Source organism: Citromicrobium bathyomarinum, assembly GCF_021021475.1.
In the GTDB taxonomy this organism is placed as follows: Bacteria; Pseudomonadota; Alphaproteobacteria; order Sphingomonadales; family Sphingomonadaceae; genus Alteriqipengyuania; species Alteriqipengyuania bathyomarina.
In genome coordinates, this window is sequence record NZ_JAINWL010000001.1 from 1113027 (window position 1) to 1168822 (window position 55796).

Consider the following 55796-nt stretch of genomic DNA (forward strand, 5'->3'; position numbering starts at 1 on the left):
TGCAGGTGTTGCGAAGCAGGGCCAGGTCGGCTTCCTCCATGCCGCCCCGCTCGCCCGAGAGATTGCCTTCGACATAGGCCGCCAGCGCGTGCGCATCGGCGAGCGCATTGTGCGGCACGGCACTCGCGCCAGCGGTATCAAAGCCGGGCAGGCTGAGCAGCAGGCAGGCATAGCGGAACGGATCGTTGCGCTTGCCCTGATCGCGCAGCAGCATGCGGTTGAAGTGCACGAGGTCTTCGGGCCAGTCGGCGATGAAGACATGTGGGCCATCATCCTTCCTGAGGAACTTCTGCATTTTCTTGACCGCCTGCAACCGCGCGACCGGCTCCTGGTCGAAATGCGGCACAACATGCTCGCGCACCCATGGCACGATCAGCTCGTGCGCATGCAGCACCTCATAGAAATGCGCGCCGTCCTGTCGCACCAGCGCGAGGCTGAGCAGCTGGCCGTCGGTGCCGTTGAATTCGGTGTCGATGTAATACCGCATGGGATTCCTGCCGCGCCGTGAAGTCCGGTTGCAGGTTCGGGGAAGCAGGCGCAGCGCCACCCGAACCCGGGTGGCGATAATCGCGTCTCAATACGCGACCATCCGCCCCCGGTTGCCCGAGGTCGTGGTGGTCGTAGTCGAGGCGATCACGATGGCCATGGGGCGGAATATAAGCCGCAAGCGCGCGAGGTCCAGCACGATATTTGACAAGGGCGCTTTCATATATGGAAAGGGTAGTTGACACGAGGCCTGAGTCGTGACAAGTGTGCTTTCCATAGAAGAAAGGAACCTTGACCATGAAAGCCATCGCACCTGTCCTGTGGGGTGCCGCCGTCATCATCGTCGCGCTGCTGAACATCGTCGACGTGCTGCCCGACTGGGCGACGATCGCCGCCATTCTGACGCTGCCGTTCCTTTCGGTTGCCACCGGCACGCGCTGCGGCCTGAGGAAAGCAGCGTGAGCGAGGCGGCCCGGCTCCCGCTGCACCGGCGCCCGGCCTTCTGGGCGGGCGGCATCTTTGCCGCCTTCGGGATCATCTCGGCGCTGCGCATGACCGATGCGATCGGCAGCACGACCGGGTTCATCCTGATGGTGATCGCGATGCTGCAGATCATCCCGCTCACCCGAGCGGGCCTCGCCAAGCAGCGCTCCACCGGTCACCTCAGCCCCGCGATAGTTCGCTACACCCGCCGCTTCCTGTTCGCCAGCTTCGGCTACATGCTCGGCCTCGGCATCGCGGTCACCATCGCCAACCGGGTCGACCTGAGCGAGCTCGAGAGTTTCCTGATCGCGCTGCTGCCGGTGATCCCGGTGCTGGGGATGATCTGGACCATGGCGCGCTACCTGATCGAGGAGGGGGACGAGTTCCTGCGTCATCGCGCGATCATGGCGAGCCTGTTAGGGCTTGGCGCGGTGCTGACGCTGGGCACGTTCTGGGGTTTCCTCGAAACCTTCGAAGTGGTCCCGCACATCTGGGCCTGGTGGGTCTTCCCCGTGTGGGCAATCGGCATGGGGCTGGGCCAGTGCTGGATGGCGCTGGCCGACCGCCGCGCCAATGATGGCCTGGGCGACGAGTCATGAAGAACCGCCTCAAGGTTCTGCGCGCCGAGCGCAACTGGAGCCAGCAGGCACTGGCCGAGGAACTGGGCGTCAGCCGCCAGAGCGTCAATGCGATCGAGACCGGCCGCTACGACCCCTCGCTCCCCCTCGCCTTCCAGATCGCCGAGGTGTTCGGGCTGGCGATCGAAGAGATCTTCATCCGCGAATAGCTTGCCTTACCCCATGGCGAGCGTGTTCGACCCGAGCGCGCTCGCCATATTGTGCGTGCCGCCCAGCGCGGTGCCGCGCTGGCGCACACCCGAGACGAAGCGCCATTCGCAGCTGGCAGCCTGCGGGGTCAGCTCGACCGCCATGTAGCCACGGCGCGAGGTGTCCGCCCATTGCAGCTGCGGGTTGGCATCGACCAGCGCACGCTCCAGGAACTGCGTCGGGATCTGCGGCAGATAGCCTTCGAAGCCGGGCGAGGTCACCGAAGACACGCCGAACTCGACGCCCACCGGCGTGCCGTCCTGCGCAAGGTCGAATGCCCAGCCGTTATGCGTATCGCCTGCCAGCACCACCAGATTGGCATCGGCGGCCAGCGCGGCGTCGAACACCCGCTTGCGCGCGGCAGGGTAGCCATCCCACGCGTCCATGTTGAACGGGATGCCCGCCGCAGAGGCCATCGCCCCCGCCATCAGCCGCTGGCGCAGCGCATCGGGCATCGACTTTGGCAGCGCGTCCGCCAGTCCGGTCGGCGTGCTCAGATTGCCCATCAGCACCTGCTGGACCAGCACCTGCCAGCGCGTACCGGCGCGGGTCGAGGCCTTGAGACCGTCGGCCAGCCACGCCTCCTGCGCGGCGCCCATCATCTGGCGCGACGGATCGGCCCATGCGCCATCGTGGAACGCCTTGAGCGCCGCCATCATCTCATCGGGCGTGGATTTGCCCGCCAGCACCTTCGCCACATCGAGCTGCTCGGACCGCGCAGTGAGCCGCGTTTCCAGCCGGAACAGCGTGGCGAGATCGCCGACCTGATAGGCCTTCCACGGATCGTCCGACACGGGCAGCCACTCGCGATAGGCGCGCATCGCGGCGGCCTTGCGCGCGTCCCACGGCCCTTCGGTTTCGGGCTGGTGGTTCTGCGCCCCGCCTTCCCACGAATCGTTCGCGGTCTCGTGATCGTCCCACACCAGGATCATCGGATAGAGCTGCGTCAGCCGCTGCAGGTCGGGATCGGCGCGATAGGTCGCGTGACGCAGGCGGTAATCGGCCAGCTGGACGATCTCGTTCTCGGGCGCGTCTATCCGGCCCGGCACGATCTGGTCGGGCGAGGGGTAATGCTGCGCGTCGTATTCGTAGTAATAGTCGCCGAGGTGGACCAGCAGATCGAGGTCGTTGGCCTGCGCCGCGTGGCCATAGGCATTGAAATAGCCGAAGCCGAGGTTGGAGCAGGAGAACACGCCCAGCCGGAACCGGCCGGTCGGCCCCTGCGGCAGGGTGCGCGTGCGGCCAACTGCGGAGCGGGAGCCATCCGGGCCGACGAAGCGGTAATAGTACCAGCTATCGGGATCGAGCCCGCTGACCTGCGCCTTGGCGCACCAGTCCTTGCCCGGCGCGGCGACCGCTTCGCCCTCTGCCAGAACGCGGGTGAATTCGGCATTGTCGCTGACCTGCCACGCCAGCTTCGTCTCGTTCGCGCCGACGAAGCGGGTCCACAGCAGCGCGCCGTCCTGGCTCGGTTCGCCGCTGGCGATGCCGTGGGTGAAGCCCTTTGCGCCAACCTGCGCGGAGAGCGGCATGGCGAGCAGGCCGGCACCCATGATGCCGCCTGCCAGCAGGCTGCGGCGATCGAGCGAAAGGGCGGAGCGGGCAGTGCCGCTGGCGGGGGGAGGAGCGAGGAGGTTCGACATGGCGTCCGCCTAGACCGGGTTCGTGAAACATCCGAGACACGGCCTGTCGCAGACCAGCAACGTCTGACACACCTGACACACTGTCCAAAGGCAAAAAAACCTGCCCCTCGCCCAGCCCTGCGTTCAAACGCCACGCGAAGCGCAGGAACAGGATCGGCGGGGTCGGGCGCAACCGGCATGGCCCCACTGCTAGCGCGCCCCGTGCAAGTAGGAAAATGCGGCGCATATCCGAGCGCGCTGATCCGCCCGCGGGGAATGGACAGGCCCCTGCCCCGCCCGTACCCCACACGGATGAGCGACTATCATGCAATGCCCGACGGGCGGCGGATCGCCTACCGCCTGACGCAAGGCTCCGGCACCGCGCCCGCGATCGCCTTCCTGCCCGGCTACATGTCCGACATGGCGGGATCGAAGGCCAGTGCGCTGTTCGACTGGGCGGAAGCGAACGGCCACACCTGCCTGCTGCTCGACTATTCAGGCTGCGGCGAATCGGACGGCGACTTCGCCGATGGCACGCTGTCACGCTGGCGCGACGAGGTGCTCTCGCTGATCGAGGCTAAGCTGGGCGGGCCGGTGGTGCTGGTCGGATCGTCGATGGGCGGCTGGCTGATGCTGCTGGTCGCGCTGAAGCTTGCATCCCAATCTCCGGACCGCCTGGCTGGACTGGTCGGCATCGCCGCCGCACCCGACTTCATCGACTGGGGATATGACGACGCGCAGAAGGCGCAGCTGGCACGCGGCGAGACCGTTCTGGAAGACAACCCCTACGGCCCCGAGCCGACCCCGACGCATGCAGGGTTCTGGGCCGATGCGCGCCAGCACCTGCTGCTGGGCGCACCGATCCCGATTTCCTGCCCCGTCACCCTGCTGCAGGGCCAGCGCGATGCGGAGGTGCCGTGGGAGACCGCGCTCCGCCTCGCCGAGCGGCTCGATTCCGACAAGGTGCTGGTTCAGCTGGCAAAGGATGGCGACCACCGCCTGTCGCGCGAAGAAGACGTGGCGCGGCTGCTGGCCACCGTCAGGCAGCATCTGCTGGCCGCATGATCGATGCCGCGATCCTTGCGGGCACTCGTGCGACCATCTAACGGCGGCGATGGAGAGGCAGTGCCGTAACGGCACTGATGCACAACCAATGTCCCGGCAAAGCCGGGCGCGGAAGACAGGACCGATACATGGCAGCCGACCACAGGCAGTCCGAAGCCGATTTGTTGCAGCAACTGGCCACCCGGATGCGCGAATCCCTGCTGCCGGTCGACCGGCCTTTTGACGAGGGCGAGATCGAAGCGGCCGCATCGCTGGTGCTGGAGACCGCCGAGCAGCGCCAGCCGGGCGAACCTGCCATCGCGATCACCAGCGTCGAATCCGGCCCCCGCAGCAAGCTGCGGCTGGCGCTGATCAACGACGACATGCCGTTCCTGGTCGATTCGATCTCCGCACAGGTTGCAGAGTTCGGCCTCTCGATCGACCGGCTGGTCCACCCCGTGCTCCGGGTCGAGCGCGATGCGCAAGGCAAGCTGGAAGACCTCCCCGGCAAGGGGGGCAGCGCCCCGCGCGAATCGATGATCTTCCTCGAAACCGACCATGCCGACGATGGCGTGCAGGGCGAGCTGGAGCAGGCGCTCACCGCGACGCTCGCCGATGTGCGCGCCGCGGTCGCCGACTGGGAGGCGATGCGCAAGGCGATGCAGCACGACGCGACCAACCTTGCCGACAAGGAAGGCTCCGCGCTGCTCGACTGGCTGAGCGGCGGGATGCTGACCCAGCTGGGCCATCTGGTCCGCCATGCCGACGGTCGCGAGGAAAACACGCTGGGCATCTGCCGCGCCAGCGCGCGCGAAATCCTGGCCGACCAGTCCTACGCCCGCGCGTTCGACTGGTTCGACGATCCCGCCAACGCGACCGCGCGGATGCCGCTGATCGTCAAGGCCAACCGCGTTTCCAACGTCCACCGCCGGGTCCCGCTGGACCTGTTCCTGGTGCCGATCCGCGAAGGCGGCAAGGCCGAGGGGAAGACCGTCGCGATCTCGATCCATGCCGGGATCTGGACCAGCGCCGCGCTGACCACCGATCCGCACGCGGTGCCGCGCCTGCGCCGCCAGCTGGGCGAGCTGATGGACCAGCTCGAATTCGATCCGGGCGGCCATGCGGGCAAGGCGCTGGTCCACGCGCTGACCGCGCTGCCGCACGACCTGCTGATCGGCTTCCGCGACGAGGACGTGCGCCGGATCGCGACCACCACGATGACGCTCAACGATCGCCCCCGCCCCCGCGTGGCGGTGGTCGAGGCCCCGCTCGCGCGGCACCTGTTCGCCTTCGTGTGGCTGCCGCGCGACATGATGTCGACCGAGGTGCGCCACCAGATCCAGGCCCTGCTGGAAGACCAGACCGGCTCCACCCTGCTCGACTGGAGCGTGGAGATCGAAGGCGGCGCGCTCGCGCTGCTGCGCTTCGTGCTCGATTTCCGCGAAAGCACCACCGCCTATCGCGAGGAAGACATGCAGGCGCGGGTGCAGGAGATGCTGCGCGGCTGGTCCGAAGCGGTCGAGACCGAGCTCGCCAAGGCCTTCGAGGGCAAGGACGCGGAATTGCTGGCTCAGCGTTACGCGGACAACTTCCCCAGCTTCTACCGTGCCGATAGCGGCGCGGGCGAGGCCGCGCTCGACATTGCGCGGATGCGCGATCTGGCGAGCCACGCGGGCGAGAGCGGCGATGACGCGCCCGACGAACGCGGGGTCCGCCTGCGCCGCAGCGAGGCCCAGCACGGCGGCAACCTGCGCCTCAAGATCTATCAGCACGAAGGCACGCTGCCCTTGTCGGAAGCGGTGCCCGCGCTGGAGAATTTCGGGCTCAAGACGATCAGCGAAGTGCCCACGCTGCTGGACGGCGGGGCGCTGGGCGCGATCCACGATTTCAACTGCGACCTAGGCCCCGGAGTCGACCCGGCGGAGCTGCTGGCCCGCGCGGAGCCGATCGAAACCGCGATCGCGGCGGTGCTCAACGGCCATGCCGAAGACGACGCGTTCAACCGCCTGGTGCTCAGCGTGGGGCTGGATGCGCGCGAGGCGGAATGGTTGCGCGCGATCTATCGCTACCTGCGCCAGACGGGGATGAGCTTCACGATCTACACCGTGGTCGATGCGCTGGCGAAGGCCCCCGCGGTGACCCGCGCGCTGATCGACCTGTTCGTCGCCCGCCACGACCCCGCTTTCGAGGGCGATCGCAAGACGGCCGAAAAGACCGCGCAATCCGCGATCAAGGACGGGTTGCAGAACGTCGCGGCGATCAACGACGACCGGCTGCTGCGGCTCTATCGCAGCGTGATCGAGGCGATGCTGCGGACCAATGCCTTCGCGCTGCATCCCGGGATCGCGCTGTCGTTCAAGTTCGATTCGGAAAAGGTGCCGGGCCTGCCCAAGCCGATCCCGTATCGCGAGATCTTCGTCTATTCGCGCCGGGTCGAAGGCATTCACCTGCGCGCCGGCCCGGTCGCGCGCGGCGGCCTGCGCTGGTCCGACCGGCGCGACGACTTCCGCACCGAAATCCTCGGCCTGATGAAGGCGCAGCGGGTCAAGAACGCGGTCATCGTGCCGACCGGCGCGAAGGGCGGCTTCTATCCCAAGCAGCTGCCCGACCCCGCGTATGATCGCGATGCGTGGGCCGCCGAAGGCAAGGCGAGCTACCAGATCTTCATCCGTTCGCTGCTGTCGATCACCGACAACATCATCGAGGACGAGGTGGTTCACCCCGAAGGCATCCGCATCCTCGACGAGGCGGACCCCTATTTCGTGGTTGCGGCGGACAAGGGCACGGCAAGCTTCTCCGATGTTGCCAACGCGATCGCGGAAAGCGCGGACTTCTGGCTCGACGATGCCTTCGCCAGCGGCGGCAGCCACGGTTACGACCACAAGGCGATGGGCATCACCGCGCGCGGCGCGTGGGTCTCGGTCCAGCGGCACTTCCGCGAAATGGGCGTCGATGTGCAGAGCGATCCGGTGAAGGTCGTGGGCTGCGGCGACATGTCGGGCGACGTGTTCGGCAACGGCATGCTGCTGTCCAGATCGATCCGGCTGGTCGCCGCGTTCGACCACCGGCACATCTTCATCGACCCCGATCCCGACCCCGAGGCAGGCTGGCAGGAACGCAAGCGGCTGTTCGACCTGCCCCGCTCCAGCTGGGACGATTACGCCAAGGAACTGATCTCGAAGGGCGGCGGGGTGTACCCGCGCACCGAGAAATCGATCACCCTGTCGAAGGAAGCACGCTCCGCACTGGGCGTCGAACAGGTCGAGTTCGATCCCGAATCGCTGATCTCGGCGATCCTCAAGGCGCCTGCCGACCTGCTCTGGTTCGGCGGCATCGGCACCTATGTGAAGGCCGAGAGGGAGAACAACATCCAGGTCGGCGACCCCGCGAACGACGCGCTGCGCGTCAATGGCGAAGACCTGCGGGTGAAGGTGATCGGCGAAGGTGCCAACCTCGGCGTCACGCAGGCAGGGCGGATCGAATTCGCGCTGAACGGCGGGCGGCTCAACACCGACTTCATCGACAATTCGGCGGGCGTCGACTGCTCGGACAACGAGGTCAACATCAAGATCGCGCTCGCCGCAGCACGCCGCGCGGGCGAATTGTCGGAGGAGGAACGCAACACCCTGCTGTCCGAAATGACCGCCGAGGTTGCCGCGATCGTTCTGGAAGACAATCGCCTCCAGGCGCTCGCCGTGTCGATCGCCGAACAGGGCGGAGAGCAGGCGACCGCATCGACCATCCGCCTGATCGAGACGCTGGAAGATGCCGGCATGCTCGACCGGCGGACCGAGGGCATCGGCGAGAACGAGGTCTTCACCCGCCGCGCGGGCGAAGGCATCGGCCTGACCCGGCCCGAACTCGCGGTGCTGCTGTCGAGCAGCAAGCTGACCCTGCAGGACGCGATCGAGGCGGGCACGCTGGCCAGCGATCCGGAGATGGAAAGCACGCTGTTCACCGCCTTCCCCACCCCGCTGCGCACGCGCTTTGCCGAACAGATCCGCCAGCACCGCCTGCGCAACGAGATCATCGCGACCGCGCTCGCCAACCGGATCGTCAACCGGATGGGCATGGTCCATCCGTTCGAACTGGCGGAGGAGGAGGGCGTCGGCCTGCACGAAGTCGCGAGCGCCTTCGTCACCGCCGACCGGCTGTTCGACGTGACCGCGATCTGGGACGCGCTGGACGAGGCGGAGATGCCCGAAGACGCGCGCCTCAACCTGTTCGACCGGGTGGCGATGGCAATGCGGATCCAGATGGCCGACGCGATCCGGGTGTGCGGCGACACCGCCAGCCCGAGCGCGATCGTCGAGGATCTGCGGCCCACGCTCGACATCTTGTCGCAGGGCACGGTCAACCTGCTGGGGGCGGAAAGCCGCCAGCGCTCCGCCCGGATGCGTGCCGAATTCGCCAAGGCGGGCGCACCGGAGGATATCGCGGCCGCGGTCGCCCACCTGTTCGACCTTGACGGCGGGATCGGCCTCGCGAAACTTGCCAAGGATCTCGACATCGACCCGCGCGAGCTCGCCCGGGCGTTCACCGGTCTGGGCGGCGAACTGGGCCTCGACTGGGCGCAGGGCACCGCTGCGCTGATGAGCCCGTCCGACGTGTGGGACCGTCTGCTGGTCGCCGGGCTCGCCCGCGATTTCCAGCATATGCGGCTGGAATTCCTGCGCCGCATGTTCGCGCAGGACGGCGATCAGGCAGGCGATCCGGCGGCAATCGTCGCCGCGTGGCTCGAACGGCACGAGGCAGCGGTGCGCCAGTTCCGCTCGATCATCCGCCGCGCGCAGGCGCAGAACCCGGTCGCGCCCGCCACGCTGGCGCAGATCGCCAGCCAGGCGCGCAACCTGCTGGGCCGGTAAGGGGAGCGAGGGGATGAGCTTTGCGGATGTCCTGATCGTGGGCGGTGGCCACGGCGGCGCGCAGGCGGCGCTGGCGCTGAGGCAGCGCGGCTTCGAAGGCCGCATCACGATCGCCACCCGCGAAGCTTTTCCGCCCTACGAGCGGCCGCCGCTGTCCAAGGATTACCTCGCGGGCGAGCGCCCCTTCGAGAAGATCCTGATCCGCCCGGAAAGCTTCTGGGCGGAGCGCAAGATCGAAATCCGCACCCGCACTGCGGTGGTGGCGATCGATCCGCAGGCGCGATCGGCCGAACTGGGCGATGGCAGCACGCTCGATTACCACACGCTGATCTGGGCCGCGGGCGGCGATCCGCGGCGCCTGCCGTGCGACGGCGCGGATCTGGACGGGGTCCATTCGATCCGCACGCGCGGCGATGTCGACCGGATTCGCGCACAGCTGGGCGGCGGGGTCAAACACGTCGCGGTGATCGGCGGCGGCTATATCGGGCTGGAAGCGGCAGCAGTGTTCCGCAAGCTGGGCCTGCCCGTCACCGTGATCGAGCGGGAGGACCGCGTGCTCAGCCGGGTGGCCGGGCCGGACCTGTCCGGCTTCTACGAGGCCGAGCACCAGCGGCAGGGCGTCGAGCTGCTGCTGGGCCACAATGTCGAATGCCTGCTGGGCGACGATCAGGGCCGGGTACGCGCGGTGGCGATCGAATCGGGCGATGGCAACCGCAGCGAGGTGGAAGCCGATCTGGTGATCGCCGGGATCGGCATCGTCCCCGCAGTCGGCCCGCTGCTGGCGGCGGGCGCGGCAGGCACCAATGGCGTCGATGTCGACGATTTCTGCCGCACCACGCTGGACGATACCTATGCGATCGGCGACTGCGCGGCGCATTCCAATCCCTATGCCGACAACCGGGTGATCCGCCTCGAATCGGTCCAGAACGCGACCGACATGGCCAATACCGTGGCCAAGCACATCACCGGCGAGCCCGAGGCGTACAACACCGTTCCGTGGTTCTGGTCCAACCAGTACGATCTCCGGTTGCAGACGGTCGGCTTCTCCCGCGACGACGATGATACGGTGCTGCGCGGCGATCCGGACAGCCGCAGCTTCTCGATCGTGTACCTGCGCGAAGGCCGCGTGGTCGCGCTCGACTGCGTCAACGCCACGCGCGACTATGCGCAGGGGCGACGGTTGATCGAGGCGCGCAGCGAGCCCGATCTCGAAGCGCTCGCCGATCCCGAGGTGGCGCTGAAGTCGCTGCTTTAGGCACCTCACTCACGATATAATCGTCACCCCGGACTTGATCCGGGGGCCCGCTACCTTTGAGAACGCCGCACGAAGAAAGCGGGATCCCGGATCAAGTCCGGGATGACGGGACGGGGGCGGTGTGCATGAGCCGCGCCGCCGCCCACTGTGCCGCCTCCGCCACCACCGGATCGGGGTCGCTCAGCAGCGGCTCGACCTGCGCCAGCAGCGCCCCCTCCCCGCTATTGCCCGCCGCGATCAGGCAGTTGCGCACGAAGCGGTCGCGCCCGATCCGCTTGATCGGCGACTTGCTGAACAGGGCGCGGAAGCCCGCATCGTCCAGCTGCAACAGGTCGGCGAGCGCCGGGCGCACCAGTTCGGCGCGCGGCAGAAAGGCGCGGTTGGCCGCTGCACTGCTCGCGAACTTGTTCCACGGGCACACGCTCAGGCAATCGTCGCAGCCATAGATGCGGTTGCCCATCGCCTCGCGGAATTCCTCAGGGATAGGCCCGTGATGCTCGATCGTGAGGTAGGAGATGCAGCGCCGCGCATCGATCGTGTAAGCGTGGGGGAAGGCGTTGGTCGGGCAGGCGTCCTGACACGCGCGGCACGATCCGCAGCGGTCTTCGTGCGGGCCGTCGGGCGTGAATGGCAGCGTGGTGTAGACCGCGGCGAGGAACAGCCAGCTGCCATGTTCCATGCTGACCAGATTGGTGTGCTTGCCCTGCCAGCCGAGCCCCGCGCGCTGCGCCAGCGGCTTTTCCATCACTGGCGCGGTGTCGACGAACAGCTTCATCCGCGTCTCGCCCAGCCCGCGCTTCTCGGTCTCGGCGACCAGCCAGCGCGCGAGCGCCTTGAGCGCTTTCTTGAGCACGTCGTGATAATCCTGCCCCTGCGCGTAGACCGATATGCGCGCGCGGTCTTCCGGCTCGGCCGCGTTCAGCGGATTGTCCGCCGGGGCGTAGTCCGCCCCCAGCGCGATCACGCTGCGCGCCTCGGGCCACATGCCCTGCGGGCCGCTGCGCACCGAGGGATCGCGCTCCATCCAGCCCATCGACCCGTGGTGGCCCGCCTCCAGCCATGCAGACAGCCGCTCGGCCATGCGCGGGTCGTCATGCGCGTCGGCAAAGCCGATGGTGGCAAAACCCAGCTCGCGCGCCTTTTCGACGAGCTCGGTTTGCAGTTGGTCGATTTCAGAGCGTTCGCTCATCGACGGGCTTGCTCCTTCATGCGGACCACGGCACGCTCTGCGGTGATGACCGACCTGCTAGACCAAGCGCCCGCCAGCGACAAACCTCTCGAAAGCCACGACTATGCGATCGAGGCGCGCGGACTGGTCAAGCGCTTCGGCGAGACGCTGGCGGTGAAGGGCGTGGACCTGACCGTGCCGCGCGGGGCGATCTACGGCATCCTCGGCCCCAACGGCGCGGGCAAGACCACCACTTTGCGCATGATCCTCGGCATTATCGACCCCGACGAAGGCGTCCGGCGCATCTTCGGCGAGGATCGGCCGCAGCGGATCGCGCGGCGGATCGGCTACCTGCCCGAGGAACGCGGGCTGTACCCGGCGATGAAGGCCCCCGACGCGATCGCCTTCATGGGGTCCTTGCGCGGCCTGCCCCGCGCCGAGGGCCGCAAGCGCGGGATCGCGATGATGGAGGAGTACGGCCTCGGCCACGCGGTCGACAAGAAGATCAAGGAGCTGAGCAAGGGCATGGCGCAGACCGTCCAGTTGCTCGGCACGCTGGTGCACCGGCCCGAACTGGTGATTCTGGACGAGCCGTTTTCCGGCCTCGACGCGATCAACCAGGGCAAGCTGGAAGGGCTGATCCGCCAGCTGGCAGCCGATGGCACCACGGTGATCTTCTCGACCCACGTGATCCACCATGCGGAACGCCTGTGCAGCGATGTCGCGATCATCGCGGGCGGGCAGGTGCCCTATGCCGGATCGGTCGAGGTCGCGCGCGACCGGCTGCCGCCGCAGGTGCGACTGGAGACGAAAAACGAGAGCGGCGCGTGGCGCAACGCCCTGCCCGCCAGCGCCACGCGCGATGGCGACGCGTGGATCTTCGAAGTGCCCGACACCGGGATCGAGCCGCTGCTCCGCGCGCTGATCGAAGGCGACGCAGGCATCCGCTCACTCTCGATCGAGCGCGCCGGACTGCACGACGCCTTCGTCCAGATCGCCGGCGAGGCCGCAGCCGAGGCGATGCGAAGCGATGCCCCCCCTGAGGAGATTGCGGCATGAGCAGTTCGGCACGTCTCTCCCTGTGGCAGGCAGCATGGGTCATCGCGCGGCGCGACTTTACCGCGATCGTGTTCAGCAAGGTGTTCCTGCTGTTCCTGATCGGCCCGCTGTTCTTCCTCGGGATTTCGGCAGGCGGCGGCTATGTCGGCGCGATGGCGGCGGACAGCGCGGACGAGCCGCAGCTCGCCGTCGCGTTCACGCCCGATGCCAATGCGGCGATCGAAAGAGTGCGCGACGAGCTGGAGCCGCTGGTCGGAATGCCCGAGGTAACGCTGGTCGATCAGGCCGACGGGGCCGATCCGCGCGCGCTGCTGGAGGATGAGGACCGCAATCTGCTCGGCGTGCTGTCGGGCAGCCTGGCCGATCCGATGCTGACCGGCCCGAAGGAAGACGTCGAGCGGTGGGAGGGCGAAGTCGCCATCATGGTCGGCGCGGCGCGCGGCGAAGCGATCCCGCAGGCGAGAATCGAGATCGACATGACCGACGGCGCGATCAACCGCCAGACCGCGCAGGATGCGACCGCGCGCGCAGGGATCGTGATGCTGTTCATGCTAACGATCTTCCTTGCAGGCATGGTCCTGTCCAACCTGGTCGAGGAGAAGGGCAACAAGATCATCGAGATCCTTGCCGCGGCGATCCCGATGGATGCGGTGTTCGTGGGCAAGCTGTTCGCGATGCTCGGCGTCAGCCTGGTCGGGCTGACCGTGTGGGGCGCGGCCGCCGGGGTGATCCTGATTCTGGGAGCGGGCGCTCTGCCCGTAATCCCGCCGCCCGCGGTCGGCTGGCCGCTGTTCTTCGCGCTGTTCGTGATCTATTTCGCGATGGCCTACCTGCTGATCGGGTCGGTGTTCCTCGCAGTCGGCTCGCTCGCGCCGACGGTGCGCGACGTGCAGACGGTCAGCATGCCTGCCACGATCCTGCAGCTGGTGATCTTCTTCCTCGCCAATTTCGCGGTCGGCCAGCCCGGCTCCGCGCTGGAGATCTTCGCCGCGATCTTCCCGCTGTCGAGCCCGTACATGATGGTTGCGCGCGCAGCGAAGGAAGGCGTCATGTGGTGGCACCTCGCCGCGATCGCGTGGCAGGTGCTGTGGGTCGCGATCTTCGTGAAGATCGGCGCCAGCCTGTTCCGCGCCAAGGTGCTCAAGTCGGGCACCGCCGGGCGGGACAAGGGCGCGAGGCGCAGGGGCCTGCTGGGGTTGTTCGGCGGCACCGCCAATCAGTCCTGATTAGGAACCTACCTTGACTTGAGCGGCAGGTTGGGCAGGATGCTCTTACGTCACGGTGCGCCCATGCAGGCACGCCGGACGCGAGAGAGGAATGCCCATGGCTACCATCGCCCAATCCCCCGCTGGCACGCACCAGTGGAGCCGATCGCCCAGCCCGCATGAAGCGCTGGAGGCGCACTACGCGGCCAATCCGGACACGCGCCCACCGCATCCGCACAAGTGGGACACCAGCCGCAGCGACATCTATTTCGAGAATCGGTGGGAGCCGATCTTCAAGGAGATGCGCGCGGCGGGCCCGGTGCATTACATCCCCGAAAGCCCCTTCGGCCCCTACTGGTCGGTGGTCGGCCACAAGGCGGTCCAGCATACCGAGGCGCTGCCCGACATCTTCTCCTCGAGCTGGGAATATGGCGGCATCACCATCCTCGACGATCTGCCCGACATTCCCGAAGAAGAGCGGATGCGGCTGCCGATGTTCATCGCGATGGACCGGCCCAAGCATACCGGCCAGCGCAAGACCGTGGCCCCCGCCTTCACCCCGGCGGAGATGAAGCGGCTGGAAGACGACATCCGCCAGCGCACCGGCGAAACGCTGGACGCGCTGCCGCGTGGCCAGGTGTTCGACTGGGTCAACACCGTCTCCATCCCGCTGACCACCGGAATGCTGGCGATTTTGTTCGACTTCCCGTGGGAAGACCGCGACCTGCTGACCCACTGGTCCGACTGGGCGGGCGACACCGAACTGGCGACCGTGCGCGCGCTCGACGAGACTCGGCGCGGGATGCTCCACGAGATGGCGGCCTATTTCCAGCTGCTGTGGGCCGAGCGGGCGCAGAAGGGCGAAGCGCCGGACCTGATCAGCCGGATGATCCATTCGCCTGCGATGAACCAGATGGAGCCGCAGGAATTCATGGGCAATCTGGTGCTGCTGATCGTCGGCGGCAACGACACCACGCGCAACACCATGAGCGGGATCGTGCATGCATTCGATCGCTTCCCCGACCAGCGCAAAGCTTTCGAGGAAGACGCGAGCCTGATCCCCAACGCGGTGCAGGAATGCATCCGTTACCAGACGCCCCTCAAGCACATGCGCCGCACCGCGACGCAGGATACCGAGCTGTTCGGCCAGAACATCGCGGCAGGCGACAAGGTGCTGCTGTGGTACAATTCGGCCAATCGGGACGAGAGCGTGTTCGAGGATGCCGAAAAGCTCGACATCACGCGCGAGAACGCCCGGCGACACCTCGCCTTCGGCTACGGCATCCACCGCTGCGTGGGCGCGCGGCTCGCCGAGCTGCAGTTGCGCGTGCTGCTGGAGGAGATGCACAAGCGCCGCCTGCGCGTGCACGTCGCGGGCGATGTGCAGCGGGTGCGCGCCAACTTCGTCGAGGGCTTCCGCAAGTTGGAGGTCGAGGTCACCGAGTTCTAGCAAGGCGGCGCATCCGGCGGCGCGCGGGCTTCGTATCTCCTTCAGCGTCCCTACATGGACACTATGCGAGAGAATGATGCCATGACCCGACCGACCGCCAATCGCCGCTCCGCACTCGCCCTGTTTGGGGGCGGTGTCGCCAGTCTCGCGCTTGTCGCCTGCGGGCGCAGCGCCGAGGCGAAGAGCTTCCCCGTCAGCCGCAGCGAAGCCGAATGGCGCAAGCGGCTGACCAAGGCCGAATTCTACGTGCTGCGCGAGGAAGGCACGGAGCGCGCCTACAGCTCTCCGCTCGACAAGGAAAAGCGCGCCGGGACCTTCGCCTGCGCGGGCTGCGGCAACGCGGTCTATTCGAGCAAGCACAAATACGACAGCGGCACCGGCTGGCCCAGCTTCTGGCAGCCGATCCGCAGCGGGGCGGTGGGCACCTCCACCGACTACAAGATCGGCGTGCCCCGCACCGAAGTACACTGCGCACGCTGCGGCGGGCATCTGGGGCATATTTTCAACGACGGCCCGCGGCCGACCGGCAAGCGCCACTGCATCAACGGCGTCGCGCTGGACTTCAAACCCGCCTAGTCGCGCACTTTCCACACGCGGAAGCTGGCAGGCGCACCGGTTTCGACCCTCTCCAGCCAGTCCGGCGCATCATCCGCCAGCAGCCGTGCGGCAAAGCTGCGCGCGCCGCCGCGCCGGGCGTACAGGTCGGGCTCGGCCAGATCGTCGCACAGCACCAGATAGTCCGCGCCATAGCTGCGCAGGATCGTGCGCGAGAGCTTGGGCTCGACCAGAAACGCGCCGATCACGTCGTGCATCGCCGCCTCGGCGCGATGGTGCCCGGTGGCGATCACGCTGTGTCCGGTTTCGAGCAGCACGCTCGGCCCGATATCGAGCGGGGCGAAGACCGTGCCCTTCGGCAGTGCATTCAGGCGCGCGGCGCTGGCCTGCAGGTCGCACGAACTCTCGACGATACCGGCGGCCTGCGTTCCGGCCGCCTCGCCGCCGACCTGCGCGGTGAGGCGGGGTGCGGGCGGCGCGCTCGAGGCGAGGTTCTCCGCCAGCGCGACCGGGGCCATCGGCAACAGCGCGAGCAGGGTCGCCACGCCGACCGCGATCTTGGGAGTCGGCTTGCGCGCAGTACGCAGGCGGTGCAGCGCCTCGCCCAGCAGCCAGGCGAGCGGAACCGTCGCCAGCAGGGATGCGAACGCGAGCGAGCGCGAAACCAGCAGGCCCAGCGCCAGCGTGCCTGCAAACAGCAGCACGAACTCGCCCAGCTGCGCGCGCTGTGGCAGCGGGGCGCGCAGCCACAGCCGCACCGCAACCGCGAAGGCGAGCGCGAGCTGGAGCAGCGCCGGTATGATCGTGGCGGTCTGATCCCATACCGGGCGCCCCTCGATCACGTTGACGTACCAGTAATCGTGTACCAGCGGGTCGAGCGAGCCGAACGGCGTGGTCAGGCACTCGGGCGAGGCTGCGCCGAACAGGGCGACGCCGCCTGCGCCGATCGCTCCCAGCGCGCCGAGCACCGCGATCGGCGGCAGCGGGCGCGCATGGCTCAGCACACTGGTGCCGAGCGCGACGACGAGGAAAAACCCCAGATGCGCCGGGGTGATCGCGTCGCAATATTGCGCAGCCTGCGGCCAGCCCCGGGTCGCGAGATAGAGCACGATCAGCCCGCCTGCGAGCGCCTGCAGGTAATGGGTCAGGCCAAGGCGCGTCGACGGATCGCGCAACCAGCGCAGCGCGAGGATCGCACCCACCAGTGCGGCCAGCGGCAGCCCCTCAATGGAAATCATCAGGCCACTCGCCATCGCAAGCCCCGCGACGATCGGCCCGCGCGGGTTGTCGCGTTGCGACAGGCCCCAGAAGGCGGCGGCGAAGCAGGCGATCTGCCAGCCATGATGGTCGATCCGCAAAGGTTGGAACTGATACGAGAGCAGCGGCATCATCCCTGCGACCAGTACCGCCCACCCGCCCGTCTCACGCCCGAACAGGCGGATCGCGACCGGCGCGACGAACGCCATCGCGACCAGCAGGGTCAGCAGCGGCACCGCAATCAGGGCCACGCCTTCGGCAGCGCTTTGCCCGACCAGCGGGGTCAGGGCGCCGATGACCAGCGCCAGCGGAATGTCGACCAGCCGCGACCAGTGCATCGGCACCTCGCGCAAGGGATCGATCCGGTGCTGGTCGAGATCGAACCAGCCCTGTCCGCCCAGCAGATCGCGCACCTGCACGAGGCGCAGGATGTCGTCGGGATCGGGAAACTGCCAGTGCGCGATGCGCCCGGCCGATACCAGCAAGAGAATGAGCGCGAGCAACGCCCACATCCGCACGATATGCGGCATATCGGCAAAGCTTGGGCGCGGCAGGCTGGTGCCCGCACTAGGCGAGCGCACGAAACACCACCACGTTGCGCAGCCACCAGGTGAGCGCGAAGCTGAGCACGATTGCAACCAGCTTGCCCGCGCGCGGATCGATCGACAGCGCCTGCGCTGCGGCGACGGTGCCGGTAGTCAGCGCCAGCCCGGCGAGTGCGGAGACGACGAACAGCACCTTCTGGCGCGTGCGCGCGATCCCGCTCTGTGCAACGCGCCCGGTAAAGACCGCGCGGCTCGAGAGCAGCCAGTGCGCGAGGATGCCCAGCGTATAGCCCGCCGCCGACGCAGGCGTTGCGGCGAGGCCCAGCGCCATCAGGCCGAGGAAGGAACCCATATCGACCGCCAGCGCCCCCACGCTTGCGAGCAGGTAGCGCAGGATCGTCAGATCGCTCAGCCGGTGCAGCATGGCCTGCATGTGCGTGCCCTTCCCAGTATCTCGTCAGGCGGCGCGGCGCTTGTCGGCGTCGCTTTCGCCATCCTCGACGATGCGGGTCGGCACGTCGCGCATCGAGTTGAGCGCGGCGGCCTGATCGGTCGTCACGGATTCGCGGGCAGGCAGCGCCTTGTCCGCGCCCTCGTCGCCCGCTTCGTGGTATTCGGCATCCTCGTTGACGCACCAGATGTCGTAGACGCGCGCGCCGGCGAGGATGTTCTCGACCGTCAGCATCGCGGTCATCATCGCGTGATCCTGGTTGTTGTAGCGGTGCATGCCGTTGCGCCCGACAAGGTGAAGCGTCGGATATTTCGCCTCCAGCTCGCCGCGCATCGCGGCGACATTGGCGGCGTAATCCTCGTCATAGACGGGATAGGCCTTTTCCTGCCGAACGACCGCGCCGCCCTTGACCTTCTTCGGGTCGAGCAGGCCGAGCACCTTCATCTCGGTGGTCGCCAGCTCGATCAGGTCGGCATCGTCCATCGACCACAGCCCGTCGCCTTCGAAGCAGAAATATTCGAGGCCGACGCAGGCCATCTTTTCGTCCGGGATCATCTCGGGCGACCAGCTGCGGAAGTTCTGCACACGGCCGACCTTCACCTTGCTGTCGTGAATGTAGATCCAGTTGTCGGGGAACAGGTCTTCCCCCTCCACCATCAGCGCGACGGTCAGGAAGTCGCGGTAGCGCAGATTGCTGCCGTTCCAGCTGGTCTCGGGCAGCGGATGCAGCCGCGCGCCAAGCTCGCGCATCGGCGCGGAGCTGATCGCGTGGGCGGCGTTGACGACGATCTTCGATCCGTCCTTGCCCACCGCGCTCATCCGCCAGCCGCCCTCGCCATCGCTGGCGAGCTGTTCGAGGCCATGGCCCATAATGACCTGCCCCCTCCCGCTGGCGATAATCTTGTCGCGCGCGGCTTCCCACATCATGCCCGGGCCCTGGCGCGGATAGCGGAAGCTTTCGAGCAGGGTCTTGGCCTGCATCCCGTCATTGGGTTTCTTGTTCAGGCCGAGGCTGCGCTTCAGCCCGTCGACCACCGCGCCCATCAGCGAAAGCCCCTTGATCCGCTGCGCCGCCCAGTCCGCGCTCATCTCGTCGCAGGGCATGCCCCACACCTTCTCGGTATAGGTCTTGAAGAAGATCGAATAGAGCTTTTTGCCGAACTGGTTGGTGGTCCAGTCCTCGAAGCTCTTCACATCGCGGTTGGGGAAGGCACGCGCCCACAGGTAGCTGGCCATGCACATGGTCGAGCGCCACAGGCCGAGGTTACGCAGCGCCTCGAACGCGCGCAGCGGGTAGGAGTAGAACTTGCCCTCGTAATAGATGCGGCTCATCCGCGGGCGCTCGATGAAGTCGTCGGGCAGTATCTCGTTCCACAGGTCGACGACCTGCTGCGACTTGGAGAAGAACCGGTGCCCGCCGATATCGAAGCGATAGCCCTCATGCTCCACGGTGCGGCTGATGCCGCCCACGTAGGTCTGGTCCTTCTCGATGATGGCCACGCTCTTGCCCGCCTTGGTCAGCAGGTAGCCTGCGGTGAGCCCTGCGGGGCCTGCACCGATGATAGCCACGTCTACATCGATTGACGGGACATTGAGAGCTGGTCGGTTCGCTTCGGTCATCAGACCCCCCGGTTGCGGTTCGCTTGACCGGGGAGTGAAGGAAATTGGTTAGGGAGCCGTAAACGAAAGCCCTGGCCGCGCGGCCACGCTATTCGAGAATTTCGAGCATCCGATCATAGGCAGGGCGCCAGTTTCCGCCCCATTCGGCCAGCCATTCCTCACTGTAATAGGTCGAGGCGTAGCGTGCGCCGTCGTCGCACAGCAGCGTGACGATGCTGCCGGTCTGCCCGGCGGAGGCCATTTCCTCGATCAGCTGAAGGCAGGCGAACAGGTTGGTGCCGGTCGATCCGCCGACCTTGCGGCCCAGCGTCTTCGACAGGGCGAACATCGCGCCGATCGAGTCGGCATCCTGAACCGCGATCATCCGGTCGATCACGCCCGGCTCGAAGCTGGGTTCGACCCGCGCCCGCCCGATCCCCTCGATCCGGCATTCGCAGCGACCGTCCAGCGTCTCGACCGCGCGGTCGGCGTAGTGGCGATGGAAGACCGAGCCTGCGGGATCGGCGACGCACAGCTGCGTCGGGCGGCGCTGATACCGGATATAGCGGCCCAGCGTGGCCGACGTGCCGCCGGTGCCCGCGCCGCACACGATCCACGTGGGATCGGGATGATCCTCCTCGCTCATCTGCGAGAAGATGCTTTGCGCGATGTTGTTGTTGCCGCGCCAGTCGGTCGCCCGCTCGGCGTAGGTGAACTGGTCGAGGTAATGCCCGCCGGTCTCCGCCGCGAGCCGCTCCGATTCCGCGTAGACCATGCCCGGATCTTCGACCGGATGAATCTGCCCGCCGTAGAACCGGATCTGCTCCAGCTTCGCCTCGGCGGTACTAGCAGGCACCACCGCGATGAACGGCAGGTCGAGCAGTTTGGCGAAATAGGCTTCGGAGACCGCGGTCGAGCCCGAGGACGCTTCGATCAGCGTGGTGCCCTCGCCGATCCAACCGTTGCACAGCCCGTAGAGGAACAGCGACCGGGCGAGCCGGTGCTTGAGGCTGCCCGTGGGGTGCGAGCTTTCGTCTTTCAGATAAAGCTCGATCCCCCGGCAATGCGGCAGCGGCACACGGATCAGGTGCGTATCGGAGGAGCGGTTGTAGTCCGCTTCGATCAGGCGGATTGCGCGGTTGAGCCATGTTTCCCGGGTCATGCGCGCGCCTGTGCGGCATGCGCATGGCGAGGGCAAGGCCTCGGCAATGGTGCGGGTGGTGGGACTCGAACCCACACGTCCAGAGGACAGGGGATTTTAAGTCCCCGGCGTCTACCATTCCGCCACACCCGCGCAGCCGGAGCGGGCGCGAATAGCCGTGTTTTGCTGTTATGGCGAGCGCCCGATGCGTCTCGGGCGAGGTCCGGGCGATCAGTCCGGATTGAGCGCGTTGCGCATTTCCTTGCCGGGCTTGAAATAGGGCACGCGCTTGGCCGGCACGTCGACCGCTTCGCCGGTGCGCGGGTTGCGCCCGGTGCGCGCTTCGCGTTCACGGGTGGAGAAGGCGCCGAAACCGCGCAGTTCGATCCGTCCGCCCTCGGCCAGACGCTGGGCGATCTCCTCGAAGAAGATGTCGACGACCTGCTCGACTTCCTGAGCGCGCAATTCGGGGTTGTCCTGCGCAAGCTTCTGCAAAAGCTCGGATCTGATCATGCCTCGCGCCTCCCGTCTAAAGCGTGCCCGGCCGGTTCACCCGCGAATGCGTCCCGGCTCTTCAATACGATGACCCTAATGTCGGGCCTTCGTGGCAAAACCGGTCCGATTTTGCAATGCACCAACATGATAAATGTGAATTTTAGTCCGACGAAGGGCACGTCGGGCCCATGGCCGGTCAGGCGTCGGCAGAGTCCAGCAGTTCGCGCGCGGACAGGCCCAGCCGGTCGAGCCGCTCGCGGATCGCGGGCCATTCGTCCTGCAGGAAGCCCTTGCGCTCCGCCGCGCGCAGTTTCGCCGCCGCGCCCTCGCGCACATACATGCCGACCCCGCGGCGCACCGCGATCAGGCCATCGGTCTGGAATTGCTGGAAGGCCTTGGCCACGGTCAGCGGGTTGGCACCATGCTCCGCCGCAAAGGCGCGGACCGAGGGAAGCATCTCCCCTTCCGCGAACACCCCGTCCAGGATGTTTGCCGCGATCAGATCGCGCAAACGCAGATAGACGGGTCGCTGGGAGGTGGGGCCGGTGTTCGCCATGGTGGTTCAGTGACATAACACAGCGGGTCGGGTCAAGGTTCCTGCGCGCCGCGCGCCGCGCGCTTGTTCAGCGCAGAATCAGACATGCAGGCGTCACTTGGGCTTCACACGGCGGTTTTGCACGCTAGGGTGCGCGCCATAATGGGCCGGAGAAGAGGCGGCCCGACAGATTCTTCGGGGAAGCAACTACATGAAAGACATGGCTTTGTGGAACGAGGGCGACTGGATCGCCGCGATCGCTGCCGTAATCCTGACAGCGTTTCTGGTGGTGGGCGCGCTTGCCATCACCAGGCCCAAAGAAGAGGTCCTCGGACATCCCAAGGGCCTCTACGTTCTGTTCTTCGCCGAGATGTGGGAGCGTTTCTCCTATTACGGCATGCGCGCCCTGCTGGTGCTCTATCTCGTCAAGCACTGGCTCTATTCCGATGGCGGAGCGAGCCTGATCTACGGGGCCTATACCAGCCTCGTCTACATCACCCCGGTGCTCGGCGGCTGGCTCGCCGACAAGTATCTCGGTCAGCGCAAGGCCGTGCTGTACGGCGCCGTCCTGCTGACGGCGGGGCACTTCTTCATGGCGTTCGAGGGCGATGGGTCGGGCTATGCCAACGATCCCGCGCTCAACATCTTCTGGCTGGCGCTGGCGCTGATCATTGTCGGATCGGGCTTCCTGAAGGCCAATATCTCGGTGATCGTCGGTCAGCTCTATCCGCGCACCGACGTGCGCCGCGACTCGGCCTACACGATCTTCTACATCGGGATTAACCTCGGCGCGGCCGCCGGTACGATTATCGCGGGTTACCTGGGTGAAACGATCGGCTGGGCCTACGGCTTCGGCGCGGCGGGTATCGGCATGCTGCTGGGCCTCGTCGTGTTCGTCCTCGGCAAGCCGCTGCTTCGCGGCCAGGGCGAACCTCCCTCGATCCAAAAGCTCGCGAGCAAGGTTGCTGGCATCAAGCTGGAATGGGTGCTGTACATTGTCGGCCTCGTTGGCGTGGCGATCATCTGGGCGCTCATCCAGTTCCAGGAAGCGGTCGGCTGGATCCTGCTGGCTTCGGGAATCTTGCTGCTCGGCTACGTGCTGCAGCAGGCACTCTACCGTCTCGAAGACAATACCGGTGGCATCAGCGCAGGATCGACCAAGCCGGTCTTCTTCGGCGGTGTGGTCGTCCTCCTCGTGACCGCGGCGGTCCTGTGGATCATGGGCGATGCTGGCTATGTCATCGGCGGTATCGGCGGCGCGATCGGCCTGCTGCTGGTCGTCGCGGCCTGCATCATGGAAGCGGGCAAATCGCGCAACGATGCGCGCGATCGCGTCTTCGCGATGATCTTCATCATCCTGCTGATGCCGTTGTTCTGGGGCCTGTTCGAGCAGGCAGGCGGTTCGGTGAACCTCTTCACCGATCGCTTCGTCGATCGCCAGGGCGTGCCGACCTCGCTGTTCCAGTCGATCAACCCGATCTACATCATCCTGCTCGGCCCGATTTTCGCGGCGCTGTGGCAGTTCCTCGGCAAGCGGGGCTGGGAACCCAACACCTACGCAAAAATGGGACTGGGCATCGTGCAGATGGGCCTCGCCTTCGTGGTGCTGGTCTGGGGTGCGAACGCCGCGGGTGCGGCGCTGGTGCCGGTGCTGTTCATCTTCCTGTTCTACCTGCTCTCGACCACGGGTGAGCTCTGCCTCAGCCCGGTCGGCCTGTCGGCGATCAACCGCCTTTCGGTGCGCCACATGGCCAGCCTGATGATGGCCGCGTTCTTCTTCGGCACCGCCGGGGGCAACTACGTGGCAGGCTTCATGGGTACGCTGATGGGCGAAGGCGGCGAAGGCGGCGAGATCACCCGTCAGGGCGCACTCGACGTGTACTGGAGCATGGGCCTGGTGGCAGCCGGCATCGGTGCCTTTGTCGTGTTGGTCAGCCCGCTGGTGAAGAAGCTGATGCATCTGGATACGCTGACCGACGACGACGTCGGCGACGATCTGGAAGGCCAGCGCGAAGGGCCGGGCGAGGCGCAGGGTGCGGGTATCCACCCGACCACGCGGCCTTCCCACTAAGTCGGCGCAGAGGGGGGAACGATGCGCACACGGACACTGATCGCAACCGCCTGCGCACTCGCGCTGGGGGCCTGTACGGGAATGGACGGCGGCACGGGGGGCGAGACGCGCAGCGCGTCCGCCGCCTCGCCGTCGGTCGGTGCGGACGGGGGCACTCCCTACGCCTCCACCTACCAGCGCTATCCGGGGCGGCCCACCGCGCTGGTCGGCGCGACCGTGTTCGACGGGGCGGGCAACCGGTTCGACAATGCGACCGTGCTGTTCCGCGATGGCGAAGTGGTTGAGGTGGGCACCGGGCTGCCGACCGACGGCTACGACGTGATCGACGGCACCGGCAAGTTCGTGACCCCCGGTGTGATCGACATCCACTCGCACCTCGGCGACTATCCCACGCCCTCCGTGCAGGCGCATAGCGACGGGAACGAGGCGACCAGCCCGACCACGCCCGAAGTCTGGGCCGAACATTCGGTCTGGCCGCAGGACCCGGGCTTCAGCCGCGCGCTCGCCAATGGCGGGGTCACCGCGCTGCAGATCCTGCCCGGCTCCGCCAACCTCACCGGCGGCCGCTCGGTCACGCTGAAGAACGTCGCCTCGCGCACCGTGCAGGGGATGAAGTTCCCCGGCGCGCCCTACGGCATGAAGATGGCCTGCGGGGAGAACCCCAAACGCGTCTATGGCAGCCGTGGACGGATGCCCTCCACCCGGATGGGCAACTTCGCGGTCAACCGGCAGATGTGGCTCGACGCGCGCGCCTATGCCGCGGGCGACCGCTCCAAGCGCGACCTCGCCAAGGAGACGCTGGCAGGCGTTCTCGACGGTGACATCCTGATCCACAACCACTGCTACCGCGCGGACGAGATGGCGCTGGTGATGGATATGGCCAAGGAGATGGGCTACAAGGTCACCGCCTTCCACCACGCGGTCGAAAGCTACAAGATCGCCGATCTGCTGCGCGAAAACGACGTGTGCAGCGCGATCTGGGCCGACTGGTACGGCTTCAAGATGGAAAGCTACGATGGCATCCGCGAGAACGCGGCGCTGCTGTGGAAGTCGGGTGCCTGCGTGGTGATCCACTCGGACGACGAGAACGGCATCCAGCGCCTGAACCAGGAAGCCGCCAAGGCGCAGGCCGCCGGGCGGCGCATGGGGCTCGACATTCCCGATGCCGACGTGGTCGGCTGGTTCACGCTCAACGCGGCCAAGGCGATGGGCATCGACAGAATGACCGGCAGCCTCGAACCCGGCAAAATGGCCGATGTGGTGCTGTGGAACGGCGACCCGCTGAGCGTCTATTCACGGCCAGAAAAGGTCTGGATCGATGGCGCGCTGCTCTATGATGCGCTCGATCGCAGCCGTCGCCCGGTGAGCGATTTCGAACTCGGCCAGCCCGGTGCGGGAGACGTCAAATGATCCGCCTCGCTCTGCTGGGCAGCGCCGCCGCGCTTGCTCTGGTTGCCCCTGCCACAGCGCAGGACTTCACCATCACCAACGCCACGGTCGCCACCGGCGACGGTTCCGAACCGGTCGAGAACGCCACCGTGGTGGTCCGCAACGGACGGATCGTCGCCGCGGGCGCGGGCGTCAGCGTGCCTGCGGGCGGAGAGGTGATCGACGGCACCGGCAAGTGGGTGACCCCGGGGATCTTCTCCGCAGTCACCGATCTCGGCCTGTCCGATGTCGACGGTGTGAGCGAGAGCAATGATACTGCGGCGGGCAATTCGCCCTTCAGCGCCGCGCTTGACGCGTCGACCGCGCTCAACCCCAATTCGCAGGACGTGATGGTCGCGCGGGCCGACGGGATCACCCGGGCGAGCGTTTCCACCCGCCCCTCCGCCTCGATCTTCGGTGGCCAGGGTGCGGTGATCGATCTGGGTGCCGATCCGGAGATGGTCACCCGTCCTCGTGCCTTCCAGCTGGTCGATCTGGGCGAAAACGGCGCACGCATTTCGGGCGGCAGCCGCACCAGCGCGCATGCGCTGCTGCGCAATGCCCTGCGCGAGGCGCAGTCCTACGGCGATCGCGCCGCCATCGGTGCCGCGACCGCGAGGCCTTCGGACACCAGCTTCGGTGACGACGTTCCGCTCGACCCGCGCCTCTCGGGCCGCGACAGCGAGCGGGCGGGCGACGTGCTGCTTACCCGCTTCGATGCGGCGGCACTGGTCCCGGTCGTCCGCGGCGAGCAGCCGCTCTACGTGGTGGCAGAGCGCGCTTCGGACATTCGCGAGGCGATCAGGCTGAAGCGGGCCTTCCCCCGGCTCGACCTCGTCATCCTCGGCGCGAGCGAGGGCTGGCTGGTCGCGAACGAGATCGCCGCCGCCAATGTGCCGGTGATCGCCGACCCGCTCGACGATCTGCCGACCGGGTTCGACCAGCTCGCCGCGACGCAGAGCAATATCGGGCGGATGCGCGATGCAGGCGTCACCGTCGCGATCGGGCGGATGAGCGGCGGGACCGGCGAACAGCCGCGCAACGCGCGCCAGTATGCGGGCAACCTCGTCGCGCTGTCGCGGGTGCCCGGAGCAACAGGCCTGACCTGGGGCGAGGCGCTGGCGACGATCACCTCGATCCCGGCGCGCATTTCCGGCTTCGGCGGGCGTCTGGGCACGCTCACCAGCAATGCCGCCGCCGATGTGGTGATCTGGGATGGCGACCCGCTGGAGGTGGGCACGGTGCCCGAAGCGGTGTTCATCGACGGCGTGCGCCAGCCGACCGACACCCACCAGTCGGGCCTGCGCGAACGCTATCGCGACCTGAACGAGGCTGATCTGCCGCAGGCTTACGACTGGTGAGGTTCGCGCTCGCCCTTGCGGCGCTGGCGCTTCCCTGCGCGGCTATTGCGCAGGATGACGCTACGACCGACCAGCCCGCGCACGACCTCGCTTGGCACAACCGTCAGCAGGCGGCGATTGCCGAGCTGAAGGCGGAGGATGGCTGGCAGGTGTTGCCCGGCGGGCTCAAGTGGCGTCGCCTCGCCGGGGACGGCAGCGGGCCGAAGCCGACGGTCGAGGATACGGTCACCGTGCACTATGCCGGGCGTCTCCTCGACGGGACGCAGTTCGACAGTTCCTACGACCGGGGCGAACCCGCGACCTTCCCGCTCGGCCGGCTGGTGAAGGCGTGGCAGCTCGCGATTCCGCAGATGGGCGTGGGCGATACGATCGAACTCTACACCCCGGCGGATCTGGCCTATGGCCCGATCGGCAAGGGCCCGATCCCGGGCAACGCGACGCTGGTCTTCAAGGTGGAATTGCTCGGTATCGAATAGCCGCATTGGCGCGAGGGAGGGATTGTGATGGTCGACCCGCTGATTTCGCTGATAGCCGCAAGCATCGCCTTCGTCGGCACGCATTTCGCGATGTCGCACCCGCTTCGCGCATCGATGGTCCGGCTGCTGGGCGATGGCGGCTTCATGATCGCCTATTCGCTGGTCAGCGCGGCTACGATGGCGTGGATGTATTTCGCCTTCGTCGCCACGCCTGCGGGCGCGCCGCTATGGGGCGGGTATGGCGACGGCGTGTGGATCGCGGCGAGCATCGTCACGCTGCTGGCGCTGGTGCTGTTCGCGGGTTCGCTGATCGGCAACCCGGCCCTGCCCGCTCCGGGCGCGGAGAAAGCCGCGCTGCAGGCGCCGTCGGGCGTCTTCAAGGTCACCCGCCACCCGATGATGTGGGGCTTCGGCCTGTGGGCGTTCGCGCACCTGATCGCCGCACCGACATCGCGCACCGTGGTGGTCGCCCTCGCCATCGGTGTGCTCGCGCTGGTCGGCGCACGCCTGCAGGACCGCAAGAAAGAGCTTCTGATGGGCGATGCGTGGCGGCAGTGGGAGGCAAAGACCAGCTACTGGCCCCGCCTAGGCCGCATCTTCTCTGTCGGGATCGTGCCGTGGATCGGCGGTATCGCAATCTGGCTGGGCGCGACCTGGTGGCACACGATGGATGCAGGCGTGTGGCGCTGGGTCTGAGCGCCCCGCGAGCAAGAACTACTCGCCCCTGAAATCGGCCCCGCGCTTTTCCAGCAGCGCGGCGACGCCTTCCGCGTGATCCGCGGTGTGGTGCATCAGCCCCTGCGTATTGGCCGCGAGTTCGAGCGCGCCGTCGTAGCTCAATCCGCGCGACTGGCGCAGCAGCATCTTGGTCTGGCGCAGCGCGGCAGGCGGCATGGCGGCGACCTTGGCGGCGAGCGTCTGCGCATCGTCCATCAGCGCGTCGGGTTCGACCACCCGGCTGACCAGACCCCATTCCTGCGCGGTGGCCGCGTCGATCACATCCCCGGTGAAGAACAGCTCCGCCGCGCGCGCATCGCCGATCACGCGCGGGAGCAGCCAGGTTCCGCCGTCGCCGGGCACCAGGCCTAGCTTGAGGAAGGTCACGCCGAACTTCGCGCTGCTGCTCGCGATGCGCATGTCGGCGAGGCAGGCGAGATCGCAGCCGAGGCCGATAGCCGGGCCGTTAATCGCCGCGATCAGCGGAACGCGCAGGCCGTGCAGCGCGCGCAGGATGCGGTGGATATTGTCGCGATAGCCGTCGGCGATGGTCACCGGCGATCCGGCGAAATTGCCGGTGCGGTTCTGCATCGCCTTCACATCGCCGCCCGCGCTGAACGCGCGCCCCGCGCCGGTCAGGATCGCGCAGCGGATGGTGCTGTCGGCATTGATCGCGTCGCAGGCGGCCGCAAAGGCCTCGCCGTCCCCCGCCTGGCCGAGAGCATTCATGCTCTCCGGCCGGGTGAGGGTCAGTGTGGCGATTGCGCCGGTGGCGCTATGGTCGAGAACGGACATGCGCCTGCCTAGCGTGCCGTCCGCCGGTTCGTAAACCGCTACGCCGAAGCGCGCTCGCGTCCGCTAGAACACCCCGATGTCGTTGCTCAGCGATACGAAGGTGCCGTCGGCGCCGAACCCGATCAGGTCTGCGTGGCCATCGCCGTCGACATCGGCGACGATGCGCGGGAAGCGATCATTGCTGCTCCACCCGCCCGCACTATCGCTCGAACCGAATGCTTCGAGCGCCTGCTCCCACGCGCCGAAGGTGCCATCGCTCTGGCCATAGGCAACGTAGACGCCATCACGGCCGAACCCGACGATGTCCGCCCGTCCGTCGCCGTTCACATCGGCGACCTCGCGCGGCAAGAGGTCGTCGCTGGACCACCCCCCCGCGCTCGCGGCGGTGCCGAATGCATTGGTCGCGAGGAAGTAGTCGCCGAAGGTGCCGTCCGTCTCGCCCAGCGCGACGAAGGCACCCGCCGACCCGAAGCCGACGAGATCGGCACGACCATCGCCGTTCACGTCCGCCACGGTGCGCGGATAGCGATCATTGCTGGTGAAGCCGCCTGCGCTGGGCGATTCGCCGAAGGCGTCGATGCCGAGGAAGTATTCGCCGAAGGTTCCGTTCGCCTGACCGAGCGCGACGTAGGTGCCATTGGCAGCAAAGCCGACGATATCGGCCCGGCCATCGCCATTCACATCGCCCATGACGCGCGGATAACGATCCGCGTTGACCCAGCCGCCGGCTTCGCTGTTGGTCCCGAAATTGGCCGTTGCGAGCAGCGTAGCACCGAAGCCGCCATTGCCATCGGCCAGCGCGACATAGGTGCCGGCTGCCCCGAAACCGACGATGTCGGCATTCCCGTCGCCGTTCACGTCGGCAAGCATGCGCGGATAGCGATTGGCGTCCGTCCAGCCACCGGCTTCATCGGCCGCGCCGAAGCCCTGATAGGCCAGAGTGGGCGCAGCGAAATTGCCATTGCCAGTGGCCAGCGCGACGTACACGCCTGCCGATCCGAAGCCGATCAGATCGGCGCGCCCGTCTCCGTTCACGTCCGCTGCGGTGCGCGGATAGATGGTGTTGTTGACCCAGCCGCCGCCGGCGTCCGAATAGCCGAAGCTGGCGATCGCCAGCGTCGGATCGCCGAACAGGCCGATATTGATCGTGCCGTCGTCGAACTGCGCACGCTCCACATCGGACAGCGTATCGACGCCATCCGCGCCGGTGATCCGGACCCGCCCGTCACTCAGACGCTCGATCGAGTACTCGCCGCGGTTGCCGCTGAAGCGGGCCACATCGGTGCCGGTGCCGCCGAAGATCTCGTCATCGCCCAGACCGCCAACGAGCAGGTCGTTGCCCGCTTCGCCCCAAAGCCGATCGTTGCCGCCACCGCCGAAGATCTGGTCGTTCCCCGCGCCGCCGTCGATCTGATCAGCGCCGAGCAGGCCGGAGAGGATATCGTCGCCCTCATAGCCGAGCAGGATGTCGCGCCCGTCACCGCCGGTCAGCGTGTCCGGGTTGGCGGTACCGAAGAAGCGGTCGGGAAGGTCGTAGACATATTGCGTATTCACCGCCGGGAAGCCGCTGTTGATGAACAGCTGACCGGTCTCAGCATTATACTGCAGAAGCTGCCCTTCGGTCTGCTCGGCGGCATAGAACGGGTCGCCCAGGGCATTGCCGGAGGGATCGAAGAGCTGGATGATCGCGCGGTCGGTCTCCGCATCCTCCGGGCGGGACCAGACGATCGTTCCGTCGGGCAGCACCGTCACGCTTCCGCCCGACACGTCGGGAACAACGACCTCGGTTCCGACCGGCTGTCCATCGGTTCCGTAGTGGCGGACATGCAGATCCCCGCCATCACCCCAGACGACTGCCGCGTTGCCATCGGCCAGGGCGAAGACGTCGCTCTGAAAACCGCTGGTCGAGGTTGCGATCGTAAAGCTGGTGCCGATCCGCTGGCCCAAGGCATCGACGCGCTCACCGACCAGATTGAAGGTGCCGTTGCCGCCTTCGGGACCGGCATCTTGCCAGATCACAAGGCTGCCGCTGCCCAGTTCCGCCGCCCGCACCGAACGCTGATCGCCCGCAGGATCGGCAACAAGGTTGAGGGTGGTGGTGGTTCCATCATCGAGAATCGCGACCCGTACGTCGCGCGTTTCCACGCCCTGCTCGGTCCGCTGGAGATAGTCGTAATAGACCTGCAGCGAGCCATCAGGGAGCCGGATCATGTCCGTGATATCGGAGGCGAACTCCGGCCACGGATACTGGTTCAGGAACGTGCCATCGGGCGCGAAGTCGAAGATGTAGCGCGGATAGCCGCTCAGTTGCGACGTCTGGAACGCGAAGCTGCCATCCTCGAACGCGACACCGGTAAGCCCGTAGAATCCGGTGAACGTCGGTGACGCTGCGTTGCCAGCCTGCACAGGAGAGCCGACCGCATTCCCCGCGGCATCGAAGCGCTGCACATAGAGCGTGTGAAGGACGTCGGACGATTCGTTGCGCGAGCGGGTGAGCTCATAGAAGACGACCGTTCCGCCGTCCGGCATGGCCAGCTGGAAGCGATCTCCGATGTCGTAGGTATAATTGGCATCGGGCGGCGGCGGCGTGGGCACCAGAGTCCGCGAACCATCCTCGATAATATACTGGATATCACTCATCAAACCATCTCCCCGGAGGCGCCTGGCAGCGCAAGGCTGCCCGCCTTCTACAGCAAAGTTCGGTCAGATATAAGTCGCTAGCCCGCCTCGTCTTTTCGGCAGGGACGCAAGGCCGGCCTGCGCCCTCGCCCGTTCGCCTCCCCGCCGGGTGATGGCCCCGACAGCGTCGTGGGCAAGCTCAGCGCGTGGACGAAAATGCGATCCGGTACGGCATGGCCGGCATGCCCGTTTCGGCAGAGCGGAAATTCATGAAGCTGCCGTGATTGGCCCAGATCACATATCGCTGTCCGGGTGCGGCGACACACTCCATCGAGAAGGTCCGCCCGTCGTCGGACGCCCGAACCTTGCCATCGCACTGCGGCGGCGCGTTCTCCGGGCCGCTCGCGAAGCTGAAGCTGTCGCGCTGCATTTCGCGATCGAACGTGACCGACAGCGTGAAAGGTCCGGGTTCGACGACCCCGCCGTCGGCCGGGCTGCTCGATACGACTTGCGGCGCGGTCGAGCCAGAAGCCGCAGGCTTGCCACCCGTCGACAGGGCGCCGGACGCCATGAGTATGATGAGTACGGTCAGTGCCACGATGATGCCTCCTGTGATGAACGGCCATGGTCCTGACCGCCGCGGGGCGGCCCCGTCGATCACGGAAATCTCGTCACGATTTTTCTGGGCGGCATAGATCCGCGCGGCCTCGCGGCTGCTGCCCACGCCCAGCTTGCGCCGGGCGCTGCGCAGCAGCTCGTTGGCCGCCGCTTCGCTATCGCCGGTATGCGCGATCGCGCTTTTGACGGTGTGCCCTTCGGCCAGCAGGCCGAGGATGGCGCGCTCCCGGTCGGTCAGTTCGCCGGGTGCCGCCACCATTCGCGCTCTAGGCCCTCGCCTCTTCGACCCCTGCCGAATTGTGGCGCAGCGCAGCCAGCACGGTATCGAGGATGTTCGCGGCATTGAGCCCGGCCTCGTCGTACTGCTTCTTGGGATCGTCCTGATCCTGGAAGATATCGGGCAGGCGCATGGTGCGCACTTTCAGCCCTTCGTCGAGCAGGCCGGAATCGCTGGCGAAGGTCAGCACATGCGCGCCGAGCCCGCCGATCGCGGCCTCCTCGATCGTCACCACGACATCGTGATCGCGCATCGCCTTCTCGATCAGCGCGGTGTCGAGCGGCTTGGCGAAGCGCATGTCCGCTACCGTGGTCGACAGGCCGCGTGCCTCCAGCTGCTCCGCCGCGTCGAGCGCTTCGCCCAGACGCGTGCCGAGCGAAAGGATCGCGACCTTGCTGCCTTCCTTGACGATGCGGCCCTTGCCGATCTCCAGCTTTTCCAGCTTCTCGGGAATCTCGACGCCCGTGCCCGCGCCGCGCGGGTAGCGGAAGGCGATGGGGCCGTCGTCGTATTCGGCGGCGGTGTAGGTCATGTGCGCCAGCTCCGCCTCGTCGGCGGCGGCCATCACCACCATGTTGGGCAGCGTGGCGAGATAGGTGACGTCGAAGCTGCCCGCATGGGTCGCACCATCCGCGCCGACCAGCCCCGCGCGGTCGATCGCGAAGCGCACCGGCAGGTTCTGGATCGCCACGTCGTGGACCACCTGGTCGTAGGCGCGCTGGAGGAAGGTCGAATAGATCGCCGCGAACGGCCGCATGCCCTGCGCGGCGAGGCCGGCGGCAAAGGTCACCCCGTGCTGTTCGGCAATGCCGACGTCAAAGGTGCGCTCCGGGTGCGCCTTGGCGAATTTGTCGACGCCCGTTCCGCTCGGCATGGCGGCGGTGATCGCGACGATCCGCTTGTCGGTCTCGGCCAGCTTGGCGAGCGTTTCGCCGAACACGTTCTGGTAGTTGGGCGGCCCGCCCGACGATTTCTTCTGTTCGCCGGTGATGACGTCGAACTTGGAGACGCCGTGATACTTGTCGGACGCCTGTTCGGCGAACTTGTAGCCCTTGCCCTTCTCGGTCACGACGTGGATCAGCACCGGGCCCTGATCGCTGTCGCGCACGTTCTCCAGCACCGGGATCAGGTGGTCGAGATTGTGCCCGTCGATCGGCCCGACGTAGTAGAAGCCCAGTTCCTCGAACAGGGTCCCGCCGGTCACCATGCCGCGGGTGAACTCCTCCGCCTTGCCGAGCGAGGAGTGAATCCGGCGGTGCATCTTCTTGGCGACCTTGGAGGCAAGGCTGCGCAGGCCGAGATATTCGCCGCTCGATACGACGCGCGCCAGATAGGCGGACAGGCCGCCCACAGGCGGGGCGATCGACATGTCGTTATCGTTGAGGATCACCACGAGGCGATTGCCCGCCTGTTCGGCATTGTTCATCGCCTCGTAGGCCATGCCGGCGCTCATCGCGCCATCGCCGATCACCGCGATCGCGCGGCCCGGCTTGTCCTGCAGCTTGTTGGCCATGGCAAAGCCGATGCCCGCGCTGATCGAAGTAGAGCTGTGCGCCGCGCCGAACGGGTCGTATTCGCTCTCGGAGCGCTTGGTGAAGCCCGACAGGCCGCCGCCCTGACGCAGCGTGCGGATGCGATCGCGCCGCCCGGTCAGGATCTTGTGCGGGTAGCACTGGTGGCCCACGTCCCAGATCAGACGGTCTTCGGGCGTGTTGAAGATGTAATGGATCGCCACGGTCAGCTCGACCACGCCGAGGCCGGAGCCCAAGTGCCCGCCGGTGGTACCGACCGCATCGATCATTTCGGTGCGCAATTCGTCGGCCAGCTGGCGCAGCTTGCCACGCTCAAGTTTCCGGAGGTCGGCGGGAAGATTGACCTGGTCGAGCAGGGGCGTTTCGGGACGTTCAGACATGACGTCCATGTCTAGACTCCCTCTTTCGGCTTGTCGATTCAAAGCGCTTCGTGTCCGGATCGACGTTTCAGCGGCTGCATTCGGCGCACAGGCCGCGCAGCTCGATCACCGGGCGCACGTCGGAATAGCCCGCATCGCGGCCCGCTTCGCGCAAGGCGCCGGTGACCCGGTCATCGTCGATATGATCCGCCGCGCCGCAATCGTCGCAGATCAGGAAGATGCAGTCGTGCCGGCACCCGGGGTGCGAGTTGACGAGGAAGGCGTTTGCGCTCTCGATCCGGTTGGCGAGGTTGCCGCGCACGAAGATGTCGAGAATGCGATAGACGCTGTTGGGCGCGACCCGGCTGCCGCGCTGATTGCTGAGGTTTTCGGCGATGTCGTAGGCCGAGACGGGCCGGGTATGCTTGGCCAGTTCCTCGAACACTTCGGCGCGCATACCCGTCCAGCGTTCGCCCTGTTCTTCGAGCGAGCGTTTCGCGGCCTCGGCAAGGGCCTCGCCCTCGTGTTCCTTGTGCGTGTGTCGGTGTGCAGTAGCCATGGCTGACTAGATAGCGTGCCCCGGAGCGCCTTTCCAGTTCGCGCGTGCGGGGCCGCTTCAATCCTTCAGGAAGCTGGCGCGGTAGACCGCCGGATAGAATTCCTTGAGCGCGGCGACCTTGGGCGCATCCCAGCGAACGATATAGCCGTGGCGCGGGTTCTTGAGCGCGAAGTTCTGGTGATAGTCCTCCGCCGGATAGAACGCCTGCGCGCGCACGATATCGGTCACGATCGGCTTGTCCCACACGCCGGAGCGTTTCATTTGTGCAAGATAGGCCTTGGCCACGCGCAACTGTTCGGCCGAGGTCGGTATTACCTCTGCATTGTACTGCGATCCGCGATCCGGCCCCTGCCGGTTGCGCAGAGTCGGGTCCGCGACCACCGAGAAGAAGATCCGCAGCAGCTGGTCGTAACGGATCTGCGAGGGATCATAGGTGATCTTCACCGCCTCGACATGGTCGGTCACCCCACTGGAGACGAGCTTGTAACTCGCCTGCCGCTCGGTCCCGCCGTGATAGCCGGCAACCGCGCTCTTCACGCCTTTGACGTGGCTGAACACCGCCTCGACACCCCAGAAGCATCCGCCTGCGAAGATCGCGGTCTTGAGCCCGCTTTCCTTCGCCTTGGTCTGGGCTATCGGCGCGCGGACGTGGTTTTCCGCCGCCATCGCCTGCCCGCACCCGGCCAGCGCGAGCGATCCTGCAAGCAGCAGGCCGAGCATGCCGGAGGCAAGGCCGGGGCGGCGCGCGGCCATCAGAAGAGCCCCAGCGCGAGGCCTTCTACCCCGCCGAAGCGGGTTGCCAGCAATGCGACGGCACCAAGGCCAAAGCCGATGCCGAAATTGCGGAAAAGGTCGGAACTGAAGAACTTCATGGGACTGCTCGTTCGTGTGTCTCAATAGCTACGTGAGCAATGGATGTAGGGATGCATCCCTGTCGTCGCGGTGAATTCGACGAACAGCTACGGCTAACCGTGCAAGACCTAGGACGAGGCATGCCCGCCGCTGCCATATCAGTGGCGGAAGTGGCGCATTCCGGTGAAAACCATCGCCAAGCCGGCCTCGTTCGCGGCGTCGATCACTTCCTGGTCGCGCATCGAACCACCCGGCTGGATGATCGCGGTCGCGCCTGCCTCGGCTGCGGCCAGCAGGCCGTCGGCGAAGGGGAAGAACGCATCGGAGGCGACTGCACTGCCGACCGTGCGCGGCTCTGCCCAGCCGTATTTCTCGGCGGCCTCGGCGGCCTTGATCGCGGCGATGCGGCTCGAATCGCGGCGGTTCATCTGGCCCGCGCCGATCCCGGCGGTCGCGCCGTCCTTGGCATAGACGATCGCGTTGGACTTGACGTGGCGCGCGACGGTCCATGCGAACAGGCAGTCCTTCAGCTCCTGCTGCGTCGGTTCGCGCCTCGTCACGAGTTTCAGATCATCGGTCGAAATGGTCGCGTTGTCGCGGCTCTGCACCAGCAGCCCGCCGGTGATCGGCTTGACGCTGAGCCCCTCGCGCCGCGGATCGGGCAGGTCGCCGACGGTCAGCAGGCGCAGGTTCTTCTTCTTGGCAAAGGCCTCCCGCGCCTCGTCGCTCACGCTCGGCGCGATGACGACTTCGGTGAAGATCTCGCAGATCGCGCGCGCGGTCTCGCCGTCGAGCTCGCGATTGACTGCGACGATCCCGCCGAAGGCCGAGACGCTGTCGCATGCGAGCGCTTCGTTCCACGCATCGATCAGCGTGCCACGCTGGGCCACGCCGCACGGGTTGGCGTGCTTGACGATCACCACCGCGGGCTCCTGCCCGGCGAATTCCGCGCACAGTTCCAGCGCGGCGTCGGCGTCGTTGTAATTGTTGTAGCTCAGCTCCTTGCCCTGCAGCTGCTCGGCCTGCGCAATGCCCTGCGCGTGCGGCCCGGTCGGCGTATAGAGCGCGGCCTGCTGGTGCGGGTTCTCGCCATAGCGCAGCACGGTGGGCGCCTTGCCACCGACCGAGAGGTAGTCGGGAAATTGCTGCTGCTGGTCGGCAAAGGCGAACCACTGGCTGATCATCGCATCATAGGCGGCGGTTGCGGCGAAGGCCTTGGCCGCCATCTTGCGCCGGAAATCGAGGCTGGTGCCGCCCTTGCCGCTTTCCAGTTCCGCGATCAGCGTGGGATAATCCGCCGGATCGGTGAGGATGGTCACGAACTGGTGGTTCTTCGCTGCCGAGCGGACCATCGAAGGACCGCCGATATCGATATTCTCGATGACCTCGGGCCGGTCCGCGCCCTTCGCGACGGTCGCCTCGAACGGGTAGAGATTGACCACCACCAGATCGATCGCGCCGATCTCGTGCTCTTCCATCGAGGCGACGTGATCCTCGTTGTCGCGCAGCGCCAGCAGCCCGCCGTGGACCTTGGGGTGGAGCGTCTTTACCCGCCCGTCCATCATCTCGGGGAAGCCCGTCAGGTCGGAGACATCGCGCACCTCCAGCCCCGCTTCGCGCAGCGCCCTGGCGGTGCCGCCGGTCGATACGAGCTCCACGCCCCGGTCGGCGAGGGCGCGGCCAAGCTGGGGCAATCCCTCCTTGTCGGAAACCGAAAGGAGAGCCCTGCGGATAGCGATGTCAGTCACGTGTTATCCCATCTTCTTGAACAGCCAGGCGAAGCTGCCGCCGCTGCGCGGAGCCATCCCCTGCAATACGAGCTGCTGGATCGGCTGCGGGCGACCCTGTCCGTCGACGAAGAGGCTGTCTTCGATCGAGAGCGTGCCCGTATATTCACCCGCGACGCGGAATTGCCAGTGCGAACCGTCGGGCAGTGCGAGTCCTGCGCCCTTGCGGTCCTGCGAAAGGCGCGCGACGATCCCCGGGCCGAGGTGGAAACGGATCGCGTAGCCCACCTTGCCGCGCTTGCCGCGCTTGCTCGCGGGCAACAGCACGTCTTCCCCGGCCAGCTCCGTCCCATCCTCGCGCAGCACCAGCACGCGCTTGTGATTGAGGCCGAAGCGCCCGGCATAGCCGTCGTGCGTCGCCTCGATCCGGGTCGCGCCGCCGCGCGTGCCGCCGACCGTGCGCCGGTCGACCTCGACCTCGCCCACGCCCGCGCCGAGCTTGCCCTTGATCAGGATCGCGGTCGAATTGACGTCTTCGAGAACCAGCGTGGAGTGCGCCGCAGTCGCGCGCAGACCCTGCTCGATCCGCGCGGGCACCTGCCCCCCGGCCCACGCCGCGCCGCCGCAATTGACGATCAGCCGCTGGCCTGCGGACGAAAGTTCGAAGGCGAGGGTAGAGGCGCAGCCCCACCGCGCGTAGCGGGCCAGAGGCGGCGGGGCCGCATCGAACTGCAGCACCGTCTTGCCCGCATGCGCCCGATGATAGCCCCAGCCGCGAGGCTCCTTCAGGGGGCGGGTACGTACCCCGCTCGCGCCGATCAGCTCGCTGACCCGTTCGGAGGCCACGGCGCCCGCGCCCTGCCAGTTGCCCAGCCCGCCCTCGCCGTGAACCACCGCGAGCAGCGGCGGGACCAGCAGTTCGGAGACCGCGCCGACGAACTTGGGCGGCTCGATCTTCATCGAGCGATAGCAGGCGGCCAGCTCAGTCAGCAGTTCGAGCATGTCCATCTGCGACAACGGGCTGCGCGATTGCACGCCGCCATCCTCGCCCACGAAATCGCCCAGCGCGCGGGCCAGCCCGGCCTCGGCATAGAGGCGGCGCGGCTTGCCTTCTGGCAGCAGCAGCCCTGCGGCGACCAGCCCGGCCCAGGCGTGAATCTCGGCCTCCCGGTCGGGTGCCTTGGTAACATGGGAATCGAGCCAGTCGGCCGTCTTGTCCAGCGCGGCCAGCGTGCGCCCGCGCACCGCCTTGTTCGACAGGATCAGCGGCGCGTGGACCAGCCAGGCAAGCAGCCGCCTGCCCGCCGCCTCGACCTCCCAAGCATGGCCCTTGCCCGGCGTGGCGAAGGCATCCAGCCACAGGCGGTGGATGCGCAGCGCGGTCGCCTCGACCTGCGGACGCGCGCCGGAGCCGGCCAGATCGCGCAGCCAGAGATAGGAATGCACCGCACGCTCCAGCGGCGGGGCCATCCGGGTGCCGTTCTTGAAGTCGAGCTGGGCGATCGGCAGCTTGACCCCGTGGACCAGGAAATGCCCCGCCCTGAGCGCAATTCCTGCCGCCCGGTCGCCCGGCAGCGGGGGCGTGACGGTCGCGAGCACGCGGCGCTTGGCAGGCTTCGACAGGGGCGAGGTGATCAGCCGCCCGCGGATGCCGGCTGCATAGGCCATGCGGACCAGCCGCTCGCCCGCACTCACCCGCGGCGCGCCGATTTCCTGCGGAACCAGCGCACGCGACGGGGCCAGAACTTCAACCTGCGGGATATCGCGAGACGCGGGCGGGGTTTCGGCTGATACCATGGGGAGCGGAGCGGGCGGGTCTTCCGGCGCGCTCAGCGCGGTCGGCTCGGGCTTGTCGGCCAGCGTCATGATCAGCTGGCGCGCGGCGCGTTCCTCGCGATCGGGCACCTCTTCATGCGCGTCGTCCTGCGCGCTTCCTGCCGGACCATGCCCCACCCGTTCGACCATCAGCTCTCCCTGCCCTTCAGTCTCTCGATATTGGCGGCGTAGCGATCGGGTCCGCCTCTGAATGTCGCCGATCCCGCCACCAGCACATCGGCCCCGGCGGCGACGCAGCGCGGCGCGGTCTCAGCATCCACTCCGCCATCGACTTCCAGCCAGATCTCCCGCCCGGTCGCGTCGATCATCTTTCGGATCGCCTCGATCTTGCGCAGCTGGCTGTCGATGAAACTCTGCCCGCCGAAGCCTGGATTGACGCTCATCACCAGCACCAGGTCGACCATGTCGATCAGGTATTCGAGCACGCTTTCCGGCGTGCCGGGGTTGAGCACCACGCCCGCCTTCTTGCCCAGCGAACGGATCGTCTGCAGCGTGCGATGCGTGTGCGGCCCGGCCTCGGGATGGATCGTAATATGGTCGGCACCCGCGTCGGCAAAGGCTTCCAGCCACTGGTCGACCGGGCTGACCATCAGGTGCACGTCGAACGGCTTGTCGCTGTGCGGGCGCAGCGCCTTCACCACGCCCGGGCCGATCGTGAGGTTGGGCACGAAGTGCCCGTCCATCACATCGATATGGATCCAGTCCGCACCTGCAGCGTCGACGCTGCGCACCTCCTCCCCAAGCCGGGCGAAATCGGCGGAAAGGATGGACGGGGCAATCAGCGGTACGGTCATCTTGACGAAATCGGCTTGTATGACAGGCGGGAGCTTCGGCTCCCCTTAGCGCGCGGCGAATCGGAAAGAGACAGCAGCGACCACGTTTTCCCCCGCGAGTCGTCGTTATGCCGCAAGGATAAGGCAGTTCATGGCCAATTCACGGCCTTGCCGATATTGGACAGGGAAAGCGGGCAGGCTTGCGACGCGATCGCCATTGCCCCAAATCCCACACTCATGAACGGAAATAGATCGATGCGTTTCAGCCCCGTCAGCCTTGCTGCACGCGCCGCGTTCGCCGCCGCAGCGGGCAGCCTCGCCCTCTCGCCGGTCGCGGCGCAGCAGGTCACCTATGCCAAGGTGATCTACAACGACCTGAGCAAGTGCAGCAGCGGCGCTGGCCCCGCAATCCGGATCACGGTCACCGGCCTGCGTTCGAACGAGGGCGGCCTTTACGTGCGCACTTTCCGCGCGCGCGGCTCGGAATGGCTGCGCTCGCAACGCTATCTGACCCGGCTCGAAACCAAGCCGCGCAAGGGCACGATGACGGTCTGCGTGCCGGTGGACAATCCCGGCGATTACGCGCTGACCGTGCACCACGATGTCAACGACAACCGCAAGAGTGACCTGTCGGTCGACGGCGGCGGCATCTCGAACAATCCCGAGGTCAAAACCCTGCTCGGCATCCCCCTCCCTCCGTCGCTCAGCAGTGCGCGTTTTACGGTCGGCTCGGGGGTCACCAACCTGCGGATCGATATGCGCTACAAGGATTGAGCGCTCCCGGCCGCATTATCCGCCATGCGATCCTTGCGCTGGAGATCAAATCTCTGTCTGACCGGCGGGCAGCCCCCAGACTGAGGATGACTCATGGCCACGAAGACGAAGCCGGGGATCGAACCGGACCGTATCAGTTTGCTCGAAACGCTCGACCGACGGCTGCGCTGGTTGTCCTCGTGGACGATCCACAACGCCAATAATGTGCGCGAGAGTCGCGATAACCTGAAGGTCGGCGGGCATCAGGCGAGCTGCGCTTCGATCAGCAGCATCATGACCGCGCTCTATTTCCATGCGCTGGGCCCAAACGACAAGGTCGCGGTGAAGCCTCACGCCGGGCCAGTGCTGCATGCGATCCACTACCTGCTCGGCAGCCAGTCGCGCGAACAGCTGGAGGCGTTTCGCGGCTTTGGCGGCGCGCAGAGCTATCCCAGCCGGACCAAGGACCGCATTCCGGTGGATTTCTCGACCGGATCGGTCGGGCTGGGCGTGGCGGTGACCGCCTTTGCCAGCCTGGTGCAGGACTATCTGGTCGCGCACGGCGCGCTCGCGCCCGAGAAGACCGGGCGGATGGTCGCGCTGATGGGCGATGCCGAACTCGACGAAGGCAATATCTACGAATGCCTGATCGAGGGGTACAAGCACGACGTGCGCAATTGCTGGTGGATCGTCGATTACAACCGCCAGTCGCTCGACCATACCACCGCCGACCGCATGTTCCGCCGGTTCGACGACATCTTCCGCACCTGCGGCTGGCGGGTCGTCACGCTCAAATACGGCAAGCTGATGGAGCAGGCCTTCCAGGAGCCCGGCGGCGAAGCGCTGCGCGAGTGGATCGATACCACCTCCAACGCCGAATATGCCGCGCTGACCTATCAGGGCGGCGAGCAATGGCGCGCGCGTCTGTCCAAGGATATCGGCGAGCAGCCGGGCGTGGCCAAGCTGCTGGAGAGCCGCGACGACGAGGCGCTGGCGCGGCTGATGACCAATCTGGGCGGCCATTGCATGGAAAGCCTGACCGAAGCCTTCGACGCGGCCGACGACGACACGCCCGCGCTGTTCATCGCCTACACCATCAAGGGCTACGGCCTGCCCTTCGCGGGCCATAAGGACAACCATGCCGGCCTGATGAACACCGGCCAGATCGAGGCACTGCGCGATCAGCAGGGCATCGCCGCGGGGAGCGAGTGGGAACCCTACGCCGGGATTGGCGACAATATCGAATCCGCGCTGCGCGATCTGGTCGAGGGCACACAGATCGCGCGCGAAAAAGCGACAGCACATGCGCCCACCTTCGATGTGCCAGCGATCGCCGCGCCCGAAGGCAGCGAACAGGCGACGCAGACCGCTTTCGGCAAGATTCTGCTCGAACTGGCCAAGGGCGGTTCGCCGCTGGCCGACCGGATCATCACCACCTCGCCCGATGTGACCGTGTCCACCAATCTTGGCGCATGGGTCAATCAGCGCGGCCTGTTCCGGCGGCAGCAGATGGAAGACGTGTTCCGCAAGGCGCGCATCCCTTCGGCGCAGAAATGGGAGGGCGATACGGCAGGCCAGCATCTGGAGCTGGGCATTGCGGAGAACAACCTGTTCCTCGCGCTCGCCGCGATGGGACTGTCGGGCGCGCTGTTCGGCGAGAGGCTGCTTCCCATCGGGACGGTCTACGACCCCTTCATCGCGCGCGGCCTCGATGCGCTGAACTACGCCTGTTACCAGGACGCGCGGTTCATCCTCGTAGCAACTCCGGCCGGGGTCACGCTGGGGCCGGAAGGCGGCGCGCACCAGTCGATCAACCCGCCGCTGATCGCGATGGGCCAGCCGGGCCTGCGCCATTACGAACCCGCCTTCGTCGATGAACTGGCGCTGCTGATGGAGGAGGCGTTCGGCCTGCTTCAGGCGCCCGACGGCGAAGCGGTCTACTTCCGCCTCACTACGCGCGCCATCCCGCAGGTCGAGCGCACCGACGATGCGTGGCGCGAGGGGGCCAAGAAGGGCGCCTACTGGCTGCGAAAGCCGGGCGAAGGTGCCGAAGCGGCGATCGTCACCATGGGTGCGGTCACGCCCGAGGCCATCACCGCCTGCGATGCGATGGCGGACGACCTGCCCGGCCTCGGCCTGCTGGTGGTGACATCGCCCGACCTGCTGCACCGCGAATGGAGCGCGCGCATGGCGCAGGATGGCGCGGGACCGTCCCATATCGAAAGCCTGCTGTCGCAGCTGCCTGCCGGAGCGCAGTTGGTCACCATGCTCGACGGCTCACCGGGCGCACTCTCCTGGCTGGGCGGGGTCGATGGACGCCGAGTCTCTCCGCTGGGCGTGGATCGCTTCGGCCAGACCGGCGATCTGGTCGATCTCTACCGCGAATATCGCCTCGATCCCGACGCCGTGATCGCAGCGATGGCCAAGCTGTTCGCGGCTTGAGGCAAGGACGACCCAGATGACAACGCCCGTGCTTGCCCACGAGCTGGTGCAACAGCGCGACAGCATTCCCGTCGACGATGTCATCGATGGCTCCATCCTGGATGTCCACCCCACGGCAGAGAGCCCTTTCGGCGCGCTCCGTGTAATGCGGCGCAAGCTGAACGCAGGCTATTGTGGGCTCAGGATCTGTGGGCTCAGGATCGCAAAATAGCAGCGCGCGAAGACCTGTGTCGCTGTGTCGACGCCGATTGGCCGATTTCCCGCGCGGACATCCCTAATCACATCGAGATTGGACGCCCCGCACAGCGCCGCTGTACCAATACCAATCCTTGATTGGAAATGGTGCCCAGAAGAGGACTCGAACCTCCACGACCTTGCGATCGCCGCCACCTGAAGACGGTGCGTCTACCAATTCCGCCATCTGGGCACACGTGGCAGGCCGGTCATCGAAGGCGCGGCCGCCGGGTAGGCGCGGGCCACTAACCGAGGGAGGGCATGCCTGTCAACGCAAATAGAGAACACGCATGCCAGCCTTGCGAGGCTCGTCGCCATCCGGCAAAGCGGCGCTGCATATCAACCGCCCAATTGCCCCCTTCGGAAAGGCCTACCCGATGCCCATCACCAATCCGCTCGCCGACAAGGTGGTGACGATCTTCGGCGGCAGCGGCTTTATCGGCCGCCACGTCGCCGAAGACCTGCTGCAACAGAATGCCCGCGTGCGAATCGCCGCGCGCCATCCGGAAGAAGCGTTCTCGCTCAAGCCGCTGGCCAAGCTCGGCCAGCTGCAGTTCGCTCGGTGCGACATTCTCGACGAGAGGAGCGCGCGTGCCTGCGTCGAAGGAAGCGATGCGGTGGTTAATCTGGTCGGCACCTTCGAAGGCGATCTGATGAAGCTGATGGGCGAGGCTGCGGGCAATCTCGCGCGTGCCGCGAAGGACGCGGGGGTGAGCCGCTTCGTCCAGGTCAGCGCGATCGGCGCGGACCGGAACGGCCCCTCCACCTACGCGCAGGCCAAGGCGCTGGGCGAGGAACTGGTGCGCGATGCCTTTCCCAAGGCGACGATCCTGCGCCCCTCGATCATCTTCGGCCCCGATGGCGGCATCCTGAACCTGTTCGCCGATCTGATCGCGAGCCTGCCGGTGCTGCCGGTGTTCGCGCCCGATTCGCCGCTGCAGGTGGTCCATGTCGACGATGTCGCGGCCGCGATCACCAAGGCGCTGCTCAACCCTTCCGAGTTTGGCGGCAAGATCTACGAACTGGCCGGGCCTGACCGGTGGACGATGATGGAGCTCAATCAGCGGATCGCCACAGCGCAGCGGCGCAAGCGCACCTTCCTGCCGATGCCCGACAGTGCCAGCGCCGCTTTCGCCGCGCTGCCCGGCACGCCGATGGGGACGGACCAGTGGCGCATGCTCAAGGCGGGCAGCACCGCCTCTGAAGGGGTGCCTGGCTTCGCTGCGCTTGGTATCCAGCCGCGCCCGCTGGAGCTGGTGATCGACCACTACATGGTCCGCTATCGCAAGCATGGCCGCTTTGCAGAGAAGATGGACAGCGCAGGCTGAGGGCGCCCGCGCGCAAGCTCAGCCTTCGGCAGGCGTTTCGTCGGTATCCGGCGTCCTCGCCTCGGCGATCAAGGCGATCGGTTCGACCAGCAGGATCGCACCGTCATTGCCACTGATCCGCACGCGCTGCCCGGCCGGAGTGTCGGGCCCGCGCGCGATCCACTCGCTGTCGCCCAGCCGCACGCGCCCACTGCCGCTCTCGATCGGCTGGACGACCAGTGCCGTCTCCCCGACCATCCGCCCGCCACGCTGGTTGAGCAGCGGATCGCTGCTGACGATCGGCTTGTCATTGAGGTAGCGGCGCGCGCTGTAGACCGCGATCAGCGAGAGCGAGACGAAGCTGACGATCTCCAGCGGCCAGCCGAAGGGCAGCACGAAAGCGAGCGCGCCGGTGACGAGCGCGGCCACGGCGAGCCAGATGAGGTAGACCCCCGGCACCAGCAGTTCGAGCACTGCGAGTAAGAGGCCCAGCGCGATCCATATCCAATAGTGGTCGATCCCGTCGATCATCGCCGCTTACCGATCACTGCGGATCGCCCCGGCCCGCACGGGGCACGGAGGCGCGTTCGCGGGTTACCGGATCGCGCTCGCGCGAGAGCGGCACGCCGTTATTGCCGCCGACCGGCGCGTTCTCGCCCGGATTGATGGCATCGCGCACCAGTTCGCCGATCCCGCCGAGCGACCCAATCAGCTGGGTCGCCTCGACCGGGAACAGGATCGTCTTGGCATTGGGGCTGTCGGCGAACTTGCCCACCGCCTTGGTGTATTCCTGCGCGACGAAGTAGTTGATCGCCTGGTTGCCCGAGGATGCGATCGCGTCGGACACCATCTGGGTGGCCTTGGCTTCAGCTTCGGCGGCACGCTCGCGCGCCTCGGCATCGCGGAACGCACTCTCGCGTGCACCTTCGGCCTTCAGGATCGCGCTCTGCTTCTCACCCTCGGCGCGCAGGATGCGGCTCTGGCGATCGCCCTCGGCTTCGAGGATCTCGGCACGCTTGAGGCGTTCGGCCTTCATCTGGCGAGCCATCGCTTCGGAAATGTCGCGCGGCGGGCGGATGTCCTTGATCTCGACCCGGGTGATCTTGATCCCCCACGGCGACGTCGCATGGTCGACCACGCTGAGCAGGCGGGCGTTGATCTCGTCGCGCTTGGACAGCGTCTCGTCCAGATCCATACTGCCCATCACGGTGCGCAGGTTGGTGGTGGTCAGCGCCATGATCGCGGGGTGCAGGCCGGAGACCTCGTAGGCCGCCTTGGGCGCGTCGAGCACCTGGAAGAACACCACCGCATCGACCCCGACCATGGCGTTGTCCTTGGTGATGATCTCCTGCCCCGGAATATCGAGCACCTGTTCCATCATGTTGATGCGGTGGCCGACCCGGTCGATCAGCGGAAAGATGATCGTCAGGCCCGGATCGGCAGCCTTGGTGAACTTGCCGAACCGCTCGATCGTGTAGACGTAGCCCTGCTTCACCATGGTAATGGCGGTCATCAGGAAGACGAGCAGCAGGAACACCAGCAGCCCGAGAACGACAATTCCACCCATCCGATCCACTCCTGATTTTACAGGATTACAGCGTAGCGGGCGGGGGCGACGAGGCCAAGTGAAACCGGGGTCTGGCGGGCGTATGCGGGCGTGTAACAACGAAAAAGGGCCGCCCTTGCGAGCGACCCCTTTCAATCCCGAGCCGCGCTATCGCGGCTCAAGGCGATTCCGATAGAATGAGCTTAATTGCTCACCGCATCGTCGTCACCCGAATCGGCCAGCGCGTAGGCACCAGCGATCACACCGGCGATCAGCGCCAGCGCGAGGAACTGGGTGCCGTAGCTGAGACCCGCGAGTTCGCTTTCTTCCGACGCCGGAGCGGCGGTGCGAACGGGTTCGGCCTGAGCGGCGATGGACCCACCGGCGAGAGCGAGCGCGGCGGCGGCAGTCAAAGTCTTGGCAATACGCACGTATCTTCCCCTCTTAAGAAGCTTCATCCAGCCCCATGCACAAGCGCCATCCCATGCACAAGCCTGTGGATTCGGCAGCGCAACACGATTTTGAGCGCTGTCGCATTCTTGCAACAGCGCGCCAATCGTCACAGCGCAGTAGCGTAAAGCGCCATCAAATCGGCAAAGGCCTTCTCCGCAGCAGGTTCGGCATAGGCCGGGCTGTCCGGCACGGTCCAGCCGTGATCGCCATCATAGACCTCGATTCTAGCCGGACGCCCCGCCTCTGCCGCCGCCTCGCGCAGGATGCGCTTGTGATCGGGCGCCTCCGCGTCGTCGTTCTTCGCGATCGCGACCAGGTAATGCGCCTGCGTATCGTCGAAGGTGCGATGCGGGCTCATCGGATCATCCTCGCGCACCAGCCCGCCACCGTGGAAGCTGGCGACACCCTTCACTCGCGATGGCACCGCCGCCGCCGTCCAGAAGGTGAACGGCCCGCCCATGCAATAGCCCTGCGTGCCGATCCCACGCGCGCTATCGACTTCCTTTTGCGCATCGAGCCAGTCGACCGCTGCGGTCGCGTCGCTCATGATCGCCTGTGCGGTGAGCTTGTCGCGCCACGGCTTGACCTTCTGGAAGCCGCCATTGCCCGCGAAGGTGGCGAAATCGGCGAACTGCTCGCCCGCGACGTCGCGGTAATAGGGATTGACCACCAGCACTGCGTATCCACGCCCGGCCAGCCGCCGCGCCATGGCACGCTTTGCCTCGCGCAGGCCGGCAATATCGGGCCAGAACAGCACGCCGGGCGCCGCGCCGGAGGCAGGCGCGACGAAGAAGCCGTCCATCGTGCCTGCAGAGGTCTCGAAGGATACCTGACGCTCGGTCAGCGCCGGCAGCGAGGCTTCGCCGTCGGAGCCCCCCGCCATCGGTGCGCAGGCCCCGATCGCAGCCACTCCGCCGAGGATGCCGAACTGCCGCCGGTTGAGCCCCTGCTTCGCCCACTGGGCCAGCTTCGCCTCATCGCACATACGCGTGCCTCCCCTGAAATGAGCCGCGGCTCGGGCCCGCAGCGCGCCCGGTTATTGTGCTTGCCTACTGCTTTTCGAAGGCGGCGCTGATCGTCAGCTCGACCTCGTCGCTCACCAGCGGGAGCGCGTAGTCGACCCCGAAATCGGACCGCATGATCGTCGCGGTGCCTTCGAAGCCGATCGTTTCGACCTTTTTCATCGGGTTGGAGCCTGCGCCGGTAAAGCGGGCGTCGATGGTCACCGGCTTGGTCACGCCATTCATGGTCAGATCGCCGGTAATGCTGGCACTGGTACCATCCGCGCCGACGTCCACACTGGTCGAGACGAAGCGCGCAGCTTCCGGCTCGGCGCCGAAGAAGTCGGGGTCGCCGCCATCCTTGCCAGGGCGCAGAAGGTGATCGCGCAGTCCTTCGCTGACCACGGTGACGCTGGTGATCGGGATGGTCACGTCGACCTTGGCGGAGGACAGATCGGCAGGGTCGATCTGCAACGTGCCGTCAACGTCGCCGAACGCGCCGAAGTAGCTGTTGAAGCCGAAATGGTTGACCGTCCACGCGACCAGCGTGTGCGCAGGATCGGTCACGTAGGTGCCGCCGCTGACCCGGCTGGCGTCCATCTGGCCCGGCACCTGCGGCGCACCTTCCTGGAGGGCGAGAGCAGGAACGGTGGCCAGGCCGACGAGGGCGGCCACGGTGAGAGACTGGATCATGCGCATGGAAGAACCCTCCGGAAGGTGGTGTGACGATCACGTGTAGCAGTTGCGCGCCACGATGGGCCCGCGCGCGCGTACCTCCTCCGGACAAAGCGCCAGCCCGGCTTCGGTTCCGGCGCTTCGCTTCTGACCGCGCCGCTTACCGGCGCGTCAGCGCCTCCTCGCTTTCCGCCATCAGCGTATCGATGATGTCCGCCACCGGCTCTTCCTTGCGGACCATGCCGACCGATTGCCCGGCCATCAGGCTGCCGTTCTCGACATCGCCGTCGATCACCGCGCGGCGCAGCGCGCCCGCCCAGTAGTGCTCGACCTGCAGCTGCGCCTCGGCCATCGCGATCTCCTCGCGGTCGAGCCGTCCGGCGATCTCGCGTTGGGTCGCGGTGAATTCCTCGGTGCCCTTGTTCTTGAGCGCGCGCACCGGGATCACCGGCAGCCGCGCATCGACCTGGACGCTGGCGACCGCTTCGCGGGCGGAGGCACGGAAGAACGCCTTCTTGAAGTTCTCGTGCGCGATGCTTTCGGTCGCGCAGGCGAAGCGCGTGCCGAGCTGCACGCCGCAGGCGCCCATCTCCAGATAACCGGCAATCGCGCTGCCGCGCCCGATGCCGCCCGCGACGAAGATCAGGTGCTCGGCCGACAGCTCGGGCAGCATTTCCTGCGCCAGCACGCTGGTCGAGACCGGCCCGATATGGCCGCCTGCTTCCATCCCCTCGATCACCAGCGCATCCGCGCCCGAACGCAGCAGCTTCTTGGCGAGCGCCAGCGTGGGCGCGAAGCAGATGACCTTGGCGGGATTCTTGCCGCCCTTGATCGCTTCGACGCTGCCCTTGGGAGGAATGCCGCCTGCCAGCACGACGTGGGTGACGGCGTGCTTCTCGCACACCGCGATCAGGTCGAACAGGTCGGGGTGCATGGTGATCAGGTTGACGCCGAAGGGTTTGTCGGTGCGCTTCTTCGTCTCGGCGATCTCGGTATCGAGCAGTTCGGGCGTCATCGCCCCGCAGGCGATCACACCGAAGCCGCCCGCGTTGGAGATCGCGGAAACGAGGTTGCGTTCGGACACCCAGCTCATCGCGCCGCACAGGATCGCGTATTTGCTGCCGAGGAATTGGGTGCCGCGCGCCATCAGCGCGTCTGTCTTGGGAGTGTTGCTCATGCGATCAGCGGTTACGAGCCAACCGCGCGGTGGGCAAGAACTACAACCAGCCAGCGCCTTTCAGCTCAGCGATGCGCGCGCGGGAGACGGGTGCCTCCAGACCGCCGGTAAGCACCAGCCGCAGGTTGCGCCCGTCGCGCTTCACATCCTCGACCGCGTCGCGCGCGACCCACCAGCTGCGGTGGACCTGTGCCCCCTCGATCGCGCCCAGCTCGGCCACCGCGTCGCGCATCCGCAGCAGGATCAGTTCGGAGCCGAGCGCGGTATGCACACGCACGTAGTGGTCCTCCATTTCCAGCGCGAGCAGGCCGCTGCCCAGATGCGCCGGCAGGCGGTCGAGAAAGCGGGCTTCTGGCGCAGGAGGAGTTTCGACTTGTGAAGCCGTGAGTGTCGGCAGCGGAGCGTCGGCCACAGCCACGGCCTTGCGGCGCTCGATCTGGTGGAACAGCACGGTCACGCCGCTGCCGACCAGCAGCACGTAGGGGTAGGTCCGCGCGAAGTTGTCGAACGAAGGCAGCGAGAATGGGCCCGGCAGCTGACCCGCCCAGAAAACCGCCAATGTCACCGGCACGCTCGCCAGCAGGCACGCCGCGATCCATAGCGGCCATCCTGGCAGATCGAGCCGGGGGCCGAGGCTGGTCACAAGCGCGCCGATCGGTCGGAAGCAGGAATATCCCGTCACCGCGAGACCGACCCAGTAGATCAGCCGGACGGACAGCGGCATCTGGAAGCTTCCGAAGGGGCCCATCACGGCCAGCACCACGCCGAGCACCACCATGATCGACAGGTCGATCAGCACCTTGCGCAGCACCGGGTGCTGGGGAGTATCCTCGGCGCGGCGCTCGCTCGTGTCCATCGGCGCAAAGTGGCGGACCATTCGCGCTTCGTAAAGTGGCAAACACGCGCGAATCCGGTGCTTTCACGAAGGGTCTGCGTCGTCCGCGAAGTCCGCGTTGCACGCGAACGGGCCTGAGGCATCCAGGGGGCAGACAGACACCCAGGAGACCTTCGCATGACAACCCTCGCCGCCTCCGGCACCCGCTCGAAGCCCCGGTTCGACAACGGCCCGTTCCTCAAATCTCTGATCGCTGTCGTGGGAGCGCTGATGACCGCCGCCATCGCAGTGGCGGTCTTCAAATTCCTTGCCGGGCTCGCAGCCGACGACGGCCGCTACCGCAACATCGCGATTGCGATCCACATCGTCACCGTGCTGCCCTGCGTCCCGCTGGGTGCGTATCTGCTGCTCTCCACCAAGGGCACGAAGCTGCACAGGATGCTCGGCAAGATCTGGGTCGGCCTGATGGTCGTCACCGCCATCGCGATCACTTTCGTGCGCGGTGGGACGGACTTCAGCTGGATTCACATTTTCGTGCCGCTCACCCTGCTCGGCGCATGGCAGGTGGTCCGCACCGCGCAGAACGGCGACCTCGCGAGCCATCGCCGGAACATCACTCGGATGTATCTCGGCGCGCTGATGATCCCCGGCCTCTTCTCGTTCCTGCCGACCCGCCTGATGGGGATGTGGCTGTTCGGCTGAGGCGTCAGTCGTACGTCAGGGCGACCCGGTCCGCTGCCTCTTTCGCGAGGCGGCGGGCTTCGTCCGTATCGCCCGCAGTTGCCAGCGCGACACCCATGCGGCGGAAGGGGCGCGTGACCGGCTTGGCGAAGATGCGGACATCGGAGCCGTTGGCCATCGCCTCCGCCAGCCCGTCGTAGGAGACGTTCTCGCTCTCACGATCGGCAAGGATCACCGCGCTGGCCGCAGGGCGCGCGCGGATCGTGTCGGGCACGGGCAGGCCCATCACCGCACGTGCGTGCAAGTCGAACTCGGTCAGGTTCTGGCTGACCAGCGTGACCATCCCGGTGTCGTGCGGGCGCGGGCTCAATTCGGAGAAGATCACCGCATCACCGCGCACGAAGAACTCGACACCGAACAACCCGTGCCCACCCAAATTATCGACCACCTTGCGCGCCATCTCCTGCGCTTGCGTGAGCGCGGCCTCGCTCATGCCGTGCGGCTGCCAGCTTTCCTGATAGTCGCCGCGCTCCTGCCGGTGCCCGATCGGCGGGCAGAAGGTGACGCCGTTCTTGTGCCGCACCGTCAGCAGCGTGATCTCGTAATCGAAACCAATGAACTGCTCGACGATCACCCGCGCCCGGTCGCCGCGCATATTGGCCACCGCATAGTCCCACGCGGCCTCCAGCCCGTCTGCATCCTGCACCGTGCTCTGGCCCTTGCCCGAGGAGGACATGACCGGCTTGATAACGCAGGGGAAGCCCGTGTCCTCTGCCGCCGCGCGCACTTCGTCGAGGCTGGTCGCATAGCCGTAGCGCGAGGTCCGCACGCCCAGCTCCTGCGCCGCCAGATCGCGGATCGCATCGCGGTTCATAGTCAGCTGCGCCGCGCGCGCGGTGGGTACGACATGGACGCCATTGGCCTCGACCTCGGCCAGCACTTCGGTGCGGATAGCCTCGATCTCGGGCACGACATGGTCGGGCTTGTGCTTCTCGATCACGCTACGCAGCGCATCGCCATCGAGCATCGAGAACACCTCGCGCGCATCGGCCAGCTGCATCGCGGGCGCGTTGTCGTAGCTGTCGCAGGCGATCACGTAAGCGCCCAGCCGCTTGGCCGAGATGACGAACTCGCGCCCCAGCTCGCCCGAGCCGAGCAGCAGGATTTTGGCGGTGTGGCTCACGCCGCCAGCCTCAGGCCGCGTCTTCCGCGTCGAGGCCGTAGGCCGTGTGCAGCACGCGCACTGCGAGCTCGGTCTCGTCCTCGTCGATCATCACCGAGACCTTGATCTCGCTCGTGGTGATCGCCTGGATGTTGATGCCCCTGTCGGCCAGCGCGCGGAACATGTCGCTCGCCACGCCCGCGTGGCTCTTCATGCCGACGCCGACCACGCTGATCTTCGCGATATGGCTGTCGGTGATGATCCGGTTGTAGCCGATCGCCTCGCGCTTGTCCTCCAGCAGGGCCTGCGCACGCGCGAGGTCGGTCTGGGGGATCGTGAAGGTCACGTCGGTCTCGCCCTTGTCGCGGCCCACGTTCTGGATGATCATGTCGACATTGATGCTGGCCTCGGCCAGCGGGCCGAAGATCTCCGCCACCGCGCCCGGCTTGTCGGGCACGCGGGTGAGGATGATCTTGGCTTCGTTCTTGTCGTGCGCGATGCCGGTGACGAGCTTGCGTTCCATTTTTCCCTCTTCGACCATCCGCTCCATTTCTTCCTCGGAGACGATCAGCGTGCCCGGCAGATCGTCTGCCGGGGTCGCGTCATCGTCCACGAAGCTGGAGAGCACCTGTATGCGTACACCTTCCTTCATCGCGAGGCTGACAGAGCGGGTCTGCAGCACCTTCGCGCCGACGGAGGCGAGTTCGAGCATTTCCTCGTAGGTCACCGCCTTGAGCTTGCGCGCCTTGGCGACGATGCGCGGGTCGGTGGTGTAGACCCCGTCGACATCGGTGTAGATATCGCAGCGGTCCGCCTTGACCGCTGCCGCAACCGCGACCGCGCTGGTGTCCGACCCGCCCCGGCCGAGCGTGGTGACGCGCCCTTCCGCGCTCAGCCCCTGGAAGCCCGGGATCACCGCAATCGTGCCCTCGGTCATGCTGGCGAGCAGCGCATCGCTGTCGATCGCATCGACGCGCGCCTTGGCATGGGCCTCGATCGTGCGAATCGGAAGCTGCCAGCCGAGCCAGCTGCGCGCCTTCTGCCCCAGCGACTGGAGCGTCATCGCGAGCAGGCCGGAGGTGACCTGTTCCCCGCTCGCCACGACCACGTCGTATTCCGCCGGGTCGTAGAGCGCGTGGGCTTCTCGGGCGAAGTTGACCAGCCGGTCCGTCTCGCCCGCCATTGCGGAGACGACCACCGCAACCTCGTTCGCCGGCCCGCCGTCTTTAGGGGCAGCCTGCTTGCGCACGATCTGCGCCACACGCCGAATGCGCTCGGTCCCCGCCATCGAGGTCCCGCCGAATTTCATCACGATCCGCGCCAAGGGCGAAGCCTTCCTCGCTGGTGCCACTTTCGGCGCGGTGTTAGGGAGCGGGGATGAGCGATGCAACAGCAACCATTCGCCCCGATGAAGCGGCCCATTTCGGCGCACTGGCAGCGGACTGGTGGGACCCGAAGGGCTCCTCCGCCATGCTCCACCGGCTGAACCCGGTGCGGCTGGGCTTCATTCGCGAGTCGATCGACCGCCACTGGGGCGGCGATATCGAGAGCGCTTCGCCGCTTGCGGGCAAGGCGGCGGTCGACGTCGGCTGCGGCGCGGGCCTGCTGTGCGAGCCCTTGTCGCGCCTTGGCGCCGAGGTGACGGGCGTCGATGCCGCACCCGAGAATGCCGCCGCCGCCGCCGCCCATGCCGAGGCTGCCGGGCTCGACATCCGCTACATGGCGGGCGAGATCGGCACGCTGGACCTTGGCAGTTTCGACCTCGTCACCTGCATGGAGGTGATCGAGCATGTCGCGGACAAGCCCGCCTTCCTCGCTGCGCTCACCGCCAAACTTGCCGATGACGGCCTCCTGATCCTGTCGACCCCCAACCGGACCGCCGCCAGCCGCCTGCTGCTGGTCGGAGCGGCGGAGGCGGTCGGCGCAGTGCCGAGGGGCACGCACCACTGGGACGACTTCGTGACGCCCGAGGAGCTGACCGACCTGCTAGCCGATGCGGGCCTGACCGTCACCCAGACCCAGGGCATTGCCTGGCGTCCGGGCAAGGGCCTGCACCTGTCGGACGATATGAGCCTCAACTACATTCTCGCCGCCCGGCGCGCCTAGTCTGCCCGCACCAGCCCGGGATCGTCGGTGAAGTAGCCGTCGACCCCGGCGGCCTTGAGCAGCTTCACCAGCCCCCGGATATCGCCGATCCCGTTCTCGCTGGCGTCCGATCGCAGCGATGCGGGCAGGAACACGTTTTCCTTGCGCACGGTCCACGGGTGAACCTTCAGCCCCGCCGCATGGGCATCGCGCACAAGATCGGTCGGCGTGCCGTCGTCGCCGAGCACATGGCCCATCCACGGGCCGATCCCGTCGGCATAGGTCGCCACTTCGGCGAGGCCGGTCGGCGTCATGATCCCCGCCCAGGTCATTCCCGGCTCGTCATAGGGGCCGCCTTCGGGGCGGATCAGCAGGATCAGCGGTGCGTCGATCATCTTGTCGAGCCGTTGCAGCGGCGCGATGTCGAACACCTGGACGAACACGTCCGAGTCCGCGCCATCCAGCCCTTCCTGCTTCAGCTGCCGGACCAGCAGGTCGACCGTATCGATCCCGCTTTCCTGCAACAGCCAGGTGGGGTGCTTGAGTTCCGGATAGAGCCCGATCTTGCGGCCGGTTTCGGCCTCCTTGGCACGCTTGAGCGCGATGATGTCGGCAAAGGTCGGGATCGCGTAGAGCCCGTCGAAGCGCGCATTGGCCGGGCGCAGCGCGGGCATCCGCTCCTTCGCGCGCAGCGTCTGCAATTCGGCCAGCGTGAAGTCCTCCGCGAACCAGCCGTTGACCATCTGGCCCTCGATGTTCTTGGTCCGGCGGCGGTCCGCAAACTCGGGATGGTCGGCGACATTGGTCGTCTCGCCGATCTCGTTCTCGTGCCGGGCGACCAGCACCAGATCCTTGGTCACCACCAGATCGGGCTCGATATAGTCGGCCCCCTGGTCGATCGCGCGCTCATAGCTGGCGAGCGTGTGTTCGGGCCGTTCGCCGCTCGCACCGCGATGCGCGATCACCAGCATGTCGCCATCGGCATTGACGGGGGTCAGATCAGCCACGTCTTGCGCGCTCGCACAGACGGGTGACAGGGCGATGGCCAGTGCCCCAAGCCATTTCAGCACAATTCATCCTTCCATTCCGGTTCCCTGAAGCCGACCAGCAGGCCGCCCTCATGCTCGAGTACGGGGCGTTTGATCAGGCTTGGATGTTGCACCATCAAGGCAATCGCCTTCTCTTGCCCGAGATCGGCCTTGTCGCCTTCGTCCAGCTTGCGAAACGTCGTCCCGCGCTTGTTGAGCAGCACTTCCCAGCCCGCGGCATCGGCCCAGCCACCGACCTCATCGGCGCTCGGCGGGTCCTTCTTGAAGTCGCGGAAGCTGTGCTCGATGCCCTGCGCCTCCAGCCACTTCCTCGCCTTCTTGACCGTATCGCAATTGGGAATGCCGTTGAGCGTG

Annotated in this window: 49 protein-coding genes, 2 tRNA genes and 2 pseudogenes (2 of these 53 cut by a window edge); 22 read left to right on the top strand and 31 right to left on the bottom strand. The window is 66.8% G+C overall.

Annotated elements, in window-relative coordinates; translation table 11 throughout:
* A protein-coding gene (locus tag K7H93_RS05645) for a hypothetical protein (protein ID WP_230782842.1) crosses the window boundary here: on the bottom strand, window positions 1–487 show its 5' portion. 20 nt of this gene lie to the left of the window's left edge; the window shows 487 of its 507 coding nt (coding positions 1–487); the start codon lies at window positions 485–487; its stop codon lies beyond the left edge, outside the window.
* Window positions 488–783: 296 nt separating this feature from the next.
* Here K7H93_RS05645 and K7H93_RS05650 point away from each other — a divergent pair, with 296 nt between their 5' ends.
* The 3 genes from K7H93_RS05650 to K7H93_RS05660 are packed head-to-tail and all read left to right on the top strand — an operon-like array spanning window position 784 to window position 1756.
* The gene (locus K7H93_RS05650) at window positions 784–948 is read left to right on the top strand and encodes a hypothetical protein (RefSeq protein WP_230782843.1); all 165 of its coding nucleotides are present in this window, start codon (window positions 784–786) and stop codon (window positions 946–948) included.
* Window positions 945–1568, top strand: a complete 624-nt coding sequence (locus K7H93_RS05655) for a hypothetical protein (protein ID WP_230782844.1) — start codon at window positions 945–947, stop codon at window positions 1566–1568. Before K7H93_RS05650 ends, K7H93_RS05655 begins: the two co-directional genes overlap by 4 nt.
* Complete coding sequence (locus tag K7H93_RS05660) at window positions 1565–1756, top strand: helix-turn-helix transcriptional regulator (RefSeq protein WP_010233276.1); 192 nt, start codon at window positions 1565–1567, stop codon at window positions 1754–1756. The genes K7H93_RS05655 and K7H93_RS05660 overlap by 4 nt, the downstream gene beginning before the upstream one ends.
* Before the next feature lie 6 nt (window positions 1757–1762).
* On the opposite strand, the gene K7H93_RS05665 is transcribed toward K7H93_RS05660, so the two are convergent.
* Window positions 1763–3439: an alkaline phosphatase D family protein gene (locus K7H93_RS05665; protein ID WP_230782845.1), complete on the bottom strand. Its 1677-nt coding sequence runs from the start codon at window positions 3437–3439 to the stop codon at window positions 1763–1765.
* A gap of 291 nt (window positions 3440–3730) precedes the next feature.
* Between K7H93_RS05665 and K7H93_RS05670 the strand changes: the two genes are divergently transcribed.
* From K7H93_RS05670 to K7H93_RS05680, 3 genes are all read left to right on the top strand, one after another.
* Entirely contained in the window at window positions 3731–4483 is a 753-nt protein-coding gene (locus K7H93_RS05670; protein ID WP_230782846.1) for an alpha/beta hydrolase, read from the top strand.
* A gap of 128 nt (window positions 4484–4611) precedes the next feature.
* The gene (locus K7H93_RS05675; RefSeq protein WP_230782847.1) at window positions 4612–9327 is read left to right on the top strand and encodes an NAD-glutamate dehydrogenase; all 4716 of its coding nucleotides are present in this window, start codon (window positions 4612–4614) and stop codon (window positions 9325–9327) included.
* Between the two features lie 13 nt (window positions 9328–9340).
* Window positions 9341–10582, top strand: coding sequence for an NAD(P)/FAD-dependent oxidoreductase (locus tag K7H93_RS05680; protein WP_230782848.1), 1242 nt, complete (start codon window positions 9341–9343; stop codon window positions 10580–10582).
* A 91-nt stretch (window positions 10583–10673) separates the two neighbouring features.
* Here K7H93_RS05680 and queG read toward each other — a convergent pair whose 3' ends face one another.
* On the bottom strand, window positions 10674–11771 hold the full coding sequence (gene queG, locus K7H93_RS05685; RefSeq protein WP_230782849.1) for a tRNA epoxyqueuosine(34) reductase QueG: 1098 nt from the start codon (window positions 11769–11771) through the stop codon (window positions 10674–10676).
* Window positions 11772–11816: 45 nt separating this feature from the next.
* Here queG and K7H93_RS05690 point away from each other — a divergent pair, with 45 nt between their 5' ends.
* The 4 genes from K7H93_RS05690 (at window position 11817) to msrB (ending at window position 16040) form a co-directional block, all read left to right on the top strand.
* A complete protein-coding gene (locus tag K7H93_RS05690) occupies window positions 11817–12809 on the top strand; it encodes an ABC transporter ATP-binding protein (protein ID WP_230783162.1) in 993 nt (330 codons plus the stop codon).
* The gene (locus tag K7H93_RS05695; protein WP_230782850.1) at window positions 12806–14035 is read left to right on the top strand and encodes an ABC transporter permease; all 1230 of its coding nucleotides are present in this window, start codon (window positions 12806–12808) and stop codon (window positions 14033–14035) included. The genes K7H93_RS05690 and K7H93_RS05695 overlap by 4 nt, the downstream gene beginning before the upstream one ends.
* A gap of 97 nt (window positions 14036–14132) precedes the next feature.
* The gene (locus K7H93_RS05700) at window positions 14133–15464 is read left to right on the top strand and encodes a cytochrome P450 (protein WP_230782851.1); all 1332 of its coding nucleotides are present in this window, start codon (window positions 14133–14135) and stop codon (window positions 15462–15464) included.
* 81 nt (window positions 15465–15545) lie between these two features.
* The gene (msrB, locus tag K7H93_RS05705; protein WP_010233252.1) at window positions 15546–16040 is read left to right on the top strand and encodes a peptide-methionine (R)-S-oxide reductase MsrB; all 495 of its coding nucleotides are present in this window, start codon (window positions 15546–15548) and stop codon (window positions 16038–16040) included.
* Here the strand turns inward: msrB and K7H93_RS05710 are convergent.
* From K7H93_RS05710 to K7H93_RS05740, 7 genes are all read right to left on the bottom strand, one after another.
* Window positions 16037–17857 carry a hypothetical protein gene (locus K7H93_RS05710; protein WP_230782852.1) on the bottom strand — a complete coding sequence of 607 codons (1821 nt, stop codon included), beginning with the start codon at window positions 17855–17857 and terminating at the stop codon, window positions 16037–16039. The genes msrB and K7H93_RS05710 overlap by 4 nt on opposite strands.
* A complete protein-coding gene (locus K7H93_RS05715) occupies window positions 17844–18254 on the bottom strand; it encodes a GtrA family protein (RefSeq protein WP_230782853.1) in 411 nt (136 codons plus the stop codon). Before K7H93_RS05715 ends, K7H93_RS05710 begins: the two co-directional genes overlap by 14 nt.
* Before the next feature lie 24 nt (window positions 18255–18278).
* The gene (locus tag K7H93_RS05720) at window positions 18279–19892 is read right to left on the bottom strand and encodes an NAD(P)/FAD-dependent oxidoreductase (RefSeq protein ID WP_230782854.1); all 1614 of its coding nucleotides are present in this window, start codon (window positions 19890–19892) and stop codon (window positions 18279–18281) included.
* Window positions 19893–19980: 88 nt separating this feature from the next.
* Complete coding sequence (locus tag K7H93_RS05725; RefSeq protein ID WP_230782855.1) at window positions 19981–21033, bottom strand: PLP-dependent cysteine synthase family protein; 1053 nt, start codon at window positions 21031–21033, stop codon at window positions 19981–19983.
* A gap of 47 nt (window positions 21034–21080) precedes the next feature.
* Window positions 21081–21165: transfer RNA gene (locus K7H93_RS05730), tRNA-Leu, on the bottom strand.
* A 78-nt stretch (window positions 21166–21243) separates the two neighbouring features.
* Window positions 21244–21525, bottom strand: a complete 282-nt coding sequence (locus K7H93_RS05735; protein WP_010233238.1) for an integration host factor subunit beta — start codon at window positions 21523–21525, stop codon at window positions 21244–21246.
* A gap of 178 nt (window positions 21526–21703) precedes the next feature.
* Window positions 21704–22063: a GntR family transcriptional regulator gene (locus tag K7H93_RS05740; protein ID WP_230782856.1), complete on the bottom strand. Its 360-nt coding sequence runs from the start codon at window positions 22061–22063 to the stop codon at window positions 21704–21706.
* Between the two features lie 190 nt (window positions 22064–22253).
* Here K7H93_RS05740 and K7H93_RS05745 point away from each other — a divergent pair, with 190 nt between their 5' ends.
* From K7H93_RS05745 to K7H93_RS05765, 5 genes are read left to right on the top strand one after another with little or no spacing between them, the layout of a single operon-like run.
* Window positions 22254–24113, top strand: a complete 1860-nt coding sequence (locus K7H93_RS05745) for a peptide MFS transporter (RefSeq protein WP_054523409.1) — start codon at window positions 22254–22256, stop codon at window positions 24111–24113.
* 21 nt (window positions 24114–24134) lie between these two features.
* Window positions 24135–25523, top strand: a complete 1389-nt coding sequence (locus K7H93_RS05750; RefSeq protein ID WP_230782857.1) for an amidohydrolase — start codon at window positions 24135–24137, stop codon at window positions 25521–25523.
* Window positions 25520–26902 (top strand): amidohydrolase family protein, encoded by a 1383-nt coding sequence (locus tag K7H93_RS05755; RefSeq protein WP_230782858.1) that lies wholly within the window; start codon window positions 25520–25522, stop codon window positions 26900–26902. Before K7H93_RS05750 ends, K7H93_RS05755 begins: the two co-directional genes overlap by 4 nt.
* A complete protein-coding gene (locus K7H93_RS05760) occupies window positions 26899–27378 on the top strand; it encodes an FKBP-type peptidyl-prolyl cis-trans isomerase (RefSeq protein WP_230782859.1) in 480 nt (159 codons plus the stop codon). Before K7H93_RS05755 ends, K7H93_RS05760 begins: the two co-directional genes overlap by 4 nt.
* A gap of 27 nt (window positions 27379–27405) precedes the next feature.
* Window positions 27406–28074 (top strand): NnrU family protein, encoded by a 669-nt coding sequence (locus tag K7H93_RS05765; protein ID WP_230782860.1) that lies wholly within the window; start codon window positions 27406–27408, stop codon window positions 28072–28074.
* A gap of 18 nt (window positions 28075–28092) precedes the next feature.
* Here K7H93_RS05765 and K7H93_RS05770 read toward each other — a convergent pair whose 3' ends face one another.
* The 9 genes from K7H93_RS05770 to rpe all read right to left on the bottom strand — a co-directional run bounded on the left by K7H93_RS05770 (window position 28093) and on the right by rpe (window position 40063).
* On the bottom strand, window positions 28093–28890 hold the full coding sequence (locus K7H93_RS05770; protein WP_230782861.1) for a crotonase/enoyl-CoA hydratase family protein: 798 nt from the start codon (window positions 28888–28890) through the stop codon (window positions 28093–28095).
* A gap of 63 nt (window positions 28891–28953) precedes the next feature.
* The gene (locus tag K7H93_RS05775; protein ID WP_230782862.1) at window positions 28954–31530 is read right to left on the bottom strand and encodes an FG-GAP-like repeat-containing protein; all 2577 of its coding nucleotides are present in this window, start codon (window positions 31528–31530) and stop codon (window positions 28954–28956) included.
* A 178-nt stretch (window positions 31531–31708) separates the two neighbouring features.
* The gene (locus K7H93_RS05780) at window positions 31709–32386 is read right to left on the bottom strand and encodes a hypothetical protein (RefSeq protein WP_230782863.1); all 678 of its coding nucleotides are present in this window, start codon (window positions 32384–32386) and stop codon (window positions 31709–31711) included.
* Window positions 32387–32393: 7 nt separating this feature from the next.
* The gene (gene dxs / locus K7H93_RS05785) at window positions 32394–34316 is read right to left on the bottom strand and encodes a 1-deoxy-D-xylulose-5-phosphate synthase (protein WP_230782864.1); all 1923 of its coding nucleotides are present in this window, start codon (window positions 34314–34316) and stop codon (window positions 32394–32396) included.
* 67 nt (window positions 34317–34383) lie between these two features.
* Window positions 34384–34854 (bottom strand): Fur family transcriptional regulator, encoded by a 471-nt coding sequence (locus K7H93_RS05790; RefSeq protein ID WP_230782865.1) that lies wholly within the window; start codon window positions 34852–34854, stop codon window positions 34384–34386.
* 57 nt (window positions 34855–34911) lie between these two features.
* Window positions 34912–35607, bottom strand: coding sequence for a peptide-methionine (S)-S-oxide reductase MsrA (msrA, locus tag K7H93_RS05795; protein WP_230782866.1), 696 nt, complete (start codon window positions 35605–35607; stop codon window positions 34912–34914).
* 257 nt (window positions 35608–35864) lie between these two features.
* A complete protein-coding gene (gene purH / locus K7H93_RS05800; RefSeq protein WP_230782867.1) occupies window positions 35865–37454 on the bottom strand; it encodes a bifunctional phosphoribosylaminoimidazolecarboxamide formyltransferase/IMP cyclohydrolase in 1590 nt (529 codons plus the stop codon).
* 3 nt (window positions 37455–37457) lie between these two features.
* Complete coding sequence (locus K7H93_RS05805) at window positions 37458–39398, bottom strand: heparinase II/III family protein (protein WP_230782868.1); 1941 nt, start codon at window positions 39396–39398, stop codon at window positions 37458–37460.
* A complete protein-coding gene (rpe, locus tag K7H93_RS05810) occupies window positions 39398–40063 on the bottom strand; it encodes a ribulose-phosphate 3-epimerase (RefSeq protein WP_230782869.1) in 666 nt (221 codons plus the stop codon). Before rpe ends, K7H93_RS05805 begins: the two co-directional genes overlap by 1 nt.
* A gap of 234 nt (window positions 40064–40297) precedes the next feature.
* Here rpe and K7H93_RS05815 point away from each other — a divergent pair, with 234 nt between their 5' ends.
* From K7H93_RS05815 to K7H93_RS05825, 3 genes are all read left to right on the top strand, one after another.
* Window positions 40298–40816, top strand: a complete 519-nt coding sequence (locus K7H93_RS05815; protein WP_230782870.1) for a DUF2141 domain-containing protein — start codon at window positions 40298–40300, stop codon at window positions 40814–40816.
* 93 nt (window positions 40817–40909) lie between these two features.
* On the top strand, window positions 40910–43237 hold the full coding sequence (locus tag K7H93_RS05820; RefSeq protein ID WP_230782871.1) for a transketolase family protein: 2328 nt from the start codon (window positions 40910–40912) through the stop codon (window positions 43235–43237).
* A gap of 16 nt (window positions 43238–43253) precedes the next feature.
* The gene (locus K7H93_RS05825; RefSeq protein WP_230782872.1) at window positions 43254–43448 is read left to right on the top strand and encodes a hypothetical protein; all 195 of its coding nucleotides are present in this window, start codon (window positions 43254–43256) and stop codon (window positions 43446–43448) included.
* A gap of 129 nt (window positions 43449–43577) precedes the next feature.
* Here K7H93_RS05825 and K7H93_RS05830 read toward each other — a convergent pair.
* Window positions 43578–43664 (bottom strand) — tRNA-Leu (locus tag K7H93_RS05830).
* A gap of 184 nt (window positions 43665–43848) precedes the next feature.
* Here K7H93_RS05830 and K7H93_RS05835 point away from each other — a divergent pair.
* A complete protein-coding gene (locus tag K7H93_RS05835) occupies window positions 43849–44799 on the top strand; it encodes a complex I NDUFA9 subunit family protein (RefSeq protein ID WP_230782873.1) in 951 nt (316 codons plus the stop codon).
* An 18-nt stretch (window positions 44800–44817) separates the two neighbouring features.
* Here the strand turns inward: K7H93_RS05835 and K7H93_RS05840 are convergent, their stop codons facing one another.
* The 7 genes from K7H93_RS05840 to K7H93_RS05870 form a co-directional block, all read right to left on the bottom strand.
* Window positions 44818–45309, bottom strand: a complete 492-nt coding sequence (locus K7H93_RS05840) for an NfeD family protein (protein ID WP_230782874.1) — start codon at window positions 45307–45309, stop codon at window positions 44818–44820.
* A gap of 13 nt (window positions 45310–45322) precedes the next feature.
* Window positions 45323–46345: an SPFH domain-containing protein gene (locus K7H93_RS05845; protein WP_054527695.1), complete on the bottom strand. Its 1023-nt coding sequence runs from the start codon at window positions 46343–46345 to the stop codon at window positions 45323–45325.
* A 182-nt stretch (window positions 46346–46527) separates the two neighbouring features.
* The gene (locus tag K7H93_RS05850) at window positions 46528–46755 is read right to left on the bottom strand and encodes a hypothetical protein (RefSeq protein ID WP_156313738.1); all 228 of its coding nucleotides are present in this window, start codon (window positions 46753–46755) and stop codon (window positions 46528–46530) included.
* Between the two features lie 128 nt (window positions 46756–46883).
* A complete protein-coding gene (locus tag K7H93_RS05855; protein WP_230782875.1) occupies window positions 46884–47762 on the bottom strand; it encodes a dienelactone hydrolase family protein in 879 nt (292 codons plus the stop codon).
* Between the two features lie 64 nt (window positions 47763–47826).
* Window positions 47827–48477: a YceI family protein gene (locus K7H93_RS05860; RefSeq protein WP_054527697.1), complete on the bottom strand. Its 651-nt coding sequence runs from the start codon at window positions 48475–48477 to the stop codon at window positions 47827–47829.
* A 136-nt stretch (window positions 48478–48613) separates the two neighbouring features.
* Window positions 48614–49630: an NAD(P)H-dependent flavin oxidoreductase gene (locus K7H93_RS05865; protein WP_230782877.1), complete on the bottom strand. Its 1017-nt coding sequence runs from the start codon at window positions 49628–49630 to the stop codon at window positions 48614–48616.
* A 40-nt stretch (window positions 49631–49670) separates the two neighbouring features.
* The gene (locus K7H93_RS05870; RefSeq protein WP_230782878.1) at window positions 49671–50507 is read right to left on the bottom strand and encodes a LytTR family DNA-binding domain-containing protein; all 837 of its coding nucleotides are present in this window, start codon (window positions 50505–50507) and stop codon (window positions 49671–49673) included.
* 228 nt (window positions 50508–50735) lie between these two features.
* Here K7H93_RS05870 and K7H93_RS05875 point away from each other — a divergent pair.
* Window positions 50736–51089: pseudogene (locus tag K7H93_RS05875) on the top strand (DUF2306 domain-containing protein); the annotation flags it as partial.
* Window positions 51023–51229 (top strand): annotated as a pseudogene (locus tag K7H93_RS16120) (hypothetical protein); the annotation flags it as partial. The pseudogenes K7H93_RS05875 and K7H93_RS16120, both read left to right, overlap by 67 nt.
* Here K7H93_RS16120 and purT read toward each other — a convergent pair.
* The gene (gene purT, locus K7H93_RS05880) at window positions 51172–52329 is read right to left on the bottom strand and encodes a formate-dependent phosphoribosylglycinamide formyltransferase (protein WP_230782880.1); all 1158 of its coding nucleotides are present in this window, start codon (window positions 52327–52329) and stop codon (window positions 51172–51174) included. The pseudogene K7H93_RS16120 and the gene purT overlap by 58 nt on opposite strands.
* A 10-nt stretch (window positions 52330–52339) precedes the next feature.
* On the bottom strand, window positions 52340–53632 hold the full coding sequence (locus K7H93_RS05885; RefSeq protein ID WP_420840374.1) for an aspartate kinase: 1293 nt from the start codon (window positions 53630–53632) through the stop codon (window positions 52340–52342).
* 53 nt (window positions 53633–53685) lie between these two features.
* Between K7H93_RS05885 and ubiG the strand changes: the two genes are divergently transcribed.
* Window positions 53686–54414, top strand: a complete 729-nt coding sequence (gene ubiG / locus K7H93_RS05890) for a bifunctional 2-polyprenyl-6-hydroxyphenol methylase/3-demethylubiquinol 3-O-methyltransferase UbiG (protein ID WP_230782881.1) — start codon at window positions 53686–53688, stop codon at window positions 54412–54414.
* Here ubiG and K7H93_RS05895 read toward each other — a convergent pair.
* The gene (locus K7H93_RS05895) at window positions 54411–55400 is read right to left on the bottom strand and encodes a glycerophosphodiester phosphodiesterase (RefSeq protein ID WP_230782882.1); all 990 of its coding nucleotides are present in this window, start codon (window positions 55398–55400) and stop codon (window positions 54411–54413) included. The genes ubiG and K7H93_RS05895 overlap by 4 nt on opposite strands.
* Window positions 55401–55456: 56 nt before the next feature.
* On the bottom strand, window positions 55457–55796 hold the 3' portion of the coding sequence (locus K7H93_RS05900) for an arsenate reductase (protein WP_230782883.1). It continues 8 nt past the right edge of the window; only the last 340 of its 348 coding nucleotides appear in the window; its start codon lies beyond the right edge, outside the window; the stop codon is at window positions 55457–55459.

What these genes read in the sequence shown, in the direction of transcription:
- K7H93_RS05775 (WP_230782862.1), bottom strand. Translation starts at nt 31,530, where the DNA reads ATGAGTGATATCCAGTATATTATCGAGGATGGTTCGCGGACTCTGGTG.
- queG (WP_230782849.1), bottom strand. Translation starts at nt 11,771, where the DNA reads ATGAGCGAACGCTCTGAAATCGACCAACTGCAAACCGAGCTCGTCGAA.
- K7H93_RS05740 (WP_230782856.1), bottom strand. Translation starts at nt 22,063, where the DNA reads ATGGCGAACACCGGCCCCACCTCCCAGCGACCCGTCTATCTGCGTTTG.
- K7H93_RS05695 (WP_230782850.1), top strand. Translation starts at nt 12,806, where the DNA reads ATGAGCAGTTCGGCACGTCTCTCCCTGTGGCAGGCAGCATGGGTCATC.
- K7H93_RS05780 (WP_230782863.1), bottom strand. Translation starts at nt 32,386, where the DNA reads ATGGTGGCGGCACCCGGCGAACTGACCGACCGGGAGCGCGCCATCCTC.
- K7H93_RS05825 (WP_230782872.1), top strand. Translation starts at nt 43,254, where the DNA reads ATGACAACGCCCGTGCTTGCCCACGAGCTGGTGCAACAGCGCGACAGC.
- K7H93_RS05680 (WP_230782848.1), top strand. Translation starts at nt 9,341, where the DNA reads ATGAGCTTTGCGGATGTCCTGATCGTGGGCGGTGGCCACGGCGGCGCG.
- K7H93_RS05770 (WP_230782861.1), bottom strand. Translation starts at nt 28,890, where the DNA reads ATGTCCGTTCTCGACCATAGCGCCACCGGCGCAATCGCCACACTGACC.
- dxs (WP_230782864.1), bottom strand. Translation starts at nt 34,316, where the DNA reads ATGTCTGAACGTCCCGAAACGCCCCTGCTCGACCAGGTCAATCTTCCC.
- K7H93_RS05725 (WP_230782855.1), bottom strand. Translation starts at nt 21,033, where the DNA reads ATGACCCGGGAAACATGGCTCAACCGCGCAATCCGCCTGATCGAAGCG.
- msrB (WP_010233252.1), top strand. Translation starts at nt 15,546, where the DNA reads ATGACCCGACCGACCGCCAATCGCCGCTCCGCACTCGCCCTGTTTGGG.
- ubiG (WP_230782881.1), top strand. Translation starts at nt 53,686, where the DNA reads ATGAGCGATGCAACAGCAACCATTCGCCCCGATGAAGCGGCCCATTTC.
- K7H93_RS05870 (WP_230782878.1), bottom strand. Translation starts at nt 50,507, where the DNA reads ATGGTCCGCCACTTTGCGCCGATGGACACGAGCGAGCGCCGCGCCGAG.
- K7H93_RS05860 (WP_054527697.1), bottom strand. Translation starts at nt 48,477, where the DNA reads ATGCGCATGATCCAGTCTCTCACCGTGGCCGCCCTCGTCGGCCTGGCC.
- K7H93_RS05835 (WP_230782873.1), top strand. Translation starts at nt 43,849, where the DNA reads ATGCCCATCACCAATCCGCTCGCCGACAAGGTGGTGACGATCTTCGGC.
- K7H93_RS05845 (WP_054527695.1), bottom strand. Translation starts at nt 46,345, where the DNA reads ATGGGTGGAATTGTCGTTCTCGGGCTGCTGGTGTTCCTGCTGCTCGTC.
- K7H93_RS05865 (WP_230782877.1), bottom strand. Translation starts at nt 49,630, where the DNA reads ATGAGCAACACTCCCAAGACAGACGCGCTGATGGCGCGCGGCACCCAA.
- K7H93_RS05805 (WP_230782868.1), bottom strand. Translation starts at nt 39,398, where the DNA reads ATGGTCGAACGGGTGGGGCATGGTCCGGCAGGAAGCGCGCAGGACGAC.
- K7H93_RS05660 (WP_010233276.1), top strand. Translation starts at nt 1,565, where the DNA reads ATGAAGAACCGCCTCAAGGTTCTGCGCGCCGAGCGCAACTGGAGCCAG.
- msrA (WP_230782866.1), bottom strand. Translation starts at nt 35,607, where the DNA reads ATGGCCGCGCGCCGCCCCGGCCTTGCCTCCGGCATGCTCGGCCTGCTG.
- K7H93_RS05690 (WP_230783162.1), top strand. Translation starts at nt 11,817, where the DNA reads ATGACCGACCTGCTAGACCAAGCGCCCGCCAGCGACAAACCTCTCGAA.
- K7H93_RS05735 (WP_010233238.1), bottom strand. Translation starts at nt 21,525, where the DNA reads ATGATCAGATCCGAGCTTTTGCAGAAGCTTGCGCAGGACAACCCCGAA.
- K7H93_RS05650 (WP_230782843.1), top strand. Translation starts at nt 784, where the DNA reads ATGAAAGCCATCGCACCTGTCCTGTGGGGTGCCGCCGTCATCATCGTC.
- K7H93_RS05700 (WP_230782851.1), top strand. Translation starts at nt 14,133, where the DNA reads ATGGCTACCATCGCCCAATCCCCCGCTGGCACGCACCAGTGGAGCCGA.
- K7H93_RS05765 (WP_230782860.1), top strand. Translation starts at nt 27,406, where the DNA reads ATGGTCGACCCGCTGATTTCGCTGATAGCCGCAAGCATCGCCTTCGTC.
- K7H93_RS05755 (WP_230782858.1), top strand. Translation starts at nt 25,520, where the DNA reads ATGATCCGCCTCGCTCTGCTGGGCAGCGCCGCCGCGCTTGCTCTGGTT.
- K7H93_RS05790 (WP_230782865.1), bottom strand. Translation starts at nt 34,854, where the DNA reads ATGGCTACTGCACACCGACACACGCACAAGGAACACGAGGGCGAGGCC.
- K7H93_RS05840 (WP_230782874.1), bottom strand. Translation starts at nt 45,309, where the DNA reads ATGATCGACGGGATCGACCACTATTGGATATGGATCGCGCTGGGCCTC.
- K7H93_RS05815 (WP_230782870.1), top strand. Translation starts at nt 40,298, where the DNA reads ATGCGTTTCAGCCCCGTCAGCCTTGCTGCACGCGCCGCGTTCGCCGCC.
- K7H93_RS05715 (WP_230782853.1), bottom strand. Translation starts at nt 18,254, where the DNA reads ATGCAGGCCATGCTGCACCGGCTGAGCGATCTGACGATCCTGCGCTAC.
- rpe (WP_230782869.1), bottom strand. Translation starts at nt 40,063, where the DNA reads ATGACCGTACCGCTGATTGCCCCGTCCATCCTTTCCGCCGATTTCGCC.
- K7H93_RS05745 (WP_054523409.1), top strand. Translation starts at nt 22,254, where the DNA reads ATGAAAGACATGGCTTTGTGGAACGAGGGCGACTGGATCGCCGCGATC.
- K7H93_RS05675 (WP_230782847.1), top strand. Translation starts at nt 4,612, where the DNA reads ATGGCAGCCGACCACAGGCAGTCCGAAGCCGATTTGTTGCAGCAACTG.
- K7H93_RS05665 (WP_230782845.1), bottom strand. Translation starts at nt 3,439, where the DNA reads ATGTCGAACCTCCTCGCTCCTCCCCCCGCCAGCGGCACTGCCCGCTCC.
- K7H93_RS05670 (WP_230782846.1), top strand. Translation starts at nt 3,731, where the DNA reads ATGAGCGACTATCATGCAATGCCCGACGGGCGGCGGATCGCCTACCGC.
- K7H93_RS05855 (WP_230782875.1), bottom strand. Translation starts at nt 47,762, where the DNA reads ATGTGCGATGAGGCGAAGCTGGCCCAGTGGGCGAAGCAGGGGCTCAAC.
- K7H93_RS05720 (WP_230782854.1), bottom strand. Translation starts at nt 19,892, where the DNA reads ATGACCGAAGCGAACCGACCAGCTCTCAATGTCCCGTCAATCGATGTA.
- K7H93_RS05820 (WP_230782871.1), top strand. Translation starts at nt 40,910, where the DNA reads ATGGCCACGAAGACGAAGCCGGGGATCGAACCGGACCGTATCAGTTTG.
- K7H93_RS05750 (WP_230782857.1), top strand. Translation starts at nt 24,135, where the DNA reads ATGCGCACACGGACACTGATCGCAACCGCCTGCGCACTCGCGCTGGGG.